The sequence below is a fragment of the Aeromonas sp. 9A genome, from assembly GCF_963900955.1.
GTDB lineage: Bacteria > Pseudomonadota > Gammaproteobacteria > Enterobacterales > Aeromonadaceae > Aeromonas > Aeromonas salmonicida.
In genome coordinates this window covers 2,989,700-3,047,370 of sequence record NZ_CAWRFG010000001.1, presented here as the reverse complement: position 1 = coordinate 3,047,370, position 57,671 = coordinate 2,989,700, and the positions used below count along the sequence as shown (strand labels likewise).

44 protein-coding genes and 1 tRNA gene (2 of these 45 running past the window's edge) are annotated in these 57,671 nt (G+C 61.1%); 23 read left to right on the top strand and 22 right to left on the bottom strand.

The genetic code is table 11. From position 1 onward, the window contains the following. The 14 genes from selA to AACX78_RS14015 all read right to left on the bottom strand — a co-directional run. Positions 1–1,154: the 5' portion of an L-seryl-tRNA(Sec) selenium transferase gene (selA, locus tag AACX78_RS14080; protein WP_159166588.1), read on the bottom strand. 316 nt of this gene lie to the left of the window's left edge; only the first 1,154 of its 1,470 coding nucleotides appear in the window; the start codon lies at positions 1,152–1,154; its stop codon lies beyond the left edge, outside the window. Between the two features lie 317 nt (positions 1,155–1,471). Next, a tRNA-Sec gene (locus tag AACX78_RS14075) sits at positions 1,472–1,563 on the bottom strand. 213 nt (positions 1,564–1,776) lie between these two features. Continuing rightward, positions 1,777–2,268: a hydrogenase maturation peptidase HycI gene (gene hycI / locus AACX78_RS14070; RefSeq protein ID WP_159166587.1), complete on the bottom strand. Its 492-nt coding sequence runs from the start codon at positions 2,266–2,268 to the stop codon at positions 1,777–1,779. Further along, complete coding sequence (locus tag AACX78_RS14065; protein ID WP_159166586.1) at positions 2,268–2,681, bottom strand: formate hydrogenlyase maturation HycH family protein; 414 nt, start codon at positions 2,679–2,681, stop codon at positions 2,268–2,270. The genes hycI and AACX78_RS14065 overlap by 1 nt, the downstream gene beginning before the upstream one ends. After that, positions 2,674–3,489: an NADH-quinone oxidoreductase subunit B family protein gene (locus AACX78_RS14060; RefSeq protein ID WP_005301886.1), complete on the bottom strand. Its 816-nt coding sequence runs from the start codon at positions 3,487–3,489 to the stop codon at positions 2,674–2,676. The genes AACX78_RS14065 and AACX78_RS14060 overlap by 8 nt, the downstream gene beginning before the upstream one ends. Further along, positions 3,489–4,046, bottom strand: coding sequence for a formate hydrogenlyase complex iron-sulfur subunit (locus tag AACX78_RS14055; protein WP_159166585.1), 558 nt, complete (start codon positions 4,044–4,046; stop codon positions 3,489–3,491). Before AACX78_RS14055 ends, AACX78_RS14060 begins: the two co-directional genes overlap by 1 nt. A gap of 9 nt (positions 4,047–4,055) precedes the next feature. Continuing rightward, positions 4,056–5,774 carry a hydrogenase large subunit gene (locus tag AACX78_RS14050; protein WP_159166584.1) on the bottom strand — a complete coding sequence of 573 codons (1,719 nt, stop codon included), beginning with the start codon at positions 5,772–5,774 and terminating at the stop codon, positions 4,056–4,058. Between the two features lie 65 nt (positions 5,775–5,839). Continuing rightward, a complete protein-coding gene (locus tag AACX78_RS14045) occupies positions 5,840–6,793 on the bottom strand; it encodes a respiratory chain complex I subunit 1 family protein (RefSeq protein ID WP_159166583.1) in 954 nt (317 codons plus the stop codon). Position 6,794: 1 nt separating this feature from the next. Beyond that, positions 6,795–8,678, bottom strand: a complete 1,884-nt coding sequence (hyfB, locus tag AACX78_RS14040; protein ID WP_159166582.1) for a hydrogenase 4 subunit B — start codon at positions 8,676–8,678, stop codon at positions 6,795–6,797. Then, the gene (locus tag AACX78_RS14035; RefSeq protein WP_159166581.1) at positions 8,678–9,358 is read right to left on the bottom strand and encodes a 4Fe-4S dicluster domain-containing protein; all 681 of its coding nucleotides are present in this window, start codon (positions 9,356–9,358) and stop codon (positions 8,678–8,680) included. The genes hyfB and AACX78_RS14035 overlap by 1 nt, the downstream gene beginning before the upstream one ends. A 552-nt stretch (positions 9,359–9,910) precedes the next feature. Next, positions 9,911–11,779, bottom strand: a complete 1,869-nt coding sequence (kup, locus tag AACX78_RS14030; protein ID WP_159166580.1) for a low affinity potassium transporter Kup — start codon at positions 11,777–11,779, stop codon at positions 9,911–9,913. Between the two features lie 612 nt (positions 11,780–12,391). Next, a complete protein-coding gene (locus AACX78_RS14025; protein ID WP_159166579.1) occupies positions 12,392–13,417 on the bottom strand; it encodes a ParA family protein in 1,026 nt (341 codons plus the stop codon). 12 nt (positions 13,418–13,429) lie between these two features. After that, complete coding sequence (locus AACX78_RS14020; protein WP_159166578.1) at positions 13,430–13,975, bottom strand: hypothetical protein; 546 nt, start codon at positions 13,973–13,975, stop codon at positions 13,430–13,432. A 16-nt stretch (positions 13,976–13,991) separates the two neighbouring features. Beyond that, positions 13,992–14,297, bottom strand: coding sequence for a hypothetical protein (locus tag AACX78_RS14015; protein ID WP_159166577.1), 306 nt, complete (start codon positions 14,295–14,297; stop codon positions 13,992–13,994). Positions 14,298–14,443: 146 nt separating this feature from the next. On the opposite strand from AACX78_RS14015, the gene AACX78_RS14010 reads away from it, so the two are divergent. The 14 genes from AACX78_RS14010 to AACX78_RS13945 all read left to right on the top strand — a co-directional run bounded on the left by AACX78_RS14010 (position 14,444) and on the right by AACX78_RS13945 (position 30,942). Further along, complete coding sequence (locus AACX78_RS14010; RefSeq protein ID WP_043138358.1) at positions 14,444–15,058, top strand: 4Fe-4S dicluster domain-containing protein; 615 nt, start codon at positions 14,444–14,446, stop codon at positions 15,056–15,058. A gap of 135 nt (positions 15,059–15,193) precedes the next feature. Beyond that, entirely contained in the window at positions 15,194–17,338 is a 2,145-nt protein-coding gene (gene fdhF, locus AACX78_RS14005; protein ID WP_159166576.1) for a formate dehydrogenase subunit alpha, read from the top strand. An 82-nt stretch (positions 17,339–17,420) separates the two neighbouring features. After that, a complete protein-coding gene (locus tag AACX78_RS14000) occupies positions 17,421–17,819 on the top strand; it encodes a hypothetical protein (protein ID WP_159166575.1) in 399 nt (132 codons plus the stop codon). A gap of 358 nt (positions 17,820–18,177) precedes the next feature. Then, positions 18,178–20,292 carry a sigma 54-interacting transcriptional regulator gene (locus tag AACX78_RS13995; RefSeq protein WP_159166574.1) on the top strand — a complete coding sequence of 705 codons (2,115 nt, stop codon included), beginning with the start codon at positions 18,178–18,180 and terminating at the stop codon, positions 20,290–20,292. Between the two features lie 12 nt (positions 20,293–20,304). Continuing rightward, complete coding sequence (fdhD, locus tag AACX78_RS13990) at positions 20,305–21,129, top strand: formate dehydrogenase accessory sulfurtransferase FdhD (RefSeq protein ID WP_087755561.1); 825 nt, start codon at positions 20,305–20,307, stop codon at positions 21,127–21,129. Positions 21,130–21,328: 199 nt separating this feature from the next. After that, positions 21,329–21,931 (top strand): recombination mediator RecR, encoded by a 603-nt coding sequence (recR, locus tag AACX78_RS13985; protein ID WP_021139174.1) that lies wholly within the window; start codon positions 21,329–21,331, stop codon positions 21,929–21,931. Between the two features lie 217 nt (positions 21,932–22,148). Next, complete coding sequence (gene htpG / locus AACX78_RS13980; protein WP_159166573.1) at positions 22,149–24,062, top strand: molecular chaperone HtpG; 1,914 nt, start codon at positions 22,149–22,151, stop codon at positions 24,060–24,062. A 257-nt stretch (positions 24,063–24,319) separates the two neighbouring features. Then, positions 24,320–24,964: an adenylate kinase gene (gene adk / locus AACX78_RS13975; RefSeq protein WP_021139171.1), complete on the top strand. Its 645-nt coding sequence runs from the start codon at positions 24,320–24,322 to the stop codon at positions 24,962–24,964. Between the two features lie 105 nt (positions 24,965–25,069). Then, the gene (gene hemH / locus AACX78_RS13970; RefSeq protein ID WP_201302859.1) at positions 25,070–26,044 is read left to right on the top strand and encodes a ferrochelatase; all 975 of its coding nucleotides are present in this window, start codon (positions 25,070–25,072) and stop codon (positions 26,042–26,044) included. Positions 26,045–26,115: 71 nt separating this feature from the next. Next, positions 26,116–26,508 (top strand): MAPEG family protein, encoded by a 393-nt coding sequence (locus tag AACX78_RS13965; RefSeq protein WP_159167531.1) that lies wholly within the window; start codon positions 26,116–26,118, stop codon positions 26,506–26,508. A gap of 186 nt (positions 26,509–26,694) precedes the next feature. Then, the gene (locus AACX78_RS13960; protein ID WP_021139168.1) at positions 26,695–27,999 is read left to right on the top strand and encodes an inosine/guanosine kinase; all 1,305 of its coding nucleotides are present in this window, start codon (positions 26,695–26,697) and stop codon (positions 27,997–27,999) included. Positions 28,000–28,158: 159 nt separating this feature from the next. Continuing rightward, positions 28,159–29,790, top strand: coding sequence for a methyl-accepting chemotaxis protein (locus AACX78_RS13955; protein WP_159166571.1), 1,632 nt, complete (start codon positions 28,159–28,161; stop codon positions 29,788–29,790). 113 nt (positions 29,791–29,903) lie between these two features. Continuing rightward, a complete protein-coding gene (locus tag AACX78_RS13950; RefSeq protein WP_005315249.1) occupies positions 29,904–30,266 on the top strand; it encodes a DUF2750 domain-containing protein in 363 nt (120 codons plus the stop codon). A 181-nt stretch (positions 30,267–30,447) separates the two neighbouring features. Beyond that, positions 30,448–30,942 carry a hypothetical protein gene (locus tag AACX78_RS13945; protein ID WP_159166570.1) on the top strand — a complete coding sequence of 165 codons (495 nt, stop codon included), beginning with the start codon at positions 30,448–30,450 and terminating at the stop codon, positions 30,940–30,942. Here AACX78_RS13945 and AACX78_RS13940 read toward each other — a convergent pair. Further along, a complete protein-coding gene (locus AACX78_RS13940; RefSeq protein WP_159166569.1) occupies positions 30,905–32,548 on the bottom strand; it encodes an EAL domain-containing protein in 1,644 nt (547 codons plus the stop codon). The two genes, AACX78_RS13945 and AACX78_RS13940, sit on opposite strands and share 38 nt — an antisense overlap. 187 nt (positions 32,549–32,735) lie before the next feature. On the opposite strand from AACX78_RS13940, the gene glgC reads away from it, so the two are divergent. Next, positions 32,736–34,010, top strand: coding sequence for a glucose-1-phosphate adenylyltransferase (gene glgC, locus AACX78_RS13935; RefSeq protein ID WP_087755565.1), 1,275 nt, complete (start codon positions 32,736–32,738; stop codon positions 34,008–34,010). A 95-nt stretch (positions 34,011–34,105) separates the two neighbouring features. On the opposite strand, the gene AACX78_RS13930 is transcribed toward glgC, so the two are convergent. Together AACX78_RS13930 and AACX78_RS13925 are read right to left on the bottom strand one after the other, a co-directional pair. Further along, positions 34,106–36,106 carry a hypothetical protein gene (locus AACX78_RS13930; protein WP_159166568.1) on the bottom strand — a complete coding sequence of 667 codons (2,001 nt, stop codon included), beginning with the start codon at positions 36,104–36,106 and terminating at the stop codon, positions 34,106–34,108. Positions 36,107–36,252: 146 nt separating this feature from the next. Next, a complete protein-coding gene (locus tag AACX78_RS13925; protein WP_159166567.1) occupies positions 36,253–36,804 on the bottom strand; it encodes a lipoprotein in 552 nt (183 codons plus the stop codon). A 324-nt stretch (positions 36,805–37,128) separates the two neighbouring features. Between AACX78_RS13925 and AACX78_RS13920 the strand changes: the two genes are divergently transcribed. Genes AACX78_RS13920 through amoH form a run of 7 tightly spaced genes read left to right on the top strand, consistent with a single transcriptional unit; the run spans position 37,129 to position 52,650 of the window. After that, positions 37,129–38,322 carry an isochorismate synthase gene (locus AACX78_RS13920; protein WP_159166566.1) on the top strand — a complete coding sequence of 398 codons (1,194 nt, stop codon included), beginning with the start codon at positions 37,129–37,131 and terminating at the stop codon, positions 38,320–38,322. Beyond that, positions 38,319–39,989 (top strand): (2,3-dihydroxybenzoyl)adenylate synthase, encoded by a 1,671-nt coding sequence (locus AACX78_RS13915; protein WP_159166565.1) that lies wholly within the window; start codon positions 38,319–38,321, stop codon positions 39,987–39,989. The genes AACX78_RS13920 and AACX78_RS13915 overlap by 4 nt, the downstream gene beginning before the upstream one ends. A gap of 23 nt (positions 39,990–40,012) precedes the next feature. Continuing rightward, the gene (locus AACX78_RS13910; RefSeq protein WP_159166564.1) at positions 40,013–40,912 is read left to right on the top strand and encodes an isochorismatase family protein; all 900 of its coding nucleotides are present in this window, start codon (positions 40,013–40,015) and stop codon (positions 40,910–40,912) included. Next, the gene (amoF, locus tag AACX78_RS13905) at positions 40,909–44,022 is read left to right on the top strand and encodes an amonabactin biosynthesis non-ribosomal peptide synthetase AmoF (protein WP_159166563.1); all 3,114 of its coding nucleotides are present in this window, start codon (positions 40,909–40,911) and stop codon (positions 44,020–44,022) included. The genes AACX78_RS13910 and amoF overlap by 4 nt, the downstream gene beginning before the upstream one ends. Positions 44,023–44,042: 20 nt before the next feature. Further along, positions 44,043–44,792, top strand: coding sequence for an amonabactin biosynthesis protein AmoA (amoA, locus tag AACX78_RS13900; RefSeq protein WP_159166562.1), 750 nt, complete (start codon positions 44,043–44,045; stop codon positions 44,790–44,792). Between the two features lie 8 nt (positions 44,793–44,800). Continuing rightward, complete coding sequence (gene amoG / locus AACX78_RS13895; protein WP_159166561.1) at positions 44,801–51,037, top strand: amonabactin biosynthesis non-ribosomal peptide synthetase AmoG; 6,237 nt, start codon at positions 44,801–44,803, stop codon at positions 51,035–51,037. Continuing rightward, on the top strand, positions 51,034–52,650 hold the full coding sequence (gene amoH, locus AACX78_RS13890) for an amonabactin biosynthesis glycine adenylation protein AmoH (protein ID WP_159166560.1): 1,617 nt from the start codon (positions 51,034–51,036) through the stop codon (positions 52,648–52,650). The genes amoG and amoH overlap by 4 nt, the downstream gene beginning before the upstream one ends. A gap of 82 nt (positions 52,651–52,732) precedes the next feature. Here amoH and AACX78_RS13885 read toward each other — a convergent pair whose 3' ends face one another. Further along, positions 52,733–53,677 carry an amonabactin ABC transporter substrate-binding protein gene (locus tag AACX78_RS13885; RefSeq protein WP_159166559.1) on the bottom strand — a complete coding sequence of 315 codons (945 nt, stop codon included), beginning with the start codon at positions 53,675–53,677 and terminating at the stop codon, positions 52,733–52,735. Between the two features lie 158 nt (positions 53,678–53,835). Between AACX78_RS13885 and amoD the strand changes: the two genes are divergently transcribed. Next, positions 53,836–54,561, top strand: coding sequence for an amonabactin biosynthesis phosphopantetheinyl transferase AmoD (gene amoD / locus AACX78_RS13880; protein ID WP_159166558.1), 726 nt, complete (start codon positions 53,836–53,838; stop codon positions 54,559–54,561). Between the two features lie 81 nt (positions 54,562–54,642). On the opposite strand, the gene AACX78_RS13875 is transcribed toward amoD, so the two are convergent. The 4 genes from AACX78_RS13875 to AACX78_RS13860 form a co-directional block, all read right to left on the bottom strand. After that, entirely contained in the window at positions 54,643–55,446 is an 804-nt protein-coding gene (locus tag AACX78_RS13875; protein WP_159166557.1) for an amonabactin ABC transporter ATP-binding protein, read from the bottom strand. Next, entirely contained in the window at positions 55,446–56,513 is a 1,068-nt protein-coding gene (locus tag AACX78_RS13870; RefSeq protein ID WP_159166556.1) for an amonabactin ABC transporter permease subunit 1, read from the bottom strand. The genes AACX78_RS13875 and AACX78_RS13870 overlap by 1 nt, the downstream gene beginning before the upstream one ends. A gap of 14 nt (positions 56,514–56,527) precedes the next feature. Beyond that, positions 56,528–57,544: an amonabactin ABC transporter permease subunit 2 gene (locus AACX78_RS13865; protein WP_021139150.1), complete on the bottom strand. Its 1,017-nt coding sequence runs from the start codon at positions 57,542–57,544 to the stop codon at positions 56,528–56,530. Positions 57,545–57,614: 70 nt separating this feature from the next. Beyond that, a protein-coding gene (locus AACX78_RS13860; RefSeq protein ID WP_059168040.1) for a siderophore amonabactin TonB-dependent receptor crosses the window boundary here: on the bottom strand, positions 57,615–57,671 show its 3' portion. 1,917 nt of this gene lie beyond the right edge of the window; the window shows 57 of its 1,974 coding nt (coding positions 1,918–1,974); the start codon falls outside the window, past its right edge; its stop codon occupies positions 57,615–57,617.

The following is a 57,671-nucleotide window of genomic DNA, read 5'->3' as shown; positions in this document are numbered from 1 at the left end:
ATGGCGGCAGGGTTGCTTAAAGTGCGCTGGGCAATGCCTTCGCCGATGGGGGATTTGTTGAGCTTGTGGATGAGCAGGCGCTCTAACAGGGAGTAGACGATGCGGCTCGGGCGGAAGGTGCGCATCATGGGGTGTTTTTCCAGCCGCTTGATGAGATCGGCGCGGCCGCTGATGATGCCAGATTGCGGGCCCCCCAGCAGCTTGTCGCCGGAGTAGCAGACCAGATCCGCCCCCGCCTTGATGTACTGGCGCACCGAGGTTTCGTCCGGCGCAAACTCCTCTGTGGTCAATCCCGAGCCCTGATCTACCGCCAGCACCACGTGTTCTGGCAGGGCGCGGGCCACTTCGCCAATATCGGGGGATTCGGTAAAGCCGCGAATGGCGAAATTGGATTTGTGCACCATCAGTACCAGCGCGGTCTGATCGGTGATGGCATCGAGGTAATCCCGGGCTGTGGTGATATTGGTGGTGCCCACCTCCACCAGTTTGGCGCCGGAGAGCGCCAGAATATCGGGAATGCGAAAGCCGCCACCAATCTGGATCTGTTCGCCGCGGGAGACGATCACCTCGCGCCCCTTGGCCACCTCCTGCAGCAACAGGAAGAGGGAAGCTGCGTTGTTGTTGACCACCAGCGAATCCTCGGCCTGGGTGAGGCAGCCGAGCAGGGGCGCGATCAGCCCCTTGCGCCCGCCGCGCTTGCCGGTGGCGAGATCCAGCTCCAGATTGTTGTACCCGGTGTTGAGGTCGCGTACCTCGTCCCACAGCTCGCGACTTAGCGGCGAGCGCCCCAGATTGGTATGAACAAGGGTGCCGGTGGCATTGATCACCCGGGTCTGACGCTGGCGCAGCAGCAGCTGGCAACGCTTGGCAATGAGTGCCTCGATTTGCTCGGGGGCAACCCCGTGCTGGCGAAACGCCTCGCTCTGGCGCAGTTCGCTCAGAACATCGCGCACCGCCAGGGTCACCAGCGGGCGGCTCAGTGCATCGATAAACCCGGTGAGAAAGGGTTGCTGCAGCAGCTGTTCCACTTGTGGCAGACGGCGCGCTTGTTGCTGGCTGGGCTGTGGCTGTGAATCTGGCTGTGAATCGTCGGCAGCCGGACCGGATGAGGGCTGGCGGTGGGAGATGGCTGGCGCGTGAGACGGGTTCGGCATGGGATTACCAGTGCAGTGCGTGGGTTTGATATGCACACCGGTTTGCCGATAGAGAGGCCGAGCTGACGGGTTATGGCACTGCTGGCGATTTGCGGATGACTGCAAACTGGGTGCATCAATGAGCGGGTATAAATTAATGCTTCATCGATGCTGATAAATTAATTTTTGGCCAGCGAGATAACCTGAGTTCGGATTATATTGGCAAGCGGCAAGCACCTTTTATTAAGGTATTATTTCAAACATATTGAACAAGCGATAAAACATAAATATCAGACCGATAAAGATCGGCGAGATGGTATTTGTTCAATAGGTGAATTTGGCGGAAGAGGCAGGAATCGAACCTGCCAAAGCCTTCTCGGCTCACATCGGTTTTGAAGACCGAGGAGGCCACCAGACCCCATCAACTTCCGTAACGGCCGCCATTTTGTGGCAAATTCCTGTGACTGGCAACGCTTTTTTCATCATAAAAAAGCGAGGGTTAGCGATTTTTTGAAAAATTCAAAGAACCTTGTTTTATATCAAGTTCAGCACAATTAGCCCGATGTTTTTAATTTAACATCGGGCCTCGTTCACATTGCCAAAAGCGTCAGTCAATAACGGTCGTTAACAACTCGATAAATAGTTATCGCTTGGCGTTGGCAATATTCCACTGTGCCAGATGCTTTATTAACAAACTGCTATCTTTGGCATCCTCAAGATGGCCATAGAGATAATCCATGGCCCCGCTCACCATCTCGGTCATCGGGAAGGAGAACGCGACGATGGCCGGTTGCACCCCGACAAAGATCACCTCGGGGACAAAGGTTTTGAGCTCGTCGATCAAAAAATTGAGCGGCATATTGTGTGTCGAGAAGATAAACATCTCGGTGATGGTCTCGGGGGGGATCACCTGCAGGGTGCCCGCCTTCTCGCCGATCTCGGCGGCATCTACCAGCACCACCCGCTCCGGTTGCAGCTCCCGCACCTTGTAGACCACATTTTCCGGCGCGATGCCGCCGTCGATATGGATCCAGCCGGACAGGGGGGCGGCTTGCAGTTTGTCGGCAAGATAGGGGCCGGCACCGTCGTCCCCCATCATGGCATTGCCCACGGTCAACACGAGATTGCAGCCCATCAGCGGCTCCTTACCATCAGGTACATGTGGGGGTCGTTATAGAGGGCGGTGAGCTGATCCATAAAGGTGTTGGTCCAGCCCAGCTGCTGCTCATCGAGCACATTGTCGGCTTTGCGCAGTCGGTCGAAGGCGCAGGCCAGCATATGGCAGTGCTCGCGATAGATGGTGATCTCGCCAAAGGTGAGAAATCCCTCCATCTTGCGGCGGGCCTCGCTGCCGGCTGGCAGCTTGGCTACCCAGTCGCGATAACCGGTCAGCGAGCAGACCAGGTCTGCTCGCAGGCAATCGACGATGCCGAGGTGATGGCCGATGGCGAGGCTGTAGTACATCACCTCCCTGGCCTCTTCCGGCACGTCGAACTGCTCGTCGACGAACTTGCGGGAGAGGCGGTAGAAAAAAACCTCGTCAGCCATGCACCGCCTCTCCCTTGCCGGCCGCCCGGTTAAGGCAGGCGTTTGCGAGGTTGTTGACGATCTCCGCCAGACGCGGGTCGTCGTGCTGATCGAGGTAGCTCTGGATGCGCAGATCCACATCCTGCTGGGTCGCCCCTTCGAGCAGGGCCATAAACTCGTCGGCGATGATCCGCCCCTGACGATAACCGGCCATGCGGCGCGCTTCGCGCTCGATCATCACCCGGATTTCGTTGGGGATGCCGGTGTGGCGCAACTCGACCCGCTCACCCGGTTGCACCTCGTGGCTGGTGGCTTTGAGTTTCTGTTCCAGCAGACCGAGCGCCACGGCAAAGCCGTAGATGGTGGCTGCCGGAGTGGGCGGGCAGCCCGGTATATAGACATCCACCGGTACGATTTTGTCGGTGCCGCCCCAGACGCAGTAGAGATCGTGGAAGATGCCACCGTCACAGCCGCAGGCGCCGTAGGCGATGCAGATCTTGGGATCGGGCGCCGCCTCGTAGGCGCGCAGGGCCGGTACCCGCATCGCCCGGGTCACCGCGCCGGTAAAGAGCAGGATGTCGGCGTGGCGGGGGGAGGCGACCACCTTGATGCCGAAACGCTCGGCATCGAACAGCGGGGTGATGGTGGCGAAGATCTCGATCTCGCAGGCGTTGCAGCCGCCGCAATCGACCCGGTAGACATAGGCCGAGCGGCGAATGTCCTTGAGCAGGGTCTTCTTGAGTTTGGTGATCTCGGGATCCTGTGCCAGCGGCACGGCGCGGGTATGGGCATGGCCGACAACCGGTTCTATGCCTTTGATCTTGCTCATCACATCCACTCCTTTTGTGCGGCCATCGGTGTGGCTATCGGTGTGATCAGGGCCGAGTCAGGCTGGCTCAGCATGCTCTGTTTTCGTTTGCAGTCGGGGCAGTGGTGCAGCCTTTCCGGGGTCGCTAGCGGCGTGCCCGCCTGCTTGAGGGTGTCCTCCACCAGCGCCACCAGTTTTCTCGGGGCAAAGTAGGTGCCGCACAGGGTGCAGGGGGCCAGCGCGAAGCGGGCCTCCTCATAGAGATCCGCCTTGTTGGTCACCGCCAGCTCGAACTCGGGGGAGAGGGCGATGGCGCGGGTCGGGCAGACCTCTTCGCAGCGGCCGCAGAAGATGCAGCGCGCCATGGAGATCTCCCAGCGTCGCTCGCCGGTCTCCATATCCACTTCCATCACCAGCGCGTTGGCCGGGCAGGCCTTGGTGCAGGCGGCGCAGGCGATGCACTGATCCGCCTGATATGTCGGTTTGCCGCGAAAATCCCGGTTCACCTCGTAAGGGGCGAAGGGGTACTTGGCGGTCGGTGTGCCAGCCTTGAGGATGGTCTTGAACAGCTTGATCATGATGACCCCTTACTTGAGCGGAGAGTTTTTGCGGTCGATACCGTAACGCTCGATCTCCTTGTAGGAGACCACGGTGGACTTGCCCTTCTTGGGGTCGACCAGGGTGACCCGATCGGTACAGGAGTAGCAGGGATCCAGACTGCCGATGATCAGCGGCGCATCGGCGACGGTATTGCCACGCAGCATGTAGCGCAGGGCGGGCCAGTTGGCGTAGGTGGCGGCGCGGCAGCGCCAGCGGAACAGCTTCTGGTTATCCCCGGTCATGCTCCAGTGGACGTTCTCGCCACGGGGCGCTTCGGTAAAGCCCAGAGCAAACTTGCCCGGCTGATAGGTGAAGCCTTCGGTGAGCAGCGGTCCTTCCGGCAGGTGCTCAAGGCCGAACTCAATCATGTCGAGGGAGTCGTAGAGCTCGTGGATGCGCACCAGCACCCGGGATTGCACATCGCAACCCGCCTTGGTCTGGATCTCCATCGGCAGCTCGCGGTAACCGGCAAAGTCGTGGACCCGGCGCACGTCGCGCTTGAAGCCGCTCGCCCGCACCATGGGGCCGACGCAGCTGAAATCGCGGGCAATCTGTGGCTCGAGCTTGCCGATACCGATGAGGCGGGAGGAGATGTTGGCGGTATCCAACAGCATGGCCACCAGGGGTTTGAGCTCATCACGCAGTTCGCGCACCAGCTGGGCACCCTTGATGCGATCTTCCTTGAAGATGTCGCGGCGTACCCCGCCAATCAGGTTGAGGCCGTAGGTCTTGCGGGCGCCGGTCAGCAGCTCGGCCAGGGTCATGGATTTTTCCCGCACCCGGAAGAACTGCATAAAGCCGGTGTCGAAACCGGTGAAGTGGCTCGACAGGCCGATGTTGAGGATATGGCTGTGCAGGCGCTCCACCTCCAGCAGCACGGCGCGGATCATCTTGGCCCGCTCCGGCACCTTAATGCCCATGGCGTTCTCCACCGAGGTGGTGTAGGCGACGCTGTGGGTAAAGCCGCAGATGCCGCAGACCCGGTCGGTCAGAAACGCCACTTCGTTGTAACCCATGCGGGTTTCGGCCAGCTTCTCCATGCCACGATGGACATAGAAGAGGCGGTAGTCGGCATCGATGATGTCTTCGCCATCGACGAACAGACGGAAGTGGCCCGGTTCATCCGAGGTGATGTGCAGCGGGCCGACCGGCACGATGCGGTTGGCATCACTGCCGAGTTCGTTGACGAAGGGGTAGGTCTCGGTGTCGGTGGTGGGCATCGGGCGCTGGCGATAATCCATGGCGTCCTTGCGCAGGGGGTGGATATCCTCCGGCCAGTCGTCAGGCAGTACCAGACGACGTTCGTCCGGCAGGCCGATGGCGCGCAGGCCGTACATGTCGCGGATCTCCCGCTCGCCCCAGACCGCCGCCGGAATGGTCGGAGTGATGGAGGGGTACTCCTGGGTATCGGCATCTACCAGCACCTTGACGGTGATCCAGCACTTGGTGTCGCCCTCCATGGAGAAGACGTGGTAGACGGCGAAGTGGCCGTTGAGGCTGCGCTCGTCATTGGCAAAGGAGAGCGGAAGCCAGCCCCCCAGCTGGTGGAAGATCAGGCTGGCCGTCTCGACCAGACTGGTGGGCTTGACGGTCAGGGTGGCCTGATCGGCGGTCTGCCACTGCTCGTCGATGATGGCGTGGGGCAGTTGCTGTCGCAGTTGCTGGATATAGTCGCAACCGATGCGATCCGAAATGGCGATGGTCATGCAGTTCTCACTTTAAATTCGCAAATGATGAAATCGAAAAAAGCAGCTGTGATGGCGGACATGAGTTATACCCCGACCAGATAGGCGAGCAGCGCCAGCAGGGCCAGCCCCAAGCCATAGCGGGTGAGCTTGTGGGTGCGCACGAACTGGGTGCGGGCCATGGAGTTCTCGATGATGCCCGCAAGTCCAAAGGCCACCAGCAGCTTGCAGGCGAGGATCAGCGCCGCACCGATGAGCGCGGGCAGACTCCAGTTGGTCGCCTTGCCGAAGGGGAGGAAAATCACCAAAAAGAGCTGCACCACCACCAGTTGTTTGAGGCCCATGCTGAGCTTGAGCAGGGCCAGCCCCGCGCCTGAGTACTCGGTGAGCGGCCCCTCCTGCAGCTCCTGCTCTGCCTCGGCGCAGTCAAAGGGCAGCTTGCCCATCTCCACAAACACCGCGAAGGCGCAGGCGGCCCCCGCCAGCAGAGTAGCGATCGGCGCGGCCAGCGGCTGGGTGGCCACATAGCTGCTGATGTTGCCCAGATCCGAGCTGCCCACCATCATCGCCATGATGAAGCAGGTGAGCACCAGAATGGGCTCCACCAAAATCCCTAAGGTCAGCTCGCGGCGGGCACCGATCCCGGCAAACATGCTGCCGCTGTCCAGCCCCGCCAGGGAGAAGAAGAAGCGGAAGATGGCGAACAGGTAGATGTCGGTAATGAGATCCCCGGCGATGGGAAAGGGGGACTCGTGGGTCAGGGTCGGCAGCGCCATCGCCACCAGCAAGAGGGCTGCGATCAGCAGCGCCGGCATCAGGTTGAAGATGATGCCGGCAGGCTCGGGGGTCACTTCCTGACGGCGCAGGAGCTTCCCGATATCCCGGTAATCCTGCAGCAGGCCCGGCCCCTGACGGGAGTGCATTTTGGCCCGCAGCACCCGGTTGAAACCGGTGGCCAGCGGCGCCAGCGCCAGCATGGCGATGGCCTGGGTCAGGGCGAGGGCAACCATGCCCCAGCTCGGCATTTCAAGAACAGGCATATCAGACTCCTACAGCCATCAGGATAAAGAGCGCCAGCACCAGGCCGTGCAACAGCCAGCCCGCGGCAGAGGGAGACGCGCTCACCCCGTGCAGAGCAGTGGCCAGATCAAGCTGGGGCTGTTTGCGATAGAGCGGCGCGCAGAGCTGGCGCAAGGTGTGGGTGACACTGCCGGAGGTGAGGCTCATGCGCTCCTCATAGGCGTAACCGCAGGCCCACGGCGTGCCAGCGTGACGACGACCGAGCTTGGGCCCCTTGAAGATGGCCACGACCAGCAGCGGGATCAGGAACAGACCCAGCAGGGTGATGGCAATCACCGGCGGGGAGAGGATCGCCTGTGAGCTGTCGAGCGGCAGCAGGGTCGCACCAGTGGCCACGTTCATTTGGCCCATGAGGTGAGAAGAGACGAGCGCCTGACCGTAGCCGCTGACAAAGGGGGCAATCCAGGGGGCGCCCAGACCCAGCACCAGACAGACGGCGGCCAGCAGCAGGGTGCCAGCCACCATGGCATTGGGTACTTCGCGGGCCTGACTCGCTTTTTCGCTACGCGGGGCGCCGCAGAAGCAGATGCCATACACCTTGACGAAACACATCACCGCCATGGCACCCGTCACCGCCAGCATCACTACCGCCAGCGGGGCGACGACGGAGGTGCCGAGCTTGGTCATGGACAGGAGCGCCTGATAGATAAACCACTCGCTGACAAAGCCGTTGAGCGGCGGCAGCGCCGAGATGGCCATGGCGCCGATGAGGAACGCCAGCGCGGTCCAGGGCATCAGCTTGGCAAGGCCACCCATCTTGTCCATGTCGCGGGTGTGCAGGCGGAACATCACTGAGCCTGTGCCCATAAAGAGCAGGCTCTTGAAGATGGCGTGGTTGAGCAGGTGATAGAGGGCGCCGAGCAGCCCCAGCACCACCAGCGCCGATTGCTGGTTGGCGATGCCGATCATGCCGATCCCCATCCCCATCAGGATGATGCCGATGTTCTCTACCGTGTGGTAGGCGAGCAGCCGCTTGAGATCGTGCTCGGCCAGCGCAAACAGCACCCCGAGCACTGCCGAGCAGGCACCGAAGATCAGCACCATGTAGCCCCACCAGAGCTGGCTGGCGCCAAGAAAATCGATGCTGACCCGCAAAATGCTGAACAGACCGAGCTTCACCATTACCCCGGACATCAGCGCCGAAATATGGGAGGGGGCAACGGGCTCGGCCACCGGCAGCCAGCCGTGCAGCGGCACGAAACCGGCGCGCAGGCCAAAGCCGCAGAAGCTGAGCAGGAAGACCAGGGATGCCAATGCGCCCGCCAGATGGTGCTCACGCAGCGCGGCGAACTCCAGCGAGCCACTGTCGCGGCAGAGCACCCAGAAGGCCACCAGCACCAGCGCCATGCCGATATGGTTCATCACCAGATAAAGGCGGCTCTGTTTGGCGGCATCCGGGTTGGTCTTGACCAGCCAGTAGGTGGTGAGGGTCACCAGCTCGTAGCAGAGCAAAAAGCCCAGTGCATTGTCGGCCAGCACCATGCCCACCATGGCGAACAGGAAGAGGTTCATCAAGACGCCAATGGCCACATCCCCCTTGCCCTGATATTCGCGAATATAGGCAAAGGAGTAGAGGGAGACAGCCAAGCCCACAAGCGTGATCACCAGCAGCATCAGTGCAGCGAGCATATCCAGATGGACCGAGCCCAGCAGCCAGATCTGGCCGTCGATGGGCGCATCTTGGGCCAGCGCCTTGATGGCGGCAACCACACCAGCCAGCGAGCCCAGCAGGGCGAAGCCACTATTGAGACGGTTTGCCAGCCAGGGCTGCTTTTGCAGCAGCAGACCGGCCACCGCGCCCAATAGGAAGAGCATCAGGGTGCTCATAACAAGGGGGGACAACATCAGCAGGATCCCTCAGTGATTGAAGCGTCGGGTGAAACAGGTGCAGTCGTGGCGGTCGAGCAAGCAGAGGCCGAGAAGGCGGGGGAACCTTGCGGGTGGGCATTGGCCGCTTGCAGACGACGGTCGCGGGCGGCGTTGGTGCAGGCAGTGTCGTTGACCATGCTCAGTGATTGGGAGGGGCAGGCACTGACACAGGCGGGGCCTTCAGCGCGAAATTCGCAAAGGTCACATTTGACCGCAATGCTGCGCACCCCGGGCTCCCAGCTCAGCAGATCCTCGCCAAAGCAGCGCAGGCCGGCGGAGGTGGAGGGATTGCTGGAGCGGATGGAGCAGGGGATATAGGTGTCGTAGCTGTTGGCCATGGCCACCGGACGGCTGCCGCCGCTCTGGATGGCACCAAACGGGCAGGCCACTGCGCACAGGTTGCAGCCGATGCAGAGCGACTCGTTGAGCTGCACGCAATCGCTGGTCTGGCGAATTGCCTCGACCGGGCACACCTTGATGCAGGGGGCATCGTCACAGTGACGGCACTGAACCGGCATGGTCGCCTGCTCGTGTCGCATAACGGTTAATCGGGGGGCTTGCTGCAAACCTTGCGCCTTGTGTACTTCACTGCAGGCTGCCATACAGGTGCCACAGCCGATACACAGCTTGGGGTCAGCGATAACGAAGCGGTTCATAGCCTACCTTGTCGTGTCGCGAACGGAGAAAGTAGGGGCAGGTTGGCAAGATACGGGCCAGAATGGTTTTTACGGATAAATTGGTTTTAAGTGGCTGTTTTTAAATGAATAAAAATCTTTATGTGGTTGGGGTGAAGCGCTGATGTGGCTGTCGAACTGTGACGTTCGTCACTTGTGACGAAGCCGCCCGGAGGGTTCGTCACCCCCGAAAAACGGTATCGACACGGCTGAATGCGGGGTCGTGACAAGGGACGAAAGGGTGATTCGTCTGCGCTGTTCGGATAGAGGCGCCTGTTTTGAAACCGTAGGTTCGATTAGCGAAGCGTAATCGGACGCACGAGAACGCAAATATATCGACAGTATGCCGGGAGCAGGGTGCAAAGAACGCAGTGAATTTCACCGTTTGCAGCCATATGCTCGTCGTGGTTTGCTCCCTTCTCCCCTTGCGGGAGATGGGGATGAGGGGGCCGGTAATTGGGGTTAACGGAAAAAAAGAGGGAGGCCAATGCCTCCCTCTCTCTTGCTGGCCTTCTTTATGCCCTCAGAACGCCATCAAATATCCACCTGCGAGCCCAGCTCGATCACCCGATTGGGCGGGATCTCGAACTGATCCGGTGCGCGCAGGGCGTTGCGCTGCAGCAGCATAAACAGCTTGCCACGCAGGTAGAGATACCAGGGGCGTTCCTTCATGATCAGTGACTCGTGGGCCATAAAGAACGAGGTTTCCATCATGCGACAGCTCAGCCCCTCGGCGTTGCAGCGGTGGAAGATCTCCTCCATGTTGGGGGTCTCGCGCCAGCCGTAGCTGGCCACCACTCGCCAGAAGGTGGGGGAGAGCTGCTCGATGCAGACCCGGCGCACGTTGTGGACGTAGGGCACATCCTCCACCCGCAGGGTGAGCAGGATTATCCGCTCGTGCAGCACCTTGTTGTGCTTGAGATTGTGGAGCAGCGCATGGGGGATCACATTGACCACCCGCGACATATAGACGGCGGTGCCCGCCACCCGGGTCGGCGGGGATTTTTCCAGCGAGGCGATCATGGGCTCGAGCGAATTGCCGTGCTCGTTCAGGCGGCGAATGAGCTGGAAGCGCTCGCTCTTCCAGCTGGTCATCAGGGTGAACATGACGGCGCCCAGGGTGAGCGGCAGCCAGCCACCGGAGAAGATCTTGCCCAGGTTGGCGGCAAACAACGGCACGTCGATGGCCAGCAGCAGGGCGAACAGGGCAGCCACCAGATAGGTGGGCCAGTGCCAGCTGTTCTTGGCCACGGAGCAGAAGAGGATGGAGGTGAGCACCATGGTGCCGGTGACGGCGATGCCGTAGGCCGCTGCCAGATTGCTGGAGTGCTCGAAGCTCATGATGACGATCACCACGGAGATATAGAGCATCCAGTTGATGACGGGAATATAGATCTGGCCGGACTCCTGCTCGGAGGTGTGAACGATGCGGATGGGTGAGAGATAACCGAGCCGCACCGCTTGCCGGGTGAGAGAGAAGACCCCGGAGATCACCGCCTGGGAGGCGATCACGGTCGCCATGGTCGCCAGCACCAGCAGCGGCAGCAACGCCCATTTGGGGGCGAGCAGGAAGAAGGGGTTGGCGATGGCCGCCGGGTTGTCCAGCAGCAGGGCGCCTTGCCCGAAGTAGTTGAGCACCAGGGAGGGCAGCACCACCACAAACCAGGCGAGCCGGATCGGGTTCTTGCCAAAGTGACCCATGTCGGCGTAGAGCGCCTCCACCCCTGTGATGGCCAGCACCACGGCGCCGAGGGCAAAGAAGGACGTGGTCTGGTACTCGGCGAAGAAGCGCAGCGCCCAGACGGGGTTGAGTGCCCCCAGCACCTCGGGATTCTGGATGATGCTGCGCAGTCCCAGCACGGCCAGGGTCAGAAACCAGGTGAGCATGATGGGGGCGAACAGCTTGCCCACCATGGCGGTGCCATGTTTTTGAATGGCAAACAGCAGGGTCAGCACCAGCACCGAGAGCGGCACTATATAGGGGTCGAGGGAGGGGGCCATCAGGCTCAAGCCCTCGATGGCTGACATCACCGACATGGCCGGGGTGATCACCACCTCCCCATAGAAGAAGCTGCCGCCAATCAGCCCGAGTATGATCAGCACAGGCGTCCAGCGGGGAGAGGCGTTGCGGGTGGCCAGCGACATCAGGGTGAGAATACCCCCTTCACCGGCGTTGTCGGCCCGCATCACGAAGGAGAGGTACTTGACCGAGACCACCAGGATCAGCAGCCAGAAGATGAGGGAGAGAAATCCCAGGATGACGGCGGGTTCGGCCCCGATCCCGAATTGACCCGACAGGCACTCTCGCAGGGTATAGAGGGGGCTGGTGCCGATATCACCATAGACCACGCCAATCGCCGCCAGCATAACGCCGGGAGTGGCTTGTTGTTTATCACAGTTCATGAGTTCATCTTGTCAGTTTGATGTTTACACGTTTGCCAACGCACAGCTGCCCGACCTACCAAGAGAGTCGTGATATTTAATCGGGAGAGAATTAATGGATTGCGATGGGAAAGGGCGCTAACGGAATAGTGATCTGCTTGTCATGGAACACAGTCTGTTCATCTGTCATTAAGCTTATAATGACACACACTCTGCGGGACTATGCTCAGTTATAAATAATCAAAAGTTCAATTTGAGTAAGAGAATTAATTATCCGGCGATTGAAATAGGCCGCGACAATGCAGGCAACTGTTTGTTTTATCTAGCGAAGTGGTTTGGCTACTCTCTTTTACCAAAATGGATAATAAATAGACGATAAAGTAATCACTAATTAAATGCTGGCAGGATGGCAAAGGGGATGCAGTTGGGCCGCGATGTCGTCTTTATTCGCCAGAGGGGAAGGTAGGGTGCAATGAACGAAGTGAATTGCACCAAGTATTTAAATAGGTAAGAGGTGCAATGCGCTGTGCTTATTGCACCCTACGATACTGACAATTCGAAATAGATGTGTGGCAGTTCAACTAGAGTAAGAAAGCACATCAAAATTGATGTGCTTTCGATCATGGAAATGCCTTACATAGTTAAAGCTCTTACATCTTTAGCAAGCTTTTCAAAAGTTCTATCAAAATTATCACGGCTCTCTGTCATTACACTTAAAACTGTACCGGTTTGCTCAATTTGTGTCTCATCAAGAGCAAATACTGGGATATTGTGCTTCTGCGATTGAGCGATAAGAGAGTTGAAATCAGCAATATTTGCGATATTGAATGCTTCATCTGAAGTTACTTTTGATGTAAATTCAGATTTAGTTACAGTCATTCCCTGCTTCATTAAAGCAGGTTGTAGTTTTTCAATAACTTCACTATTAATTATATCGATCCATTTTTGGAATGATTTGACTGGAGCACCATTTCTTGGTCTATATTTTTGAGAAATAAAACCAATGAATTTTGGCGGTGTTGTTGGGAATGGATAAATCAAACTTGGGTCTCTAAACGGATTAATCTCTACATTCCATCTAGGTACTACATTTGTAAGTGAGCGAATTGCTTGTGCGCAGAAAAAATCTGGTGCTGTTGGTACAATGAAGTAGTTACTTGACATGAGTAAACATTCGTTCAGTGAGCCAACACTTGGGCTCATATCAATAATAACATAATCAAAACTATGTTTATCCGCTGTAGCCCTTAGAAATGCACCGATGCTACCAGGTATATTTCTGATTGCTGGAATGGCCGTGCTTGTTGTAAGTGACACACTTATTTGTGTCTCTACTTCAGAGAGTTCTAAATTTCCACATAGCAAGAAAAGATTCTTGTTTGGTGTTTGGATGGGCTCTGCTGGTATAACTTTTCCAAGTGAGCCATCAATTACTGGTTTTATACATGAATGAATATCACATGACGGATTGTTTTTATAAAAATCATCCATCTCACCGATAGAGTTGTAACCTAACACTAGCGCTGTTAGGTTGCATTGTGGATCTGCGTCAACAACTAGAACTTTATGTCCCATTGTTGCCAGTTTCCAACCTAAGTTGAAGGTGGTAGTCGTTTTGCTAACGCCACCCTTATGATTAAATAACGATATTATTTTCATAACAAGCCTCTATTATTTCATGTCTTTATTAATATTGTCAGCTACTACATCTAGACGCTTAGTAATTCCATTGCTACTTTGAGGCTTTATTGCGGTCCCACCAATATCCTCAAAAATTGATCTACATAACCCTCTAGTACTAAGATGCGGGATGTATATAACCTTACAATTGCAGTCTATTTTATTTGCGTATTTTAATACTAACAGTGAAGCTTTTGCATTTTTTCCACAGCAGATGATATAATCGGTAGTATTCTCAATGTCGTTTGATAACCGGTTTAGGTTATCTTGATCTAGGACTTCCAATAGTGTTGGTTCAGAACGACCAGTTCCATTTTTTCCTTTAAATTCTATTTTCCCCCAAGCATTAGCTATTGTTATTTTTCCTCGTTGAAAATCCGTATGACTATATTTTTCTCTTAATTTAGAAAGTAAGTATTCTAGATGTTCCCCTGTCACCCCGCTTGCAGGTTTATTAAGTTCTTGTTCTTTTTTACCTGGACAGGATAATACAATCGTAATTTTTGACTCAGAACCTTTTTCGTAATGGGCTGACATACATTTCCCTGTAAGTTTAGATGTATATAAGTCTAAAACTTGTCAGCCGATTAGGCTGGCGTAACAATATTTCAATGGCAGTGGTTGCCAACTGAAGCATGATACCCAATCGGGTAAGTGGTAAAAAGGGCGATCTGCGCGAAATCTGGCCAAGATCAACAAATCGGTTATTGATGGGCGCGTTTTTGTGCGCGCTAGCTAAAAAAGCGCAGGGTGGTACCTCTTTATCAGCCAGTGTCGACCTCGTCACTTTTGTCATGTCGAGCAGGGCGCTGGCCCCTTCGTCACCCTCGTCAGTTGCGGCTAATACCGTCTTCACCATCCAGATTACCTCTTTATTTTCATTGGCTTGTGATTTTATGACGGCCATATGCCCGTGTTGGTCTGATAAATGCTTTGTGGGGGCTGGCCGCCTCTTTGCCTGTCGGCGGGCGGCCCGGTGTAACGAACCATTTAGGATCCCTCTCTATGAACAGCTTCGTGATTGCAGATCCCAGTCTTTGTATTGGGTGCCGTACCTGTGAGGTGGCCTGCGCCGTGTCACACCAGTCAACGTCCTGCGCGGGTACCGTTGAGCGGGAGGGCGGCCTGCGTCTTGCCATCGAGGATGGACATCTGGTCTCCAAGGACAGCTATTTCCAGCCGCGCCTGAAGGTGATCGTCGGCAGCAAGGTGACCACGCCTGTGCTGTGCCGCCAGTGTGAAGACAAGCCGTGTGCCGTGGCCTGCCCCAACAATGCCATTGTCAGCGAGGATGGTTGCGTCAAGGTGCTGCAGGCGCGCTGCATCGGCTGCAAATCCTGCGTGGTGGCCTGTCCTTACGGTGCCATGGCGGTGGTGGTGAAAGAGGTGGCGCCCGCTGCCGATGCGCTGTTCAAGCGCCCGCAGACCAAGGCGCAAGCCTTGAAGTGCGATCTCTGCCGTCACCGTGAAGCGGGCCCGGCCTGTGTCGAGGTGTGCCCGACCCAGGCGCTGCGCTTGGTGACCCCGGAGTCCCTCGGCGAGCTGAACCGCCAGAAGCAGTTGGCCAGTGCCGAGGCGATGGCGGCCTGCCAGCGCCAGCCGGTGTTGGCACAAGGGTAATGCATTGGATGGCGTGCGCAGGCCCCTGCTGGCCGCCGCTTGCGCCTCTGTGCGCTCTACCCCTGACAAGCCATTTTCGTTAAAGGCCTTTTATCGTTAACAGCCTTTTACCGTTAACAAACAAGAGTGTGAGTCATGAAAAAAGTCATTACCGTCTGCCCCTATTGCGGCACCGGTTGCAAGATCAACCTGCTGGTTGAAAACGACAAGGTGGTGGGGGCCGAAGGCGCCAACGGCCGGACCAACGAGGGGCAGCTCTGCCTCAAGGGTTATTACGGTTGGGATTTCTTGAACGACACCAACCTGCTGACCCCCCGTCTCAAGAGCCCGATGATCCGCCGCGAGCGCGGTGGCAAGCTCGAATCCGTCTCCTGGGATGAGGCGATCGACTTTGCCAGCAGCCGTCTGTCTGCCATCAAGGCGAAGTACGGTGCCGACGCCATCATGACCACCGGCTCGGCCCGTGGCCCTGGCAACGAAGCCAACTATGTGATGCAGAAATTTGCCCGCGCTGTGCTGGGGACGAACAACGTCGACCACTGCGCGAGGGTGTGACACGCACCCTCAGTCTCCGGTCTGGAGACAACTGTAGGCAACGGCGCCATGAGCAACGCCATTCCCGAAATTCAAGAGACCAAGTGCCTGCTGGTGTTTGGTTACAACGCTGCTGACTCTCACCCCATCGTCGCCCGCCATATCCTCAAGGCGAAGGCGAACGGGGCCAAGGTGATTGTGTGTGATCCCCGCATGGTGGAAACCGCCCGTATCGCCGATCAGTGGCTGCCGCTCAAAAACGGATCCAATATGGCGCTGGTCAACGCCTTCGCCAACGTGTTGATCAGTGAAGGGCTCTACAACAAGGAGTTCGTCGCCAACTACACCGAGGGGTTTGACACCTTCAAGGCCACGGTCGCCAAGTACACCCCGGAATATGTCGAGGGGATCACCGGCCTCAAGGCCGCTGATATCCGCGCCGCCATTCGCACCTATGCCGCCTCGCCTGCTTCCATGATCCTGTGGGGCATGGGGGTGACCCAGTACGGTCAGGCGGTGGATGTGGTCAAGGGGCTCGCCGGAATTGCGCTACTGACCGGCAACTTCGGTCGCCGTGGCACCGGCTGCGGTCCGGTGCGCGGGCAGAACAACGTGCAGGGCACCTGTGACATGGGGATGCTGCCGCACCAGTTCCCGGGTTATCAGTCGGTGGCCGATCCGGCTATCAGCGCCAAGTTCGCCAAGGCGTGGGGCGTTGAGTCGCTTTCCCAGAAGCCCGGCTACCGGCTGACGGAGCTTGGCCACAAGGTCGAAGAGGGCAAGTGCAAGGCCTTCTACATCTTCGGCGAAGATCCGGCCCAGACCGAGGCCGACCTGGCCCAGTTCAGGCGCACCCTGGGTGGCATGGATCTGGTGATAGTGCAGGACATCTTCATGACCCAGACCGCCGAGATGGCGGATGTGATCCTGCCCGCCACCAGTTGGGGCGAGCACGAGGGGGTTTACAGCTCGGCGGATCGCGGCTTCCAGCGCTTCTACAAGGCGGTCACTCCCCCTGAGAACGTGAAACCGGACTGGGCGATCTTCTCGCTGATGGCCACCGCCATGGGGTATCCCATGGAGTATCGCGACACCCAACAGATCTGGGACGAGATGCGCGCCCTTTGCCCGCTCTACACCGGGGTCAGCTACGACAAGATAGCGGATCTCAAGAGCGTGCAGTGGCCTTGCCCGACCGAGGATCACCCGGGCACCAGCACCCTGTTCGAGGGGAATGTGTTCACCACCCCGAGCGGCAAGGGTCAGCTGATCGCCTCCGAGTGGCGTGCGCCGCTGGAGCAGCCTTGTGCTGAGTATCCGCTGGTGCTCTCCACCGTGCGGGAGGTAGGGCACTACTCCTGCCGCTCCATGACAGGCAACTGCTCGGCGCTGCAGACCCTGGCCGATGAGCCCGGCTATGTGCAGATCCACCCGAGCGATGCGCAAAAGCTTGGGGTGAAGGATCAGGCGCTGGTGTGGATCTCGTCGCGACGCGGCAAGGTGATCACTCGGGCCAACTACAACGAGCGGGTCAACGCCGGTGTGGTCTACATGACCTACCAGTGGTGGATCGGGGCGTGCAACGAGCTGACCATAGAGCACCTTGATCCCGTCTCCTACACCCCGGAGTACAAGTACTGCGCGGTGAAGATTGAGCGTATTGAGGATCAGCCTGAGGCGGAAGTGTACGTCCAGACTGAATACAGCGCGCTCAAGGCGAAATTGCGCAGCGCCGCCAAGGGGTAATCGTCGTTAAATAAAGTGGATCCAGGCTCTGTTCACAGGGCCCGGATCCCCTCATCCTTTTTTCAGCTGGCAGGTGTCCTTCATGAAAAATGAATTAACTCTCTCATTCGGGATCTTTTATGTTTCCGCTTATTTTATGGTGATGTTATTGGGGCTGGTCTGCTTCTGGTGGCACGATGAGTTGATATTTCTGCTGGGGTTCGGTTTCTTCGGCTGTTTTATCGCCGCGCGCATCGCCATGGGCGCTGTGCTGGCGGCGCTGAGCGTGCAGGCGGCCTGGCTGATAGCCTTTCTCTCCACCACCCTGGTCAACGGCCTGCTGATGTGTCTGATGACGCTGACCATCTACCTGACCCATCAGACCGTCTCGGCAGAAATAGCCGACAATATCAGTGGGTTATTGATTGCATTTCAACTTCTGTCGGCCGGTTTCATCCTGGGGGGGCTCAAGCTCTATCACTACCAGATCATCTCCTCTTGACCCTGGCAACATGGAGGCTGTTTGGTCACGATATGCAGCGAACGGTACCGATAGTGCGGCTCTGATATCGCTGTGGCGATAATGATGTTTCGATAGTGGCGCAATATTGACAGTCGATGTTGACATATTTCAAGATGGTGAGTGGATATAGGCCAAGGCTAGCTTGGTTGTAATGCCAGTGGCACTACTTTATTATGCGTCAGCCAGTGCGGCGCTATTTCAAAGTATGTTAGTTTTTATAATTAAGCGTTAAGTTTTTAAAAATTAATTATAACATCTGACGAATATGGCTGACGCTGTGCTTACCGTCGTGGCTGACTGCAATCTTTTACCCATATAGATGTAACGTGAGGCCAGAATGCTGAATGTGAGTGCCATTCCGTTAACCGACATCTCACCCATCTGGGATGACGGCTTCCTCTCCCTCTCCAAGAACCTGCTCTCCGCCGTCACCCTGGATGATTTCATCAAGAAGCTGAACCGGATCGACGCCTGCTTCGCCGGTGTGACCCGGGTCAACCTGATCCTCAATCTGGGGGCGGGGGAGGAGGCCCTCTTCTACTTCATGGGGGATAAGGGCCCCAAGCACCTGGTCTGCGCCAAGGCCGATCTCTATTTCTCCAGGGAGCAGGCCATAGTGCTGCCCGTGGCCCGCTTTCACAACCGCTGCGAGTTGCTGGCGGCGGCCGGGGTGTATGAGGGGCTGCAATCTTATTGCCAGCTGCCCATCACCACGGCCCGCAGCCATCTGGGGGGGGTGGAGTTTATCAGTCCGCAGGCTAACGCCTTCCCGATGGAGACCCTGGCCAAGCTGACCCAGCTGGCGGCCATCGTCGCCATTGCGCTCGAAAACGTGCTCGACAAGGAGCGTACCCTGGAGCAGGCCAACTCCCTGCGTCTGGAGCGCGACAGCTGCAAGATACTGGTGGATGTCACCAATGCGGTGATTAAACTGGTGCGCATCGCCGAGCTGCCGAGGAGCCTCTTCTCCATACTGCAGCACCACTTCGCTATCAGCAGCCTGTGTCTGGCGGAGTACAACGCCACCTCCGACAGCTTCAAAAGCTATCTGGTCAATCAGCACCAGAGCGATCAGCCCGGCATCATCAACCACTCCTGTTTCGAGAAGAACTGTCTGCAGGGGGTGCTCGGCCATAGCGAGCCCTTCTTCATCTATCGGGAGCAGGGCCACGGTTGCGATTCGAGCTGCCGCTTCAGCACCCAGATACTGCCGGCCGATGCGGACAGCTCCTGCATATTGCCGCTGCGCTATCGGGGCAATCTGCTGGGGGTCTTGATCCTCTCCCACCCGGATGCCGATTTTTTTGCTGACATCGACATCTCCCTGCTGGAGCAGGTGGCGGCCCGCACCGCCATTGCCATGAACAACGTGCAGGCGCAGCAGGAGATCTCCAACACCAACGGCGCCCGCGAGAAGACGATCCGGGTGGCGGAGCTCGAGCCCAACGCCGATTTTTACAGCATCATCTATCAAAGCGCCGCCATGGAGAGCGTGCTGGAGAAGGTGAAACTGGTGGCCCAGAGCGATTGCTCAGTGTTGATTTTGGGGGAAACCGGCACCGGCAAGGAGCTGATCGCCCAGGCCATCCATCGGCTGAGCGATCGCCGCGAACAGAAGATGGTGAAGGTGAACTGCGCCGCCATTCCCACCGGCCTCATCGAGAGCGATCTGTTCGGCCACGAGAAAGGGGCCTTTACCGGCGCCCTGACCCAGCGCATCGGCCGCTTCGAGCGGGCCCACAAAGGCACCCTGTTCCTCGACGAAGTGGGAGACATGCCGCTGGACTTGCAGCCCAAGCTCTTGCGGGTATTGCAGGAACACGAGCTGGAGCGGGTCGGCAACAGCAACCCCATCGCCATCGACGTGCGGCTGGTGGCGGCCACCAATTGCGATCTGCTCTCCATGGTCAAGAACAAGCGCTTCAGAAGCGATCTCTACTACCGGCTCAACGTCTTTCCCATCGAGTTGCCGCCCCTGCGCGAACGGCGCGAAGACATACCGCTCTTGGTCAACTTCTTCATCAAGAAGATCGCCAAGCGGATGCGCCGCAACATCACCTCGATCCCGGCCGATGCCATGAAGATGCTGGTGTCGCTCCCCTGGTACGGCAATATCCGCGAGCTGGAAAACATCATAGAGCGCGCCGTGGTAATGACCCGGGGCCATGTGCTCAACCTCTCCCCGGATGAACTGATGCCGCTCAAGGGCTATCACAAGATAGAGACCCTGGTCTATGACGAGCCCGAGCAGGCCTTGTTCAAGGGCGGCAACGGCCAGAGTGACGGTGTGGAGGACGAGCGCCAGACCATCATAGACACCTTGCGCGAATGCAACGGCATAGTTGCGGGGGAGCGGGGCGCCGCCAACCGGCTCGGCATGAAACGCACCACCCTGCTGTCGAAGATGAAACGGCTCGGTATCTCGGCGAAAGCCCCCCAGACCCTCAACTAAGGGGCACCACAGATGTTGCTCGAACTCGATAGCGATACCCCGCAGGCGCTTTGCGCCCACCGGGAGGTGGTCCATTACCAGCGCGACGGTGTCACCACGGACAGCGCCATGCAGCTGCCCTGCGAAACCCCGGTGGCGCTGGTTTACAACGGCATCGCCCACAGCGTCATGATGTGTTCGGCCGCCGATCTGGAGGACTTTGCCATCGGCTTTTCGCTCTCAGAGGGGATCATCGACGGCCTGCAGGACATCCACGATATCGAGCAAGTTGACGGCTGTCAGGGGATCGAGCTGCATATCACCCTGGCCAACCGCTGCGTTCATCGTCTCAAAGAGAAGCGGCGCACCCTGGCCGGGCGCACGGGGTGCGGCATCTGTGGCAGCGAAAGCCTGGAGCAGGTGGTGCGCACCTTGGCGCGGCTGCCGGACAGCCAGCGCTTCGAGGTGACCCTGATCGACAAGGTACTGGCGGCGCTGCGGCCCTTGCAGTTGCTGGGGCAGAGCACGGGCGCCACCCATGCCGCCGTCCATGTGGACGGGGAGGGCAATATTCTCGCCATTCGCGAGGACGTGGGGCGCCACATAGCGCTCGACAAGCTGGTGGGGCACCTGCAGCGCACCGGTCGGCGTGACGGCGCCATCCTGGTGACCAGCCGCGCCAGCTTCGAGATGGTGCAAAAGTGCGCCAGTGCCGGCGTGGAGATCCTGCTCGCCATCTCGGCCGCCACCGAACTCGCGGTCGAGCGGGCGGAGCAGACCGGGCTCACCCTGGTGGGCTTTTGCCGCCCCGGCCGCGCCGAGATCTACAGCGGTCGTCAGCGCATCGGGCTGGGGTAGTAGTGCAGCCATGGATGCCGGGTTATCCGATCGGTGGTTTGCGAGGGTTGGCAGGCACAAGGCCATTGGCGGACGGGGGGCGGCTCGGGTATAGTCCTGCGCCAACAAGATTGGTTCGGCCGGGCGAAGCGCAACCCGTACCCACAAGGGGTGCCTGAGGTCGCCGCCCGCCGACACAGCGTCAAAGGATACTTAGCCCATGAAATTCAGCCCCCTGCTGGATGAGATGATGAAGGCCCTGCAGGTGCTGCCGGGTGTCGGCCCCAAGTCGGCCCAGCGCATGGCCTTTACCCTGCTCGAGCGCGAGCGCAGCGGCGGCTTGCGTCTGGCCCAGCTGCTCAACCGGGCGCTGACCGAGATAGGCCACTGCAGCCACTGCCGCACCTTCACCGAGAATGCGCTTTGCGAGATCTGCGCCAATCCCAAGCGCGAAGAGAGCGGCTTGCTGTGTGTGGTGGAGAGCCCGGCGGATGTGGCTGCCATCGAACACACAGGTCAGTTCTCCGGCCGTTACTTCGTGCTGATGGGGCACCTGTCCCCCCTCGATGGCATCGGCCCCGAGGAGCTGGGGCTGGAGATCCTGGAGCGGCGTCTGAAGGCGGAGTCCATCAGCGAGCTGATCCTGGCCACCAACCCCACCATCGAAGGGGACGCCACCGCCTGGTATATCGCCGACATGGCCCGCACTGCCGGGGTCAAGGTGAGCCGGATTGCCCATGGGGTGCCGGTAGGGGGCGAGCTGGAGCTGGTGGATGGCACCACCCTCTCTCATTCCTTGATGGGGCGTCAGCCTCTTAATTGAGTCCGCGTCAGCCCCTGAACTGAGTCCGCGCCAGGCTCACTGTTTCTCAAACCCGCTTCGGCGGGTTTTTGTTTGGCGGCTGTGCGGCACATCGTGGGCGTTGGCGTAAAAATCGCCATTCGCACTGCCAAGATATTTTTCCCCCTTGAAATGGGGATCCACGGCCCCATCTTGTATCAGGAATATGTTCAACCCGAATCGCCTGAGGATAGTGTCGATGACCCAAAGCGTTCATGCCGAAACCCACGGGTTTCAGACTGAAGTCAAACAACTGCTGAGCCTGATGGCCCACAGCCTCTACTCCAACAAAGAAGTGTTCCTGCGCGAGCTGATCTCCAACGCCTCCGATGCGGCGGACAAGCTGCGCTTCAAGGCGCTTTCCGATGCCTCTTTGTTTGAAAACGACGGCCAGTTGCGCGTTCGCCTGGTGGTTGATAAAGAAAATCGGACCCTGACCATCTCTGATAACGGTATCGGTATGACCCGTGATCAGGTGATCGAGCATCTGGGCACCATCGCCAAGTCCGGCACTGCCGAGTTCTTCAAGAACTTGTCCGGTGATCAGGGCCGCGATTCCCAGCTGATCGGTCAGTTTGGTGTGGGCTTCTACTCCGCCTTCATCGTCGCCGACAAGGTGACAGTGGTCTCCCGCGCCGCCGGTACTGCTCCAGAGCAGGGCGTGCAGTGGGAATCGGAAGGGGAAGGCTCTTTCACCGTGGCCGATGTGACCAAGGAAGGCCGTGGTACTGACGTCATCCTGCACCTGCGTGCCGAAGAGGAAGAGTTCCTCGACGACTGGCGTCTGCGCGCCGTGGTTGCCAAGTATTCCGACCACATCAGCGTGCCGGTGGAGATGTTCAAAGAGGGCACCCCGGATCGCGAAGAAGATGGCGAGACCGTCGTCGGCACGCCGGGCGAGTGGGAGCAGGTCAACCGCGCTACCGCACTCTGGACCCGCAACCCGAAAGAGATCAAGGACGAGGAGTATCAGGAGTTCTACAAGCACGTTGCTCACGATTTCGAAGATCCGCTCTTGTGGGGTCACAACCGGGTGGAAGGGGCGCAGGAGTACACCAGCCTGCTCTACGTGCCGGCCCGTGCACCGTTCGATCTCTACAACCGCGAGCAGAAGCACGGCCTGAAGCTTTACGTGCAGCGCGTCTTCATCATGGATGACGCCGAGCAGTTTATGCCGACGTATCTCCGGTTTGTGAAAGGGGTGCTGGATTCCAACGATCTGCCGCTCAACGTCAGCCGTGAAATTCTGCAAGACAACAAGGTGACCGTCTCCCTGCGCAAGGCCTGCTCCAAGCGGGTGCTGACCATGCTGGCCAAACTGGCCAAGGATGACGCCGAGAAGTACGCCAAGTTCTGGAGCGAATTCGGCAATGTCTTGAAAGAAGGCCCGGCCGAGGATTACGCCAACCGCGAAGAGATCGCCAAGCTCTTGCGCTTTGCCAGCACGGCGGGCGACGGCGAAGCCCAGACCGTCTCTCTCGAGGATTATGTTGGCCGCATGAAGGAAGGCCAGCAGAAGATTTACTACATCACCGCTGACTCCTACGCGGCCGCCAAGAACAGCCCGCACCTCGAGATCTTCCGCAAGAAGGGCGTCGAAGTGCTGCTGATGTGGGAGCGTGTGGACGAGTGGCTGATGAGCCACCTGACCGAGTTCGATGGCAAGCAGCTGGTCTCCGTCACCCGTGGCGAGCTGGATCTGGGCGATCTGGAAGATGAAGCCGCCAAGCAGGCGCAGATCGATGCCGAGAAGGCCAACGCCGGCCTGGTGGAGCGGGTCAAGACCAGCCTGGGTGAAGCGGTGAAAGAGGTACGTGTCACCCACCGTCTGACCGATTCGCCGTCTTGCATCGTCACCGATAACCACGGCATGAGCACCCAGATGATCAAGCTGATGCGTGCCGCCGGCCAGCCGGTGCCGGAGCAGAAGTACATTCTGGAGCTGAACCCGGATCACGCTCTGGTGAAGAAACTCGACACCATCGAAGACGAGGCGCTGTTTGGCGAGTGGGTCACCCTGCTGCACGAACAGGCCCAGTTGGCAGAGCAGGGCGGTCTGAATGATCCGGCGAGCTTCGTCTCCCGTATCAACCGTCTGCTACTCCAGGCATGATGTTTCGGCCCACTGCATGCAGTGGGCTTTTTTTATGTGGCGCTTGTCCGACAAACGGCAGGCGCCTCTCTTCGTTATTGAGGGCTGCTGCATTTTCACTCATTTTTTCAGGGCAGCATTGCGGCTTGAGTCGTATCGCCGCTTCGGGAACATGGTGAAAAATAAGCCACTCACACGGGGCAAGCTTGTGAAAATGAGCGAAACCGTGTAGTTTTTTGCCTTCTCAAGAATTGAATAACCAATCAATAGGAGCGTGTATGCGCATTGTTCTGTTGGGGGCTCCGGGTGCCGGCAAAGGTACCCAGGCTCAGTTCATCATGGAAAAACACGGTATTCCGCAGATCTCCACCGGCGACATGCTGCGTGCGGCGATCAAGGCGGGCACCGAGCTGGGCCTCAAGGCCAAAGCCGTGATGGACGCAGGTCAGCTCGTCTCTGACGACATCATCATCGGCCTGGTCAAAGAGCGTATTGCCCAACCAGATTGCGCCAACGGCTTCCTGCTGGACGGTTTCCCGCGCACCATTCCCCAGGCGCAAGCCATGAAGGATGCCGGTGTCGTGGTCGATTTCGTGCTGGAATTCGATGTGCCGGACGAAGAGATCGTCAAGCGCATGAGTGGTCGTCGCGTTCACTCCGGCTCCGGCCGTACCTACCACGTGGTGTTCAACCCGCCGAAAGTGGAAGGCAAGGATGATGTGACCGGCGAAGATCTGGTGATCCGTGCCGACGACGAAGAGACCACAGTGCGCAAGCGTCTGGATGTGTATCATCAGCAGACTGCGCCGCTCATCGGTTTCTACGGTAAAGAGGCGGAGGCGGGCAACACCCGTTACGTCAAGATTGATGGTACCCAGCCGGTGGATCAGGTCAGCAAGCAGCTGGCGAGCATCCTGGGCTAAGCCCGACATTGCGAAAATGAGCAATGGCACTGTGCCATTAGACAAGGGTCCATGCAGGGCCCTTTCTTGCATTCAGATAGAACAACAGAAAGACAGGAAGCAATCGTGACCACAAAAACCGGGATCTTGCTGGTCAATCTGGGTACCCCAGCCGCGCCAACCACGGCGGCCGTCAAGGCCTTTCTCAGCCAGTTTCTGCACGACCCGCGAGTGGTCGACTTGCCTCGCTATCTCTGGTGCCCGCTGCTCCACTTCATCATATTGCCAACCCGCTCCCCCAGAGTCGCCAAGCTTTATCAGCAGGTGTGGACCGAGCAGGGTTCACCCTTGATGGTGATCAGCAAGCAGCAGCGTGCTGCGCTGGAGCAGGAGCTCAAGCGGGAAGGGGTCGATGTGCCGGTGGAACTGGCCATGACCTATGGCTCGCCCTCCATGGACGATGGCTGGCAGGCGCTCAAGGCCAAGGGGGTCAACCGGGTGATACTGTTGCCGCTCTATCCACAATATTCGGTCAGCACCACAGCCTCTGTGTTTGATGCCTGGGCCAAGGCGATGAAGAAAGAGCGCAACCTGCCTGTGGTGCGGCTCATTCGTGATTACCATGCCCACCCCGAATACATTCAGGCGCTGGCCATGAGCGTGCGCCGCCATTGGGAGCAGCACGGTAAGGGCGAGCATCTGCTGATGTCGTTTCACGGCATTCCCGAGCGTTACGAAAACGAAGGCGACCCTTATGGTCACCAGTGTCGTCGTACCGCCGCCTTGCTGGCCGAGGCACTCGAGCTTGAAGCCGGGCAGTGGACGGCCTGTTTCCAGTCCCGCTTTGGCAAGGAGGAGTGGCTCAAACCCTACACAGATGTGACCATCGCCGGTTTGCCGGCAGCGGGCATCAAGCGGCTCGATGTGGTCTGCCCGGCCTTTGCCGCCGACTGCCTCGAAACCCTGGAAGAGATCGAAGTGCAGAACCGGGAGATCTTCATGGAAGCCGGTGGCGAGCAGTTCGAATACATACCTGCGCTCAACAGCGATCAGGCTCATATTCGCATGATGGTCTCCCTTATTTGCCGCGAGCTGGCATGATGGTCTCTTTCATATGCCGCCAGCTGGCATAAGTTTCCCGCGTTCAGAACCCAAGGATAAGGAGTGTCATGATGATGCATATCACGTTGATTTACGCAGGCCTGCTGGGGCTGCTGTTTCTGTTGCTCTCCTTCTGGGTGGTCAAGCGCCGTGCCCAGTTCAAGGTGATGATAGGGGAAGGGGAGGCGCCCGAGATGCGCTCCGCGATCCGGGCTCATTGCAACTTCGCCGAGTATGTGCCGCTGACCCTGCTGCTGATGGCCCTGTGTGAACTGGCGGGGGCGGGGGCATTCTGGCTCCATGTCGGCGGTCTTTGCCTGCTGGTGGGGCGCATCCTGCACGCCATCGGTATCCAGATCCCCAAGGCCCCCAACATGCCGCGGCTGTTTGGCACCCTGTTGTTCTGGCTGGCACTGGGGCTGTTTTCTGTGCTGGCACTGGTACAGGGGCTCTCGTTCGGCTGATCGCCTCGTCTCGGCCGACCCGAAAAACCACCTCCCTGCGAGGTGGTTTTTAAGATGAATCCTGGTAAACGTTTTCCTCTGCAGCCCTTGTCTATACTGACCCCATATTTTAATCAGGCGACTTTTCGGCACGGCGGATTGTGTTAAAATCCCGCCCCTCTTTCCCCCAGAGCACAGAAGATTGCCATGAAATTTCCCGGTCAGCGCAAGTCCAAACACTACTTCCCGGTCGACAGACGCGATCCTCTGATCCCGCAAAATCCCCTGCTTACCGAACTGGGCAAAGCCTATGTAGTGGGTATCGATCAGACACTGGTGGACATCGAAGCCCATGTGGATGAAGACTTCCTGAACCGTTATGGCCTGAGCAAAGGCCACTCAGTGGTGATCAGCGACGACGTGGCCGAGCGTGTTTACGAAGAGCTCAAGGCCAACAACATGGTGGTGAGCGAGTTTGCCGGTGGCACCATTGGCAACACAATGCACAACTACTCAGTGCTGGCCGACTCCCATTCCATCCTGCTCGGGGTCATGAGCCAGGACATCCGCATCGGCAGCTACGCCTACCGCTATCTGTGCAATACCTCTTCTCGCGTCAATCTCGACTACCTGCAGCCGGTCAACGGCCCGGTCGGTCGCTGCTTCACCTTCATTACCGAAGGGGGAGAGCGCAGTTTCGGCATCAATGCCGGCAAGATGGATCACCTCGATGTGGCGCACATTCCCGAAGCCATCATCAAGGAGTCCTCCGCTCTGGTGATCACCGCCTATCTGGTGCGCGGTGAAGATGGCACGCCCATGAAGGAGGCCGCCATGGCCGCCGTGCGCTACGCCCGCGAGGCCGGTGTGCCCGTGGTACTGACCTTGGGCACCCGCTTCGTGATTGAAGGCAATCCCCAGTGGTGGCGCGATTTCATCGCCGAGAACGTGACAGTGCTTGCGATGAATGAAGATGAGGCCGAGGCCCTGACCGGCATCGCCGATCCCCTCGGCGCAGCCGACAAGGCGCTGGACTGGGCCGACATGGTGCTCTGCACCGCAGGCCCCATCGGCCTCTACATGGCGAGTTACACCGAGGAAGACTACAAGCGCGAGACCACCCATACCTTGTTGCCCGGCGTCATCCCCGAGTTCAACATGTATGAGTTCAGCCGCCCCATGGCCCGTGACAAGTGCCGCAATCCGGCGCGCATCTACTCCCACATCTCCCCTTACATGGGGGGCCCGGAGAAGATCAAGAACACCAACGGGGCAGGGGATGGTGCCCTGTCTGCCGTGTTGCATGACATGGTGGCCAACGCCTATCACCGGATGAATGTGCCGAACTCCGCCAAGCACCTGTCCGAGTTCTTGACCTACTCCTCCCTGGCCCAGGTGTGCAAGTATGCCAACCGGGTGAGCTATGAAGTGCTGGCCCAGAGCAGCCCCCGTCTTTCCCGTGGTCTGCCCGAGAAGGAAGACAGTCTGGAAGAGGTTTACTGGGAGCGTTGATCCCCCCGTTTTCCCGTATCGAGAAAGGCGCCCAACAAGGGCGCCTTTCTGTTTTGGGGCTGGATCATGTTTCTGACGCTCATTTGGCTATGGTCATGGACATTTATCAAGCTGGCGACATACCTTGTTAACAAACTGTACCAAGGTCGGGTTCACGCTATGTTGAGGCAATGGAGTATTGGCCACCGGTTATTGCTGGTGGCGTTGATGGTGCTGGTCATAGTGGCTGCGCTCCTCGTTACCAGCCTGCGGGTTTATCATCAGGGATTGATGGCGGAGAAGAGCAATCAGACCCGCGCCCAGGTGGAGACCGCCTACAGTCTGGTTGCCGGTTTCGAGGCGAGGGCAAGACAGGGTGAGCTGGACGACGCTAGTGCCAGGACCCAGGCCCTGGCGGCCCTGCGGGGATTGCGGTATGGCCAGGACGACTATTTCTGGGTCAATGACAGTCACCCCACCATGGTGATGCATCCCATGAAACCCGAACTCGATGGCAAGGATCTCTCCGGGGTGGAAGACAAGCAGGGGCTCAAGCTGTTCGTTGCCTTTGTCGAGCGGGTCAAGCAGCAGGCTGCCGGTGGTGAGGTGGCTTACTACTGGCCCAAACCCGGCGTTGACGAGCCGGTTCGCAAGATCTCCTACGTCAAGCTCTTTGCCCCCTGGGACTGGATCATCGGTACCGGTGTCTATGTGGATGATGTCGATGCCCAGTATCAGGATGTGTTGCGCACCCTGTTGGGGATCGGTGCCGTCTTGGCCTTGCTGTTGCTGGGCGCCGTGACCCTGATTGGGCGCAGCATAGTGACACCGCTGGCTCAGTCCGTCTCTGCCCTAGGCAATATTGCAAAGGGCGAGGGTGATCTGCGTTTTCGTCTGCCAGAGAGCGGACGAGACGAGGTGAGTCTGCTGTCGGCCAATTTCAACCTCTTTGCCAACCAGATGGCCCAGCTGGTGGCTCGCACCCAGCAGATCGCCTATCAGAACCGGGAGGCGGCTCATCAACTGGAGCAGGTTGTGGTGCGAACCAGCGCCATCGTCACGGATCAGGAGCAGGATACCTTGCGGGTCGCCGATGCCATGGCCCAGATGACCATCAGCAGTCGCGCCGTCGGCGTGAATGCCGAGCAGGCCGCAACGGCAGCCGACACGGCGCAGCACCTGGCTCAGCATGGCCGCCAGGTCGTAGCGCAGACCATTGCCACCATAGGGCAACTGGCCGATGAGATGGAGGAGACAGTGCAGGCGGTGGCGCGCCTCGAGCAGGACACCAAGCAGATAGGCTCAGTGCTTGACGTGATAAGGGGGATCGCCGAGCAGACCAACTTGCTGGCGCTCAATGCGGCCATTGAAGCGGCGCGGGCCGGTGAACAGGGGCGTGGATTTGCGGTGGTGGCCGATGAGGTGCGTACACTGGCGACCCGCACCCATAACTCGACCGACGAGATCCGGCAGATGATCCAGCGGTTACAAGAGGGGGCTGGCAAGGTGGCGACCGGGATTGGGCAGTTGCAACAACTCTCGCGTTCGACGGCAGAGAAGGCCGGGGATGCCGAGGGCGCCATCGGTGACATTGATGAGGCGGTCGGCACCATCATGGCCATGAACAATCAGATAGCCGAGGCCGCCAGCGAGCAGAGTCGATCGACGGACGAGATCACGCAGCGCCTCTCCGCCATCACCCAGCTTGCCAACAAGGCACTGGCTGAAAATCAGCGCACAGGGCAGGCGGCAGGTACCTTGGCTCACTCCAGCGATGAGCTGAGTGCCCTGGTGGGGAGATATCGCACTTAATGAGGGAGGCTCCCGCCTTTTTAGGGATTTGACTTGAGTCTGGGGGGCTTTTGGGACACCATCTGCCCCATTCTTGGCCAGCACTGGCCGACAGCCTGTAAGAGAGAGACCCCATGAGCAAACTAACTGACAATCTTGACGCCAATTTCAAACTGTTCATCGAAGAAGTCCGCGAGTCGGGTCAGGTCTGGGGCTTGCGTTACGGTGAAGACTGGGTTGTCTGCCGCTCTGCCGAATTCGAAGATGCCGATGTGATGCCGCTTTGGTCCGCCGAAGTAGATGCCCGCCTGCACTGCGTAGACGAGTGGGCTGACTACGAGCCGGAAGTGATCGAGCTGGAAGAGTTCCTCGACATCTGGATCAACGACCTGAACGAGGACGATGTGCTGATCGGCCCGAACTGGAATGCGGATCTGGAAGGCCAGGAGCTCGAGCCCATCGAACTGGCCAAGGCGCTGGTTGAACTGGACGCCTGAACAGTTCTGCATTGATGGATGGCCCCTAACAAGGTCACCGGCAGCAACAAAGAACCGATATCCTTAAAGGATGTCGGTTTTTTTGTGGCCCAGCGCCATCATGATGGATTAAAAGGCGATTTGGCTTTGCACCTGTCAGGGGGATGGTCCATCATCACTCTTTTGCCGATCGGGAGGAGCCATGTTTGTATTTGACGTAACCGGCGTTGCAGGGGAGCGTGCCGAGATCCGGGTCCAGGCGCTGGACTGGGGGCAGACAGGCCCTGTCACCTTCAGCTGTGATGACGATAAACTGGCGGTGCTGCTGCTCGCCGACTGTCGCTGTGATGCGGTCGGTTTCTTCAATCTGCTGGCCGGCAGCAAGCCCCTCTATGTGGAACAGTGGCTCTCTTATTTGCAGGAGACTGGCCGTATCGCCAGGCAGAGCAGCCAGCTGGAGAGCCCGGCCCAGACCGATTACCTCGCCAGAGCCGGCTTTGAACATGAAGAGCTCAATGCGCTGCTGGGTCAAATCTATCAGGTGGCGGGTTTCAATCGCCTGCAGATCAACCGTTACCTCAAGAATCGCCACAATCCCACCACGCTGGCGACCCGTTACGATCAGAAAGAGCTGGAGCGCTATCGCCAGCTCAACGACATCATTCTGACTCTGCTGAAGTTGAAACGTCCTCAGTAAACAGCCCCAGCTGGCTGATGTCCGGTCGCAGCGGTTGCGGCCTGGCGATCAGATAGCCCTGCAATCCGTCCACATACATGCCTTGCAGCAATTGCTTCTGCCCCAGTTGCTCCACCCCTTCCGCTATCACCTGGCAACCCATGCGGTGTGACACATCGACGATCATCCGCACGAACTGCTGGTTGGTCAGATCCTGCTCCAGCCCTGTGATGAGGGCGGGATCCAGCTTGATGTAATCGGGTTTGAGCTCACGAAACAGGTTGAATGACCCTATTCCCTTGCCGAAGTTGCAGATGGCGGAGCGACTGCCGTTGCGCCTGAGCAGCTCGAACACCCGTTTGGCCCCCGTCATGTTGCGCTCCAGATGCTCCTCATCCAGTTCGAACACCAGATTGGCGCTGGTGTTGGGATCCTTGAGCAGCTGCCTGTCCAGCCAGATCAGGAAGGTGCTGTTTTGCAACAGGTTGCTGGAGAGGTTGATGCCCCAGCGGCTCTGGTTGGCACCAAACGCCCGGTACTGGCGCATGATGTGAACCACCAGCATCTGTTCCAGCTTCATCACCATGTCGAGGCGCTGGGCCATGGCAAACAGGGTGTCCGTTGGCAGCACAGTGCCGTCAGCACTGCTGAAGCGGGTATAAATCTCGTTGTAGGCCAGCATGCTGCGGTGCATGGGTTGAATGGGTTGATAGGTGAAGCTTATCCGTTCCTGATCCAGCAGCTCGTTGAGCACCAGTTTCCAGTGGTGCTGACCCTGCAAGTCGACTACCTCATCATCGTCCTGCTGGATGGCCCAGCCGTTGACCGTCTCCGTCTGGGCACGAGCGAGTGCCAGATCGGCCCGCGCCAGTATGGCTTCTATTTTCTGCCCGCTGCTCAGGCGCGTCAGCCCCGAATAGGCGGCGCTCTCCAGCTCGTGCTGCTGTTGATAGTGGTCAAAGGCAATCTTCAGGTCTCGCCCGAGCAGAGGGGGCGGTATGTTGGCCACCGGCTGCACCAGCACGGCGAAGTCGGCCCCCGAGATACGGTAAACCTGATGGCCGGGAAAGCGGCTCACCACCCGGGTGATCAGATTGGCGATGTCCTTGATATAGGCATCCCCCGACTGAAAGCCGCGCTGGGCATTGAGTTTGCCAAGCTCGGTGGCACGGATCAGCACCAGGGTGGCGCTCTGGGTATCCTGATCCCGTTGCAGCAGAGCCGTCATGTCGCGGCGAAATGCGTGGCGGTTTTGCAGCTGGGTCAGTTCATCCTGAGTCGCCAGATTGTGCAGCTCGTCTATCTGGCGATGGGCATCAAGATCGGCTTCATTGAAGTGAGAAAGCAACTGCTGCAGTGCCGCCTGGGCCTCTGCCGTCTCCAGAACCGCAGGGTCACGCAGTTGCAGGGCTTTGATCCAGACGCGGTCCTGCTGGGCCCGCTCGGCATTGCGGGCGCGATAGGCCAGCATGAACAGCAGTCCGAAACCGAGCAGGGAGGTGCCAAGAATGAGTGTCAGGGTGAGAGGGGTTGCCTGTGCGGCGAGCCAGATGCCTTGCAACAGCAGCAGAGGAGCACAGGTGACGGCTGCGATCAGTAACAGGTTACTCCCGAGCTTGTTCAACATCTTGTCATCCTTGATGATGTTTGTGATGCTGAAATTCTAACCAAGCTCACGACGCAAAGCATGGGATACCGCTCAACTCCTGGAAAAGGGCCAATTGAAATCGGCTAAATGTGAGTGAAACCACTTTCATAAGCCCTTAAAAAGGCGAAGATGGGTTGAAAATAGATCAAACAAGGCAGAGGTAATTATGTTGTTAGAACCCGTAAATACTGCCAAAGCACGGCAACTATTGAATCAGAGTATGGCCTTGGTGCTCGCGGGGGGACGCGGCAGTCGCTTGAAGCAGTTGACTGACAACCGCGCCAAGCCTGCCGTCCATTTCGGCGGCAAGTTCCGGATCATCGATTTCGTGCTCTCCAACTGCATCAATTCCGGCATTCGCCGGGTAGGTGTGGTGACCCAGTACAAGTCCCACAGCCTGCTGCGCCACCTGCAATCGGGCTGGTCCTTCCTGCGCTACCAGATGAACGAATTCATCGACCTGTTGCCCGCCCAGCAGCGGGTGGACGAGGTGCACTGGTATCGCGGCACCGCCGATGCCATCTATCAGAACGTCGACATCATTCGCGACTACGGTCCCAAATACATAGTGGTGCTGGCGGGGGATCACATCTACAAGATGGATTACGCCGCCATGCTGCTCGATCATGTGCGCCTCGGTGCCAAGGTGACAGTGGCCTGTATCGAGGTGCCGCGCGCCGAGGCGTCTGCCTTCGGTGTCATGGACATAGACGAGCAGCGCAAGATCCGCGCCTTCGTGGAGAAACCGGCCAATCCACCGGCCATGCCCGGCTGCGAAGATCGCTCCCTGGCCTCCATGGGCATCTATATCTTCGAGGCGGAGTATCTCTATCAGCTGCTTGAAGAGGACATCAACAATCTGGAGTCCAAGCATGACTTCGGCATGGACCTGATCCCGCGCATCGTGGGCGAGGGCAAGGCGTTTGCCCACCCCTTCACCATGTCCTGTGTCGGTGCCAAGGAGGGGCAGGAACCCTACTGGCGTGACGTGGGGACCCTGGATTCGTTCTGGGAGGCGAACATGGATCTCGCCTCTGTGGTGCCCGAGCTCGACATCTATGACGAGAGCTGGCCCATCTGGACCAGCCAGAACATGTCTCCCCCCGCCAAATTCGTGCAGGACAGAAACGGCCAGCACGGCATGACCATCAACTCCATGTTCGCGGGGGGCTCGATTGTCAGCGGCTCTTTCGTACTCAACTCTGTGCTCTTTACCAATGTGCGGGTGCACTCCTTCTGTACCCTGGATCAGGCGGTGATTTTCCCCGGTGTCGAGATAGGTGCCGGTTGCCGTCTGCGCCGGGTGGTGGTGGATAAAGGCTGCGTGTTGCCAGATGGACTGGTGGTGGGTGAGAACGCCGATGAGGATGTGCGTCGCTTCTACCGTTCAGAGCAGGGAATCGTGCTGGTGACCAAGGAGATGCTGGCCAAGCTGGCGTGAGAGAGAAGCTTGAAACTGTGTCAGACGTTGTAATGCAAAGGGAGCCGAATCGGCTCCCTTTCTTTATGGTGTGCTCGCTGGATTTACTCGCGGACTTATTTCTCGCTCACAATGGCCTTGGCGGCCATCACCATGGCGGTGCCGTGCTTGCCACCGGCGGCGGTGACTTGCGGCACGCCGTCTTCATCGGTGTCGCCACCGGCCCCTTCGATGACGTTTTCACCGGAGTCGCCGATCCACTCGGCCATCTGCATGCCACCGTTGACTGTGCCACGGAACCAGCCCACATAGCGCTGGGTCAGCTGTGCCAGCTCCAGCTCGGGGGCCTTCTCCGTGCCTTCGTTGCGCAGGTTCAGCATGGCAGCACGCAGGGCGCCAGAGATGGCGGCCTGGGTCCAGGGAGTGTATTCACCCTGCTTGCCCGCAAGCCAGGTGCCGGCCTTGGCATTGAAGTACGCCTTGTCGGTCGCGATGAACAGCTCGCGTGCTGCATTGCGGTACTTGGCATCGGAGGTGGCCAGGAAGGCCGCGGTCAGCCCGCGCACGGCGGCAAATTGCGCATCCACAGATTGACCCGCATCCGGCTTGCCACCCAGAGTCAGGCCGTCATACACCAGGCCGTTCTTGCCCATCAACTGGCCAAGAATGAAATCAGCCTGCTGGCGAATGAGCACCAGCGCCTGCTGGCCTTGCGCGGTTTTCAGATTCAGCTCGCCGTTGTCACCGGCGGCATAACCGACCGGCAGAGCATCCTGCGCCCGCTGGAAAATCTGCAAGGCGACCAGGGCGTAAGCGGCGTCGAAAGTGGTGACGTGCTTGCCCTGTTTGCCGGCTTGCCAGCTGTCGACCAGGGTACCGGCCTTGGGCTCGAAGTGCAGGGCGTTGAGGTTCTTGAACACCATGCCGGAGAGGTTCAGCGCCAGGGAGAAGGCATCTTCCCCTGCCACCAGCTTGGCGGCATCGCTGCCCTTGTTGGCGGCAGGCGCAGCGGCGAACGGGGCACCGTCAAACACGGCGTGGAAGGCCGGGTTCTGGTTGGTGTTGGCCGTGCGTTGATCGCTGAAGGCGTAGAATTCGGAGAGCGGCCACAGCATCAACCAGGCATCGCGCAGCTGGGCTGAGCTATCCACCACTTCCAGCTTGCCGATGGCACCTACGTCATTCTTGCTGGTTTCGGTCACTTTCACCTGATGGGGGAAGTAGACGATCCCCTTGGACGGATCGTATTGCGGTGTGATGTTGGCGCCAAGTTGTTTGCCATCGAAGCCGAGCTGGCCCTGCATGATGGCCAGCTTGTCTATGGACTGCTCGGTCAGCATCATGCCGTTGAAGCCGTCGGCGGCAGAGACGCCGAGCTTGTGCTTGCCGTCCTGATCCATGGTGGCGGACGCGGCTTCCACCTCTTCATCGCTCTCGGCCACGTGCATGCCGCCGAGGAAGTCCTGGGACCACATCACTTCCTTGAGCAGTATGCCGCCCACGGCCGCCGGGTTCAGCAGGTTGTCGGCACCGCTCCAGCGCAGGGTGGCGTAGTCACGAAAATAGGCGGGCACCTGGGTCTTGACGGTTTTCTCTGTGCCCTTGGCGGTCTTGATGGTGACCTGATCGCCGTTGACCGGGGTGGTGTTTACCGCCTGGGCAAACTCCGGATTGGCGGAAGCATAGGGCAGGGAGAGGGGATACATGCCCTGTGGCACTTCATCGGCCGGGAAGCCGACGGCCTCGGCCATGGCCAGCACCCGCTTGCCGAGGTCGGCCAGGGTGCCGCCGCGGGCCAGGTTTTGCGGACCGTTCACCAGATGGGGGCCCATGCCGGACTGATAGTTCAGCGCGTACATGGCCTCTTCGGAATATTCATAGGATTCGATGCCGGCGGCAAAGTCGAACGGGGTCGGCTCATCGGCGCGGTTGGCATCCAGCATATCCAGATCCAGTCCCAGCGCTTCGGCTAGCGGCTCGCCGGAGAGCTCAAATTCGGTATAGGCCAGCATGTTGGCGGCTGTGTTGAACGTCTTGTCTTCCACCTTGACGGCAGCCTGTGCGGCGCCACTGAGCAGTGCGCAGGCGATCGCCTGTACCAGTACGGTTTTTCTCATGTCCCTTCTCACCATATGTTTGATTTTATTATGACGCTTCTCATGAATCTAAATGAGAATGGTGTGCATTATGAGACAAAGGGGGGAGCTTGAGAAGAAAAAACCGCGCCCCTGGGGTTGAAGAGAAGAGGGGCGCGGCCAGAGGGTCACAGCAGCTTGAAGGGGATGACCAGTCGACCCGGTTCTACCTTGAGTGCCTCTATCTTGTCTTTGATCCTGGCTTCGTTTTTGCGACGGCCATCCAGCCGGTAGACGGGGGTCTGGGAGAAGAACAGGGAGAGGGACTGGTTGAAGGTGGAGAGCAGGGGAGTGAGGGCGGCGCCCACGTCGGCTGGCTCCGTCTTGACCGAGACTAGCTCCAGATCGCGCAGATAGATGGCACCCTGTTCGGCCAGATAGTCGGGGCGGGCGCTGAGGGAGAAGCGGATCTTCATCTGCTGGCTGCCAAGGGGGCTGCTGACCTGCAGATCACCGGCAGCATCCAGCTCTACCCGATCGGCGCGGCTGCGGCCGATGCGGCTCTGCATCTCGTCGAGTCGAACCTTGCTCGACATGATGCCGGGGATCCCCAGCTGTTTCTCGAAGGCGACCCTCTCTTTGAGGTATTGGTTGATTTCGCTTTCGCTGACGTTGTACTGGGTGAGCGAACAGGCTGCCAGCAGCAGGCTGAGGGGAGGCAGAAGCAGGTGCTTTAACATCGACAGTTCCGTGAGTTGAGATACATGACCAAAAAGATGGCGCCATCTTAGGGGGAAACGCCCCCGGCTGCCAGCATGAGCACCTAGCCCCCGTTTTTGTCGCAGCCTCATATGGGGTGTGAGCTGCGTCTTCATACGAGTAACTGCGGGTGTAATGACAAGGCAGCCCGCGGCTGGCGCGGCCCACCCAATATCCACAGATAAGTTCCCGTTTTAACGATATAAAAATCCCATTGACCGGGTGATTTCAAAGCGAGTATTTTACCGCCGCACAAATACAAATTGATAATCATTATCATTTTGAATCATGTTTGAGGGTGTAACGTGGATACTCTTGTGATGGAAAATAGCGCGCCTGCCCAGGCTGCGTCCCCGCCCGATTTCTTGTTTACCTCAGGTCAGGGCACGATCAGTGCCTACGACCTGGGCCAGCCTATCACCACGCCCGCCTGTGAATGGCCCTTGCTGGAGCGACAGATAGCCCGGGCGCTGGCGGCGGCCGAGGCCGCAGGGCAAGCCAATCCGCTGCTGATCGGTGCCTTCGCCTTCGATCCGGCCGAAGCCTCCTGCCTCTATGTGCCTGGTCGCTATGAACGGGGCGTGCGCATGGCCTCCGAGCCGATGACGTTTGCAGCCAAAGCCGCCCTGGCCAGCGCACCTGCGAGCAACCAGGTCATTTCGGTACAGAGCACACCGGCGGCGGCCGAGTTCAAAGCATCGGTCAGCTCGGCGCTGGATGCGTTTGCACAAGGTCGTCTCTCCAAGGTGGTGCTGTCGCGCAAGCTATCGCTCACGCTGCACAAGCCAGCCGATCCCGAGCAGGTGCTGGCCCGCCTGATGAGCCAGAATCCCCATGCCTTCCACTTCTCCCTGCCGCTCGGGCAAGATCGCCGTCTGCTCGGCGCCAGCCCCGAGCTGCTGTTGCGGGTCAGCGGGGGAGAGGTCTTCACCCACCCGCTGGCGGGCTCTGCCAAGCGCGGTGGCGAGCCGGCGCAGGACCAACAGGTGGCCCGGGATCTGCTGGCCTCCCGCAAGGATCAGCATGAACACCGCCTGGTGATCGACGAGATCCGCCGGGTGCTGACCCCCCACTGTCGCGAGCTGGCCATTCCCGCCAATCCTACCCTGATGAGCACGGATACTCTCTGGCATCTGGGCACGCCCATCGCCGGTCAGCTGCATGCGGGGCAGGCTTCTGTGCTCTCCCTGGCTTGCCAGCTGCATCCGACCCCGGCTCTGTGCGGTTATCCCACCGAGCTGGCGCGCCAGTTCATCCGCGAGCAGGAACCCTTCAGGCGTGCCCTGTTCAGTGGCATCGTCGGCTGGTGTGACAGCCAGGGCAATGGCGAGTGGGCCGTGGTGATCCGCTGCGGCGTGCTCGATGGCCATCAGGTGGAGCTGTTTGCCGGCGCCGGCATAGTGGCAGGCTCGGATCCCGCCATGGAGTGGGCCGAGACCGGCACCAAGCTGGGTACCATGCTCAACGCTCTTGGTCTGGATCTGGAGGTGGCGCAATGACTCAGGCCAACCGCTTCCTGCCCTATACCCGCTGGCCCGAAGCCTTGGCGGAGCAGTACCGTGCCAAGGGCTATTGGCGCGGCGAGCCGCTGACCGCCATGCTGGATCGCCAATGCGAAGTGGCGCCGGATGCCACCGCCATCCTCTGCGGCGAACGCAGTTTTAGTTATCGCGAGCTGGACGCTGTCTCGAGCCGACTGGCCGGGCGATTGGCCCGCCATGGTCTGGGGGTCGGGGACACAGCCCTGGTGCAGCTGCCCAATGTGGCCGAATTCTATCTGGTGTTCTTCGCCCTGCTCAAAGCAGGCATAGCGCCGGTCAACGCGCTCTTTAGCCACAACCGGCTGGAGCTGGCCTCTTACGCCGAGCAGATCACCCCCCGCCTCTTTATCGGCTCGCTAGCCCATCCGCTGTTTGCAAGCGGGGATCGCCACAGTGACCTGCTGCGAGGCATAGGTGCCGAGCTGGTGCTGCTCAATGGCGAGAGCGGGGAACTGGGGCTGACCCATTGGCTGAGTGATCTGACCAAGAGCGAGGGATTGGCCGTCTCCGCCTATGGCCCGAGTCCGGCGGACGAGGTGGCCTTCTTCCAGCTCTCCGGCGGCAGTACCGGCACCCCCAAGCTCATACCGCGCACCCATGACGACTACTACTACAGCGTGCGCAGAAGCAATGAAATCTGTGGACTCGGCCCCCATACCCGTTATCTGTGTGCCCTGCCGGCTCCCCACAACTTCCCCTTGAGCTCCCCCGGGGCGCTCGGTGTGTTCGAGGCGGGCGGCGCTGTGGTGCTGGCGCCGGATCCCGGCCCCATGAGCTGTTTTCCGCTGATTGCCCGCCACCAGGTCAACCTGACTTCTCTGGTGCCACCGGCCGTCTCTCTCTGGTTGCAGGCCGCCGAATCTGATCCGTCAGTGCGCAGTCAGCTCGCCAGCCTCGACTTGCTGCAGGTGGGCGGTGCCAAGCTGGCCGAGGCGGTGGCCAGAAAGATCACCCCGCTGCTCGGCTGCCGGCTGCAACAGGTGTTCGGCATGGCGGAGGGGTTGGTCAACTACACCCGGCTCTCGGACCCCGACGAGAAGATCATTCACACCCAGGGCCGCCCCATGAGCCCGGATGACGAGGTGCGCATTCTGGACGAGGCGGGCAACCCGGTCACCCCGGGCCAGCCCGGCGCCCTGCACACTCGTGGTCCCTACACCTTCCGCGGTTACTACCAGAGCCAGGCCCACAACGCCCGTGTGTTCGATGCCGATGGCTTCTACTGCTCCGGGGATCTGGTGGTACAGGATGCCGATGGCTACCTCACGGTCGTGGGGCGGCAGAAGGATCAGATCAACCGGGGCGGCGAGAAAATCGCGGCGGAAGAGGTGGAAAACCAGCTGCTGTACCACCCGGCCATCACCCAGGCGGCCCTGGTCTCCATGCCCGACAGCGCCATGGGGGAGAAGAGCTGCGCCTTTATCGTCAGCACGGATCCCGCCTTGAAGCCGCTGGCCTTGCGCAAGTTTCTGCGTGAGCGAGGCGTGGCGGACTTCAAGCTGCCCGACCGTTTCGAAACCCTGGATGCTCTGCCCATGACGGCGGTGGGCAAGATTGACAAGCAGGGGCTGCGGGCGCGCATTGCGCACCTCATCGCCGCCAACCAGCCCCTGACAACCGCATAAAACGAATAAGGAATCATGACGTTATGGCTATCCCAACCCTGAACAACTACGCCATGCCCAGCCAGTGGAAGGCCAACAAGGTCAACTGGACCCTGAACCCCAAGCGCGCCGCCCTGCTGATCCACGACATGCAGGAGTACTTCACCGCGTTTTATGGTGAGAACAGCCCGCTGATCCAGGCCCTTACCGAGCGGCTCGCCGCCGTGCGCAAACAGTGCAAGGCCCTCGGCATCCCTGTCTACTACACGGCCCAGCCCAAGGATCAATCCCCCGAAGATCGCGCCCTGCTCAACGACATGTGGGGGCCGGGTCTGAACAAGAGTCCCGAGCTGCAACAGGTGGTGGCAGGGCTGCGCCCGGAGCGTGACGACACAGTGCTGGTCAAGTGGCGCTACAGCGCCTTCCAGCGCTCCGAACTCGAACAGATGCTCAAAGACCTGGGGCGGGATCAGCTCATCATAGGCGGCATCTACGGCCATATTGGCTGCATGATGACCGCCTGTGACGCCTTCATGCGCGACATCCAGCCCTTCTTCCTGGCAGACGGGATAGCGGACTTCTCCCTGGCTGATCACCAGATGGCGCTCGACTACGTGGCGACCCGCTGCGGCAAGGTGATCCCCTGCGAGGAGGTGCTGGCACTTGCACCAGCTTCCGTCCAGACCCATCCGTTGTTGACGTATGAGGGACTCAAAGCGCGGCTGTTGAGCCATATCGATGAAGACGAAGGGGAGTTTGACCCGGACGAGAACCTCATCGACTACGGCCTGGATTCGGTGCGCATCATGTCTCTGCTCACAGAGTGGCGTGCCGCCGGGGTGGAGCTGGGCTTCGTGGACTTGGCTAAGCTGCCGACCCTCAACGGCTGGTGGCGTTTGATCGAGGCCAAGCTGGCAGCACAGGCGCTGGAGGTGACCCCATGAGCCGCTTCCTTCTGACCATACCCCAGCAGGGGCTCTGGTCTGGTCACTTGCTCAACGACGACAAGGCCATGTTCAACACCGCCGAGTGCATCGCCTTTGATGGCAAGGTCGACGTGGCCGTGCTGGTGGCTGCGCTCACCCGGGCTGTGGGTGAGTGCGAGGCGCTCAAGGGCCACTTCGAAGACGATGGGGAGGCGGTCTGCTTCGTCTCGGACGAGGCGCCACTCGCCTATGGCGAGGTGAACCTTGCGAGTGACGACGAGGCAGCTGCCCGCGCCTGGGCATGGGCAGATCTGCGCCGCCCGTTCAAACTAACCGAAGAGGCTCCCTGTCGCTTCGCCCTGCTGCGTGGCCCCGGTCGGGATTACCTCTACAGCTGCGTGCACCACATAGCGCTGGACGGCTTTGGCACCACCTTGCTGTTCCAGCGTATCGCCGAACTCTATGGCGAAGGGCTGGCAGGGGCTGTGCCGTCGCCATCGCCGTTTGGCCTGCTGGATGAGGTGCTGGCAGAAGAGCTGGCCCGCGAGGATAGCGGCAAGAACGCCGCCGCCCGCAGTTTCTGGCAGGAGCAATTGCAGGCTTGGCCCGATGTGAAATCCTTTGGTGACACCCGCGCGCCCATCGCCGCCGCGTTTATTCGTGAGAGTCGCCCGCTGCCGGCGGCGCTGTGGCAGGCGCTGACCGGCTTTGCCGACGAGCACAAGCTGGGTTGGCCCGATCTGCTGCTGGCCGGCCTATCGGCCCAGCTCTCCCTTGCCAGTGGCCAGCAACAAACGTTGCTTGGCCTGATGATGATGAACCGCATCGGGTCTGCCTCCCTGACAGTGCCCTGCATGCAGATGAACATCACCCCGTTGGCGCTGGCGCTAGGTGAAGAACTGGATCTGGCGGGGGCGGCCGGCGCCGTGGCCAGGGCCAAGCGCGGCGTGCGCAAGCACCAGCACTACCGCTACGAACTGCTGCGCCGCGACCTTGGCCTGGTGGGGGGCGACAAGCGATTGTTCGGCCCCCTGGTCAACATCATGCCGTTCGATCACGCCCGCCGCTTCGGGCCGCTCAGCGCCCATATCCTTAACATCAGCGCCGGGCCGGTGGAGGATCTCACCATAGAGGTGCAGGTTGGCGCGGATGGACAGCCCAGACTGGATCTGGACGCCAACCCCGGCTGTTACCAGCAGCAAGATCTGGCGACCATCGCCGATACCCTGTTCGCCCTGCTGGCCCGCTGGCTGGCCCAGCCCGCTCAGACTTTGGGGACCCTCAAGGCCGACTGGCTGGCCGAGCAGCGGCTGGGAGCCATGATCACGGCTCCGGCTCACGAAGTGATCAAGGTGCGCCCTGTGCTGGACGCGCTCTGCCACTTCGCCGCCCAGACCCCGAACAAGATTGCCCTGATACAAGGGGAGGCGAGCGTCAGCTACGAGGCGCTGCTGGCCCGCTGCGAGCAGATGGCGGCAGCCCTGCAGGCGTCCGGCGTGCAGCCGGGGGATCGGGTCGGCGTCATGCTGGCCCGCAGCCCCCAGGCCATCTTCGCCCAGCTGGCGGTGTTGCTGGCGGGCGCCGTCTACGTGCCCCTCGACCCCGAGCAGCCGCTGGAGCGCCAGGGCCATATACTGCGCCTGGGCGAGGTCAAGACCCTGATCACCCAGGCCGAGTATCGTCACAAGCTGGCCAGCCTGTTCGAGGGGCGCACTCTCCTGGCGGGGGATCTGGTGAGCGACAACCGGCTCAATCAGCCGGCCGCTGGTCGCGCCGTCGCCTACCTGATGTTCACCTCGGGCTCGACCGGCCTGCCCAAGGGGGTGGCGGTCAGCCACGGGGCGCTCGATCACTTCGCCGCTGCCGCCCGCTGCCGCTATCACCTGAACGAGGGCGCGCGGATGCTGCAATTTGCCCCCTTCAATTTCGACGCCAGCATAGAGGAGGTGTTCGCCACCTTGAGCGCCGGTGCCACCCTGGTGCTGCGCACCGACGCCCTGCTCGAATCCATGGCCGCCTTCGCGGCCGGGGTGGAGCAGATGGAAATCACCCACCTCGATCTGCCCACCGCCTTCTGGAACGAGTGGGTGGTGGCGCTGACGGCGGGCCAGGCCCACATTCCGGCCTCTCTTGCCACCGTCATCATAGGCGGCGAGGCGGTTTACCCCGAGCAACTGGCCCAGTGGCAGCGCCAGGGTCGCTCTGATGTGCGTCTGTTCAACACCTATGGCCCCACCGAGACCACAGTGGTGGTCACTACCCAGGAGCTGCAGCAGGAAGACCCAAACCAGGCCCAACTGCCCATAGGTCTGCCGCTGTCCGGCATGCAGGCGCTCATCCTGGGAGCGGGGGAGCAACCCGCCAGCGAGGGGGAGCTGGTGCTGTTCGGCCCGCAGCTTGCCAACGGCTATGTGGGCAGCGCGCAGAGCGCAAATGTGCAGAGTGCGCAGGGCGGTTTTGACACCCTTAGGGTCGGTGAGCAGGCGCTGCCCGTCTATCGCACAGGCGATCGGGTGCGGCTGGAGGCCGGCCGGCTGGTCTATCTGGGCCGGCGCGACAACGAGTTCAAGATCAGCGGCTATCGCATCCAGCCCGGCGAGGTGGAGGCTCAACTGCTGGCCCTGCCCGGGGTGGACGAGGCCTGCGTGCAGGGGGTGAGCATCGGCAGCGTGCGCCGGCTGGTGGCCTTCGTGGCCGGCTCCGAGCGCGACAGCCGCGTCATCAAGGCGCAGCTCGCCAAAGTGCTGCCCGCCGCCATGATCCCCACCGACTATCGTCACTATGACCAGCTGCCCCGCACCGGCTCCAACAAGCTGGATCGCAAGGCCCTGCTGGCTCAGTACCAGTCCACGGATGAGGCACTGACCCTCGGCAGTGAAACCGAGAACCGGGTCGGCGCCATCTGGCAGCAGATCCTGGGGCTGGCCACCATGGCGCCGGGGGACAACTTCTTCGAGCTGGGGGGCCAGTCCCTGCAGACCATACAGATAGTGAACCGGCTCGGTGCCGAGTTCGGGGTGCAGGTCAAGGTCTCCGATGTGTTCGACCACCCCCGTCTGGACGACTTCTGCCGCTTCCTCGACGGCCTGCTTTCCGAGGACGAAGAGAGCGTGGAGATGGTGTGGTGATGAGCAAGGAGCAACAAGCAATGGCCTTTGATTTCAGTGGCAAGCGGGTCTGGGTGACCGGAGCTGGCCGTGGCATAGGGCGCGAGGTGGCCGAGCAGTTCGTGGCCGCCGGCGCCGCCGTGGTGGGGCTGGATCTGGCGTTCCCCGAGGCAGACTACCCCTATGCCACCCGGCTGCTCGACATCGGCGATTCGAAGGCGGTCAACGCCTGCTGCGCAGCGCTGCTGGCGGACGGCGGGCTGGATGTGCTGGTCAACGGGGCCGGGGTGCTGCGCCTCGGCCCCACCGAAAACTTGAGCGACCAGGATTGGCACGACTGCATGACGGTCAACGCCACCGGCGTCTTCTATCTGCTGCGGGCCTTGGTGCCCCACTTCAAGACGCAGCGGCGCGGCGCCATCGTCACCATAGGCTCCAACGCCGCCCATGTGCCGCGCATGCAGATGGCGGCCTACTGCGCCTCCAAGGCGGCGGTCACCAGCCTGACCCAGACGGTAGGGCTGGAGCTGGCCCCCTTCGGCGTGCGGGTCAACCTGGTGTCGCCGGGCTCGACGGATACCCCCATGTTGCGCGGCATGCTGCCGGACGAGGGGGCCATGGCTCGCACCATTGCCGGGCTGCCGGAGCAGTTCAAGCTCGGTATTCCCCTGCGCAAAATCGCCACCCCGGCGGAGATCGCCAATACAGTGCTCTTCCTGGCCTCGGACTTGGCCAGCCATATCACGCTGCAGGATCTGGTCGTCGACGGCGGCGCCACCCTGAGCGCCTGAGGTAAGCCATGAACAATATGATAGCGCTGCTAAAACAGCTGGAACGCCAAGGTGTCAGGCTGGCCCTCAACGAGAAAGGGCAGCTAATTTCCCAGTCAAGCAAGGAGGCGGTGACTCCCGCCATCGGCGCTCAAATCAAGGCGCACAAGGATGAGCTGGTGCGCTGCCTGGCGGCTCGCGCCGCCTTCGAGGCCCCCATTGTCGCTCAAGGTGTTCAGAGCGGGCCGCTCTCCTCCTCCCAGAGCGGGCTCTGGTTTATCGAGCAGTATGAGGAGGCCTCCCATCTCTACAATATGCCGGTTTACTTTCGAGTGATCGGCGAGCTGGATACCCGAGCTCTGGAATTTGCCTTCGACCACCTGTTTGCCCGCCACCCCAGCATGCGAACCCGTTTCGTCAAGGACGAGGCGGGCAGGGGGGCGCAGGAGATACTGCCCCACACGCCCTTCAAGCTGCATATTGAGGACGTGAGCGAACAACCCGCAGCCGAGCGCGAGGCCTATGTGGCCAGACGGGTGCGTGAGGAGATAGGACGCCCCTTCTCTCTAACCAAAGGGGACTTGAGCCGGGTGCATCTGATTCGCCTCGGCGAGCGCGAGCACGTGCTGCTTATTACCCAGCACCACATCGTCTCGGACGGCTGGTCGGTCAAGAACATGTTTGCCGACTTGAAGCGCGCCTTCCTGGCCCATCAGAACCGTGAACCCTTGAACGTGCCCGAGTTGCCGCTCACCTATCTTGACTATGCCCACTGGTTCAATTCGCCGCGCTTTCTTGACTATCACGCCGAGTTCAAGCCGTTCTGGGTTGACCGCCTCGGTGGCAGCCCCGAGGTGCACGGCCTGCCGCTCGACAAGCCGCGGCCGGCCCATCAGGCCAGTGGCGGCGAGCTGGTCTTCTCCACCATAGACAACACCCTGTGGGAGAGCTTCAAACGGCTGTGCCAGCGCCACAACACCTCCAACTTCATCGGCCTGCATGCTCTGTTTGCCCTGCTGATGGTGCGTCAGAGTGGCGAGAAGGAGGTGGTGATCGGCACGCCGTTGGCGTACCGCGAGCGTCACGAGATAGAGTCCCTGGTGGGCTTCTTCGTCAATACCCTGGTGCTGCGCACCCGGCTCGACGGTTGCCCCAGCTTTGTCGACTACCTGCAGCAGTGCCGGGAGGAGGATCTGGCGGCCTTCGATCACCAGCTCTACCGCTTCGAGGCGCTGGCCGAGGCCATAGGCGCCGATCGCACCACCGCCATCAACCCCATCTTCCAGATCATGCTGGTCTATCAGGCCAAGGTGGATTTCAACGATCTCATCCCCGGCTGTCAGCTGGTGGAGGAGACCTCGCCGGTGCTGCCCGCCAAGACCGACATCTCGGTCAAGGTGACCGAGTTGATGGATTCCGTCAGGGTGGACTGGCTGTTTGCCACCGCCCTGTTCGAGCGAGAGACCATCCAGTCTTACGCCGATCGTCTGCTGCACCTGATGCGCGCCGTGGTGACTGCCCCCGAGACCGACATCTGGCAGCTGCCGCTGGAGGCAGGCACAGACCAGGCCGCGCTGGCCGCCGAGCTCGCCAGCCTGCCGCGAGACTACCCCAGCCGTGACACCCTGCTTTGCCACATCGAGCGCCGCGCGGCGGAGCGTCCCGACGCGCTGGCGGTGAGTGATGGCGAAGGCGCCCTGAGTTACGGCGAGCTGGAGGCGCGCGCCAACCGGCTGGCTCACTGGCTGCTGGCCCGAGGCGTGAAGCCGGGGAGCGCCATCGGCATCCAGGCCAAACGGGATGTGGCTTTCGTGGTCGCCCTGATCGCCTGCTGGAAGGTGGGGGCGGCCTATGTGCCGCTCGATCCCGCCTATCCCGCCGAGCGGCTGGCCCATATCTTAGGCGATGCATCCATCCGCCTGGTGCTGGGCGGCTTGCCGGACCCGCGGCTTGGCGAGGCGCTGGCGAGCACGACTGCCGAATATCACGATCTGCACGGGCTTGCGCTGGACAAGATGCCAGCCAGCACGCCCGCACTGCCTCGGGACGCCGCCATGCTGGCCCAGATCATCTACACCTCCGGCAGCACTGGCCTGCCCAAGGGGGTCATGGTGGAGCAGGGCAGCCTGGTCAACCTGATGGCGGATCACGGCGTTCGCATCGCCCTTGATCAAAATGGCGCCATGTTCAACTGCATGTCCCTGTCGTTCGATGCGGGCAACATGACAACCCTGCTGCCGCTCTACTGCGGCGCGGCCCTGCACTTTGGCGAGCCGGGCGAGGAGGCCATCACGGTCGCGATCAACTGTGGCGCCAGCCATATGATACTGCCGACCGCCTTGCTGGCGAACCTGTTGCCACCGACCGATCTCGGTTCCCTCAAGGCCATCGGCTTTGGCGGCGAAGCCTGCCCGAGCAGCCTGGTGGAACGCTGGGGGGAGCGGGTAGCACTCTTTAACATGTACGGCCCGACCGAGTGCACAGTCACGGCGCTCTGCGCGCGGCTGGTGCCGGGTCAGCCCATCACCATAGGCCAGCCCATCAGCAATTTAAAAGCGCTGATCCTGGACGAAGGGGGCAACCTCTGCCCCGTGGGGGTGCCCGGTGAGCTCTGCCTGAGTGGTCTGGGTCTTGCTCGTGGCTACCTCAATCTGCCGGAGCGAACCCAAGAGGCTTTTATCGAGCTGGCTCTCGACGGTTGTACCCATCGCCTCTACCGCACAGGCGATCGGGCGCTCAGGCGCCGCGACGGCAACATCCAATATCTGGGCCGGATTGACGAGCAGATCAAGCTGCGCGGCTATCGCATCGAGCCCGGCGAGATAGAGACGCAAGTCGCCGCGCTGTGCCCGGCCATCCGCCAGATCAAGGTGGTGGTGCAAGATGGCCGCCTGCTGGCGTATGCCTGCCTGCATGAGGGGGCGAGCGAGCCGGACGGCGAGGCCCTGCTGCAACGGGCCGGCGAATGCCTGCCCGAATACATGGTGCCGGTGCGGCTCTGTTGGCTCACCGAGATGCCGCTCACCCCCAACGGCAAGCTGGACCTGCGCCGCCTGCCTGCCATCGACTGGCAGGAGAGCAAGCGCGAGCCACAGAGCGAGCTGGAGCAGACTGTGCTCGTCATTTGGCAGGGGGTGCTCAAGCAGCCCCTCGGAGTGGAGGATGACTTCTTCCGCTTAGGCGGCGATTCCATCCTTAGCATCCAACTCACCACAAGGCTGCGGGATGCGGGGCTGCACTGCAGCGTCAAGGACGTGTTCGAGGCCAAGACGGTGCGCCGCCTCTGCCGCCAGCTCGGCCAGCAGCAGGCGGTCAGCCACCAGACCGAACAGGGCAACCTGACAGGGGAGTTCCCGCTCCATCCCATCCAGCACTGGTTCTTCGAGCAGGGCTTCGCCAAGCCCGGCCACTGGAACCAGGGGGTGATACTGCGCCTGCCTGCCGGGGTGGATGATGCTGCCTTGCATGGCTGGCTGACTACCCTGCGCCAGCACCACGATGCCCTGCGTCTGGCGGTGACCCCGACCGGCCAGCGCTATCTGGCCGAGCTGGCACTGCCGCCCTTGCCGGCCCTGGATGCAGAAACACTCGGCGGGGCTGAGCTGCAGGCCCGCCTGACCGAGCTGCAGGGGGGGCTGGATCCTGCCAGCGGCCACACCCTGGCCTGGGCCCGCCTGCGCAACCTGGCCATCGAGGGCGAGGTCGATCCGGTGGAGGGGCTTTTCCTCGCCTTCCACCATCTGGTCATCGATGCCGTCTCCTGGCGCATTCTGGCTGAGGATCTCGCCCGGGTGAGCAGGGGCGAGCCCCTGCCCGCCAAGGGCAGCAGCTACCGCCAGTGGGGTGAAGGGCTGGCCGCCTACGCCCTGCGCGAAGAGGATCAACTGGCGTTCTGGCTGGCCCAGGGGGAGGGCAGCCAGCGAGGCCTGCTGGAAGCGCAGCACGCAGAGGATGGCCGCGCCGCCGCCAGCTTGCTGCAACTGGACAAGGAGACCACGGCCCGCTTGATTGACCAGGCCAATCAAGCCTTCTTCACCCGGGTGCCCGACCTGCTGCTGGCCGCTCTGACTCGCACTTTGAGCCAGCTGGGCTACGGCAGCCGTCACTGCGTGATGCTGGAAGGGCACGGCCGTGAGGCCATCGATGCTGAACTCGATGTGAGCCGCACCCTGGGCTGGTTTACCAGCACCTATCCGCTGGCGCTGGCCGATGAGCCAGAGTGGGATGCGCTGGTGTGTGCCACCAAGGAGCGGCTGCGGGCCGTACCGGGCAAGGGGGTAGGCTTCAACCCCCTTCGTCTGCACCATCCCCGTGGCTGGGAACTGCCCGAGGCCCTCATCGTCTTCAACTATCTGGGAGTCAGCCATCAGGGCGCTGCAGGTCAGCCCTGGCAGCCCCTGCCCATGGCGCCGGGAGCGCCCTCCTCACCGGACAACCTGCCGCGGGAGCTTATCAGTTTGCACGGGGGCGTCTACGACGGCTGCCTCACCCTGCGCCAGGTCGGCGCCCTCAACCAGCAAGGGAGCGACGCCCTGATGGTGAGATTGGCGGCCAACCTGCGTGCCCTGGTGGATCACTGCTGTGGGGTGAGCGCCTCGCGCCACACCCCGAGCGACTTCCCGGGGCTTGGCCTCTCGCAAGCGGCGCTAGACCAGGTGCTGAGCGGGCGCGAGGTGGAGACACTGCTGCCCATGACGTCCTTGCAGCAGAGCATGCTCTATCACAGGGCGCTGGCGCCCCGTGACACGGCTTACCATCTGCAGACCGAAATGGTGTATCACCAGCCACTGGACCTGGCGGTCTACCGCCAGGCCTGGCAGGCGCAGATCGCCCGATGGCCGGCCCTGCGCAGCGAGCTGGTGCTGGCGGATGGGGTGGCACTGCAGCGCATCCTGCGCCATGCCGAGCTGCCATTCCACTATCAGGATCTGGTGGGGGATGAGCAGGCCGAGGCGCGCATCGCGGCCTATCGCCAGCAGGATCTGGCCCGTCCGATCCCGCTCGAGCAAGCTCCCTTGCTGCGGGTCGCCTGCTTCAAACTGGCGCCCGATCACCACAAGGTCATCTTCAGTGCCCACCATGGCGTGCTGGATGGCTGGAGCGGCCCCGTATTGCTGGGCGCCCTGCATCGCTGCTATCAAGCCCTGATGAACGGCCTGCTGCCGCAAGCCGAAGCGGATGGGGCCTGGCTCGAATTTGGCCGCCATATCGCGAGCCAAACCCGCGCCAGCGAGGCCTACTGGCAGGGGCGCGCCGAGCAGCTGGCCCGACCCAACGATCTCTCCCGTCTGTTCGGGGTGGCGCTGGAGCCGCAGCTGACGCAGCACAGGCCTGCGGTGTGCGGCAAGACCTTGGCGCCGCACGTGTCGGCTCAACTGGAAGCCCGCGCTCGCGAGCTGGGGGTGACCACGGGCTTGCTGGCCCAGTATGCCTGGCATCGCCTGTTGGCCCGCCGCTGTGGCGACGACATCACCCTGGTGGGCAACGTGACGCCGGGCCGGGATTTCCCCATCGAGGGGATCACCCAGAGCGTCGGCCTCTATATCAACAGCCTGCCGCTTATCCTGGATTGGCGCACCGAGGCGACCCTGGCCGAGCATATCGCCCGGCTGCAGTCGGATTTGATGGCCCTCAATGAGCACGGCACCCAGTCGCTCGCCGCGCTGACGCAGGGCAGGGCGCGCCTGTTCCAGAGCCTGTTCGTGTTCGAGAACTACCCTGTGCCGGCGCTGCCGGAGGAGCCAGAACCCCATCAGCTGGTGCCGCGCTTTGGCGCCGTGGTGGAGAAGGTAGAGCTTCCGCTCTCCCTGGTGGTGAACGCCCGCGGCGGTCAGTTCAATCTGCGCTTTGAGTTCGACGGGGATCTGATCCCCATGGCGAAGGCCGAAGCCGTGCTGGCCGCCTGGCTGACCGAGCTCGGCTGGCTGGCGGGGGCGCACCTTGCGCTGCCGGCCAGACCCGATGAGATGAGCCTGCCTGCCCCCGTGGCAGCGCGCGCCGCGGCGCCAGTCGCTGAGTCCTGCCCGCCCGCGGCCCGTCCGCTGGTGGCCCTGTGGGAGCGCCAGTGCGGCGTGCCCGGCGTCTGGCAACAGACCCTGTGTGAACTCGGGGTGGATTCGGTGCAGCAGCTCGCCCTGCTGGCGGCTCTCAATGCCGCCTTTGCCGGCGAGCGTGCGCCGCTCACCCTGCGGGATCTCAAGGCCCATTCATCCCCCAGCCGGCTCTATCAGCACTGGCTGGTGCGGCTGCCCGAGGAGGTGCTATGACGGCCCAGCCCCAAGTTGAAAAAGAGAGCGTCAAACCGCTAGCAAACCGGGAGATGGACAGCTTGCAACGCCGTACAGCCGCCGAGCAGACCCTGGGCTCGCGCCTGGCCGATTGCCTCGCCGCCACGCCGCTGGCCCCCGCCATCAGCATGGGCGGGGTCGGTATTAGTGAGCAAGGCATGAGTGAGCAAGGCATGAGGGAGCAAGGTACGGGCGAGGCCGGCCCCGGCGCCTGGCTCAACTATGGCGAGCTCAGTCTGCGGGTCGGTCAGATCGCCGCCCGCCTGCAGGGGCTGGCGGTGGGAGAGCGGGTCGGCCTCTATCTGGCGCGAGGCCCGGATCTGGTGGCCTGCCTGCTCGCCTGCCTGCGGCTCGGCCTCACCTTTGTGCCGCTCGAGCCGGATTTTCCGGTGGAGCGGCTGCAGGGTATCGCCCGTCAGGCCCGGCTCTCGGCGGTGATCTGTGATGGACATGGCAATGTGCCCGCGTTTGGCTGTCCGCTGCGCTCCCTCGCCGGCATCGGTCACGCGGGGGCTGCGACCGTGCAGTGGCCCAACGTGGACGATGCGCTGGCGGCCTACATGATGTTCACCTCGGGATCCACCGGCGAGCCCAAGGGGGTGGTCATCAGCCGGCGGGCCCTGCTCTGCTTCCTCGACGGGATCCGCGAGCGGCTCGGGCTATCACCTAACAGCCATTGGCTCTTCATCACCACCCCGGCCTTTGACATCTCCTTGCTGGAGATGCTGGGCCCGCTTTGGGGCGGGGGCCGGCTGACGGTGGCCGGCGGCGAGCACAACAAGGACCCCCTGGGAATGATGGCGTTGCTCGAGGCGGATCCTTCCATCAACTTCCTGCAGGCCACCCCGGCCTGCTGGCGCATGCTGCTCAAAGCAGGCTGGCAGGGGCGCGAGCGCCTCACCGCCCTGTGTGGCGGCGAGGCGCTGGACTCTGGGTTGGCCGAGCAGCTTTGCAGTCGCACCCAGCGGCTGTGGAACTGCTACGGGCCGACCGAGGCCACCGTCTGGTCTCTGGTGAGCGAGGTGCGCTGGCCACCGGCGGAGGGGCAGATCACCATCAGCCACAGCCTGTCCGGCTACCGCCACTGGGTGCTGGACGAGGCGGGGGTGCCGGTATCTGAGGGGGAGTGCGGAGAGCTTTGCATCGAGAGCCCGGCCCTGTGTGAGGGGTACTGGCGCAAGCCGGCCTTGACGAGCGCCGCCTTCCTGAGGGTCGATACCCATCGGCTCTATCGTACCGGCGATCGGGTGCGCCGACTGGGGGCGGATCGCTTCCTCTATCTGGGGCGGCGGGACGATCAGGTCAAGCTGCGCGGTTTTCGCATCGAACTGGGGGAGGTGGAGGCGGGCCTTCGCCGCCAACCCGGGGTGCAGGAGGCGGCGGTGCGCCTGGTCGGCGAGGGGGACGAGGCCATGCTGGTGGGCTATGTGGAGGCCAAAGCCGGGGTGATCCTCAATCGCCTCGCCCTGCGCAAGGGGCTGCAGGCCACGTTGCCGCACTACATGGTACCGGCGCGGATCATCCTGCTCGATGCCCTGCCCAAGACAGGCAGCGGCAAACTGGACAGAAAAGCGCTGCCACTGCCTGAATAGGGCGATCGGAAAGCGCCAAATGCCCATAAAAAAGAAGCCCGCATGATGCGGGCTTCTTTCTGGCTGCCATATGAGTGTTGGCTTATTGGGTGATGGGGGCCGCGTCTGGTTTGGCGAGCAGCTGCTCGACGTCGTCGATCACCTTGAGGGCCGCCTGGGGGCCGCCGGTGGAGGTCCACAGCGAGCCATCCACGGCGCCAAAGCGCTTGCCCTTGATGGCGTTCAGTTGCTGGAAGGCCGGGGTCTGCTCGGCCTGCTTCATGGCATCCACCGCATCGCCGCTGGCGCTCAGGGTGCCTATCACCAGCCAGTCACCGTCCAGCAGGTTGAGGGACTCGAAGCTCAGGGCCGGGGAGTGGGGGGTCTTGTCGCCGATCTGGTGGGTAGGACGGGCCAGCCCCATCTCTTCCACCACGCTGCTGGCGAAGGTGCCGCTGTGCATGTAGCTCGGGCCCTTCGGGTTCCAGCGCACTATGCTCAGGCGCTCACCCTGATGCTTGGCAAGCTTGCTGCGGGCCTCCTGCAGGCGGGCGTCATACTGGGCGAGGAAGGCCTTGCCCTCGGCATCCCGGTTCAGCACGTGGGCGCTGCGATTGAAGATCTCCTTCCAGGAATCACCCCAGTTGCCGGTGACGACGGTGGGGGCTATCTCTTGCAGCAGGGTCAGCAGCTCGGGTTTGGTCTGGCCGGTCAGGATGAGATCCGGCTCCAGATCGATCAGCCGCTCCAGATTGGGGTTGTCCAGATCGCCGACCACGGCGATATCCTTGCCCGCCTTGTTCAGCAGGTAACGGGGCAATGTGCTCTGACCACGACCGTTGACCGTGCCGACCGGCTGCAACCCCAGAGTCAGGGCCGTATCCAGATCGATTTCGCTCAGCACCACCACCCGCTTGGGTTGGGCGGGCACGACCTGGGTCTTGCCATCGGCATCGGTCACCTGACGGGTCTCGGTGCTGGCCTGGGCCTGAAAACCGACCAGGCTGGCCAGCATGAGCGCGGCGGCCAGAGGGGAGGAGATCTTCATCGTTACATCCTTCTTGGTGAAATCAGCGAAAAACCGGGCCCCAAACGGGCGGACTTATGCTATCACAAATTCAAATGATAAAAATTGTCATTTGCGTTTGTGGTATTGGGAGGGGGTGATTTGCTACCATGACCGCTCTCGAACCAAGGGCCTTTTCGATGCCAATCGCTTCCCTGGCTGCCGGATCCCGAGGCAGTTTTATCCTGCATGCCGACTGCCTGCCGCTGCCCGGTGCGGCGCATATTGCGCTGCAGCGGGTCTGCTTCGATCCCGCCGCCTTCACTCCGGCCTGCTATGAGCAAGCCAGGATCCTGCTGCCCGACAGCTTGCAGCGCGCGGCCCCCAAGCGGCTGGGAGAGTTTCTGGCCGGTCGGTTGGCGGCCCGTGAGGCTCTGCGCCGCTTTGGGCTTGGCGAGCATGTGGTGGCCATAGGATCGGCCCGCGAGCCGCGCTGGCCTGCGGGGTTTGAGGGCAGCATCAGCCACAGCCTGTTGCAGGGGCGCGGCATGGCCTTGTGTGCGGTGCGTCCGGGCCAGGCAGGGATGGGGCTGGATCTGGAAGCCTGGCTGGAGGATGAGCAGGCGTGCAATCTCTGGCCAGGCATTGTGAATGATGAGGAGTGGGGACGGCTGCAGCGCTGTCCGCTCGGTCCGGCCCAGGGGTTGACCCTGGTGTTCTCCGCCAAGGAGAGCCTGTTCAAGGCGCTCTACCCCAGGGTGGGGCGCTATTTTGACTTTCTCGATGCCCGTTGGCTGGCCATGACGGAGCAGACCCTCACCCTCGAACTAAAAAGCGCGCTGACCCCGGATCTGCCCGCAGGCTGGCACTGCACCCTGCACTGGCAAGGCTTGCCGGGGGGCGTGCTGACCACGCTGTTGCTCTGAGCTGGCCGTTACCGCGCCACCTGCTGACCAGCATCACGGGATCAAAAAAACCGTCATCAGACGGTTTTTTTGATCCTGCGTTCAGGCCTGCTGCTTCATGGCAAAGGCCTGTGGGCGGCGGCGCGGCACTATGATGGGGGCACCATCGCCGGGAGCGTGCAGTATGTCCACGTCCGTCTGGTAGAGGCGGTCGATGAGGGGCTTGGTCACCACCTCGCGAGCCGGGCCCATGGCCTGGATCTTGCCCTCGCCGATGGCGATCAGCTCGTCGCAGTAGCGGGCGGCGGTGGCGAGATCGTGGATGACAATGAGCACCGTCTTACCCTCGGCGGTGATCTGGTGGATGGCCTCCATCACCTCGGTCTGGTGGCCGATATCCAGCGCACTGGTGGGTTCATCCAGCAAGATGATGTCCGCATCCTGTGCCAGCACCATGGCCAGCCACACTCGCTGGGCCTGGCCGCCGGAGAGGGAGCTGGCGCTCTGTTGCAAGATGTCGCCAAGCTGCATCCGCTCGCAGGCCCAGCGCACCATGCGGGCATCCTCTTCACTCCACTGATTGAACCAGCCCTGATGGGGGTGGCGGCCGTACTGCACCAGCTGCTCGACCTGAATGCCGGCGGGCACCAGAGGGCGCTGGGGCAGGTAGGCAAGCTCCCGGGCCAGCGCCTTCATGCCGTAACTATCCAGCGGTTTGCCCTTGAGCAGTATCTCACCGGATTGGGGCTGCTCCTGGCCGGCCAGCAGCTTGAGCAGGGTGGATTTGCCGCCGCCATTGGGGCCGACGATGCCGACCAGCTTGCCCTTGGGAATGGTGAAGGAGATGTCGTTGAAGACGGGCTTTTGCTGATAGCCGAAGTGGAGGCGATTTAGGGTGAGGGTCATCAGTCGGTTCTCTGTCTGTCTTTGATCAGAATAAACAGCAGCAGTATGCCGCCAAGAATACGGGTCATGATGCCGGTGGCGACCTCATGGGGGCTGGCCAGTACCCGTACCAGGGTGTCACTTGCCAGCAGCAGCAGGGCGCCGCACAGGGCGGCAATCCACAGCGGCACTATGCGATCCCGGCTCATCCAGGAGGCGAGTATGGGGGCCGCCATGGCGATGAACACCACAGGACCGCCGATGGCGGTGCCAAGGGCCGCCACGACGATGGCCTGGGCCAGCACGCCGAGCTGCACCCGGTTGACGTTCACCCCCAGGCTCTGTGCTGTGACAGGGCCCAGACGCAGCACGCCCAGGGCGCGGGAGAGATAAATGATCCAGGGGCAGACCAGCAGGATCAGGATCCCCACAGGCACCACTGTGCCGTAGCCCTGGCCGACGAAGTTGCCCATGTTCCACAGGTAGAGGCTGGTGAGGTGCACCAGCGACTGGGTGGACATGACGAACTGACCGATGGCGTTCATCAGCTCGGAGACGCCGATACCGATTACCACGAACAGATAGCCTTGTTCCCCCGGCTTGTTGCACAGGGCATAGAGCACGACGGCGGCAAACAGGGCGCCAAGGGGCGCGGCCCACCAGGGCCAGCTGCCCAGAGTGAGGTAGAGGGAGAAGGCGATGATGGCCAGCGACGCCCCCTCGTTGACCCCTATCATGTCCGGGGTGGCGAGGCGGTTGCGAATGAGGGTCTGCACCAGGCAGCCGGAGAGGCCCATGGCGGCGCCTGCCACCAAGACGGCGACGATGCGCGGCAGCCTGATCTTGAAGACAGTCACCTCATCGAGTCGGCTCCCCTCGCCAAGCAGGGTTTGCACTACCCCCAGCATGGTGAGTTTGCTTGAGCCCAGGGTCAGCGCCAGCAGGGAGAGCAACGCCAGTACGATCACCAAGCCCAGGGTGATAAGCCAGGCGCGGCGGTGCAGCAGCAGGGTGCGTTCACCCAGTCGCAGGCAGAGGGTGCCGGAGGGGAGTGAAGCGTTCAGCGATGTGTTCATTGGATTGTTCATGAGGCAGGGTGACCTTATTTGACGGCCAGCAGGGAGCGGAAGCCGCCGCTGCGTACCACCATGATGAGCACGGGGGCGCCGATCAGCGCCAGGATCACGCCGTTGGGCAGCTCGAACGGCTGGATCAGCCAGCGGGCCAGTATGTCGGCCCCCAGCAGGAACAGCACACCAAAAAGGGCGGAGAAACGCACCTGGATGGCGAGGCGCACCGGCTCCACCAGACGGGCGCAGTAGGCGGCCAGAAAGCCGACGAAGCCGATGGGGCCGGCGATGGCGATGGCGCAGGCGGTAAACAGGGTGGCGGCCAGCAGCACACCGATCCGCACCCGGGTCGGTCGTATGCCGAGGGCCTGGGCCTGGTTGTCTCCCATCTGCATCAGGGTGAGCTGACGGCAGAGCGCCAGGGTCAGCAGCAGACCGGCCAGGGCGAAGGGCACCACAGTGAGCACGGCGTCGAGATCCGAGGCCGCCAGAGACCCCAGGTTCCAGAAGCGGAACTGCTCCAGCACCACCTTGTTGGAGAGCAGCAGGAAGTTGGAGAGGCCGCCAAAGGTGGCGGAGAGGGCGACCCCCACCAGGATGAGCTTGAGCGGATTGGAGCGACCCACCATCAGGCCCAGGCCCAGAACTATGAGGTTGCCAAGCAGGGCACCCATGCCGGACCAGAGCAGATAACCGTAGGCCGATTCAACGCCAAAATAGGTCAGCCCTATCACCAGGGCGAAGACGGCGCCGGCGTTGACGCCGAGCAGGCCGGGCTCGGCCAGTGGATTGCGGGTGGCGCTTTGCAGCATGGAAGCCGCCAGCGCGAGACAGACGCCCACCACCAGGGCACACAGGGTGCGGGGCAGACGCAGGGTATGAATGATCATGGCGAGCTTTTCGTCGGCCATGAGGACTGGATCGCCCAGCAGAAATCCGGCGACCTCGCGGCCACCATAGACACCGGCACCCGTGGCCAGTGACAGACAGATCAGCATGAACAGGAGAACAACTCCCAGCCAGAACAGCTGTGTTTGGTGTCTGAGCACCCGGATACTCCTTATTGTCGAGGCGATAAAAATGGAAAAAGGGAGCCCGCTTGGGCTCCCGAACAGGGGATTACAGCTTGTAATTCACCCCGGCATAGACGGTGCGACCTTCCAGAATGAAGTCGGC

Excerpts from the sequence above, each read along its gene's own strand:
- amoF (WP_159166563.1), top strand. The coding sequence starts at position 40,909 with ATGAGCCGCTTCCTTCTGACCATACCCCAGCAGGGGCTCTGGTCTGGT.
- amoH (WP_159166560.1), top strand. The coding sequence starts at position 51,034 with ATGACGGCCCAGCCCCAAGTTGAAAAAGAGAGCGTCAAACCGCTAGCA.
- AACX78_RS13925 (WP_159166567.1), bottom strand. The coding sequence starts at position 36,804 with ATGTTAAAGCACCTGCTTCTGCCTCCCCTCAGCCTGCTGCTGGCAGCC.
- AACX78_RS13965 (WP_159167531.1), top strand. The coding sequence starts at position 26,116 with ATGATGCATATCACGTTGATTTACGCAGGCCTGCTGGGGCTGCTGTTT.
- AACX78_RS14045 (WP_159166583.1), bottom strand. The coding sequence starts at position 6,793 with ATGCCTGTTCTTGAAATGCCGAGCTGGGGCATGGTTGCCCTCGCCCTG.
- AACX78_RS13945 (WP_159166570.1), top strand. The coding sequence starts at position 30,448 with ATGTTTGTATTTGACGTAACCGGCGTTGCAGGGGAGCGTGCCGAGATC.
- AACX78_RS13885 (WP_159166559.1), bottom strand. The coding sequence starts at position 53,677 with ATGAAGATCTCCTCCCCTCTGGCCGCCGCGCTCATGCTGGCCAGCCTG.
- kup (WP_159166580.1), bottom strand. The coding sequence starts at position 11,779 with ATGAACTGTGATAAACAACAAGCCACTCCCGGCGTTATGCTGGCGGCG.
- hyfB (WP_159166582.1), bottom strand. The coding sequence starts at position 8,678 with ATGTTGTCCCCCCTTGTTATGAGCACCCTGATGCTCTTCCTATTGGGC.
- amoG (WP_159166561.1), top strand. The coding sequence starts at position 44,801 with ATGAACAATATGATAGCGCTGCTAAAACAGCTGGAACGCCAAGGTGTC.
- AACX78_RS13995 (WP_159166574.1), top strand. The coding sequence starts at position 18,178 with ATGCTGAATGTGAGTGCCATTCCGTTAACCGACATCTCACCCATCTGG.
- AACX78_RS13870 (WP_159166556.1), bottom strand. The coding sequence starts at position 56,513 with ATGAACAATCCAATGAACACATCGCTGAACGCTTCACTCCCCTCCGGC.
- AACX78_RS13940 (WP_159166569.1), bottom strand. The coding sequence starts at position 32,548 with ATGTTGAACAAGCTCGGGAGTAACCTGTTACTGATCGCAGCCGTCACC.
- AACX78_RS14000 (WP_159166575.1), top strand. The coding sequence starts at position 17,421 with ATGAAAAATGAATTAACTCTCTCATTCGGGATCTTTTATGTTTCCGCT.
- amoD (WP_159166558.1), top strand. The coding sequence starts at position 53,836 with ATGCCAATCGCTTCCCTGGCTGCCGGATCCCGAGGCAGTTTTATCCTG.
- fdhD (WP_087755561.1), top strand. The coding sequence starts at position 20,305 with ATGTTGCTCGAACTCGATAGCGATACCCCGCAGGCGCTTTGCGCCCAC.
- amoA (WP_159166562.1), top strand. The coding sequence starts at position 44,043 with ATGGCCTTTGATTTCAGTGGCAAGCGGGTCTGGGTGACCGGAGCTGGC.
- recR (WP_021139174.1), top strand. The coding sequence starts at position 21,329 with ATGAAATTCAGCCCCCTGCTGGATGAGATGATGAAGGCCCTGCAGGTG.
- AACX78_RS13915 (WP_159166565.1), top strand. The coding sequence starts at position 38,319 with ATGACTCAGGCCAACCGCTTCCTGCCCTATACCCGCTGGCCCGAAGCC.
- AACX78_RS14015 (WP_159166577.1), bottom strand. The coding sequence starts at position 14,297 with ATGGTGAAGACGGTATTAGCCGCAACTGACGAGGGTGACGAAGGGGCC.
- glgC (WP_087755565.1), top strand. The coding sequence starts at position 32,736 with ATGTTGTTAGAACCCGTAAATACTGCCAAAGCACGGCAACTATTGAAT.
- AACX78_RS14035 (WP_159166581.1), bottom strand. The coding sequence starts at position 9,358 with ATGAACCGCTTCGTTATCGCTGACCCCAAGCTGTGTATCGGCTGTGGC.
- AACX78_RS13955 (WP_159166571.1), top strand. The coding sequence starts at position 28,159 with ATGTTGAGGCAATGGAGTATTGGCCACCGGTTATTGCTGGTGGCGTTG.
- AACX78_RS13930 (WP_159166568.1), bottom strand. The coding sequence starts at position 36,106 with ATGAGAAAAACCGTACTGGTACAGGCGATCGCCTGCGCACTGCTCAGT.
- AACX78_RS14065 (WP_159166586.1), bottom strand. The coding sequence starts at position 2,681 with ATGGCTGACGAGGTTTTTTTCTACCGCCTCTCCCGCAAGTTCGTCGAC.
- AACX78_RS13910 (WP_159166564.1), top strand. The coding sequence starts at position 40,013 with ATGGCTATCCCAACCCTGAACAACTACGCCATGCCCAGCCAGTGGAAG.
- AACX78_RS14055 (WP_159166585.1), bottom strand. The coding sequence starts at position 4,046 with ATGATCAAGCTGTTCAAGACCATCCTCAAGGCTGGCACACCGACCGCC.
- adk (WP_021139171.1), top strand. The coding sequence starts at position 24,320 with ATGCGCATTGTTCTGTTGGGGGCTCCGGGTGCCGGCAAAGGTACCCAG.
- AACX78_RS14025 (WP_159166579.1), bottom strand. The coding sequence starts at position 13,417 with ATGAAAATAATATCGTTATTTAATCATAAGGGTGGCGTTAGCAAAACG.
- hycI (WP_159166587.1), bottom strand. The coding sequence starts at position 2,268 with ATGGGCTGCAATCTCGTGTTGACCGTGGGCAATGCCATGATGGGGGAC.
- AACX78_RS14010 (WP_043138358.1), top strand. The coding sequence starts at position 14,444 with ATGAACAGCTTCGTGATTGCAGATCCCAGTCTTTGTATTGGGTGCCGT.
- htpG (WP_159166573.1), top strand. The coding sequence starts at position 22,149 with ATGACCCAAAGCGTTCATGCCGAAACCCACGGGTTTCAGACTGAAGTC.
- AACX78_RS13950 (WP_005315249.1), top strand. The coding sequence starts at position 29,904 with ATGAGCAAACTAACTGACAATCTTGACGCCAATTTCAAACTGTTCATC.
- AACX78_RS13875 (WP_159166557.1), bottom strand. The coding sequence starts at position 55,446 with ATGACCCTCACCCTAAATCGCCTCCACTTCGGCTATCAGCAAAAGCCC.
- AACX78_RS14050 (WP_159166584.1), bottom strand. The coding sequence starts at position 5,774 with ATGACCATCGCCATTTCGGATCGCATCGGTTGCGACTATATCCAGCAA.
- AACX78_RS13960 (WP_021139168.1), top strand. The coding sequence starts at position 26,695 with ATGAAATTTCCCGGTCAGCGCAAGTCCAAACACTACTTCCCGGTCGAC.
- AACX78_RS14060 (WP_005301886.1), bottom strand. The coding sequence starts at position 3,489 with ATGAGCAAGATCAAAGGCATAGAACCGGTTGTCGGCCATGCCCATACC.
- AACX78_RS14020 (WP_159166578.1), bottom strand. The coding sequence starts at position 13,975 with ATGTCAGCCCATTACGAAAAAGGTTCTGAGTCAAAAATTACGATTGTA.